Annotated in this window: 49 protein-coding genes and 5 pseudogenes (1 of these 54 cut by a window edge); 27 read left to right on the top strand and 27 right to left on the bottom strand. The window is 66.3% G+C overall.

What is annotated here, in order from left to right:
- Positions 1-1,412 carry the 5' portion of an FAD-binding protein gene (locus tag ACAG21_RS03110; RefSeq protein WP_370494520.1) on the bottom strand. The gene continues 31 nt to the left of window position 1, outside the view, so 1,412 of the gene's 1,443 nt are visible here — the first part of the coding sequence; it begins with the start codon at positions 1,410-1,412; its stop codon lies off the left edge, out of view.
- A gap of 270 nt (positions 1,413-1,682) precedes the next feature.
- On the opposite strand from ACAG21_RS03110, the gene ACAG21_RS03105 reads away from it, so the two are divergent.
- Positions 1,683-2,243 carry a DUF732 domain-containing protein gene (locus ACAG21_RS03105; RefSeq protein ID WP_370494519.1) on the top strand — a complete coding sequence of 187 codons (561 nt, stop codon included), beginning with the start codon at positions 1,683-1,685 and terminating at the stop codon, positions 2,241-2,243.
- Here the strand turns inward: ACAG21_RS03105 and ACAG21_RS03100 are convergent.
- Together ACAG21_RS03100 and ACAG21_RS03095 are read right to left on the bottom strand one after the other, a co-directional pair.
- Entirely contained in the window at positions 2,240-2,524 is a 285-nt protein-coding gene (locus ACAG21_RS03100) for a DUF3017 domain-containing protein (RefSeq protein ID WP_370494518.1), read from the bottom strand. The two genes, ACAG21_RS03105 and ACAG21_RS03100, sit on opposite strands and share 4 nt — an antisense overlap.
- Positions 2,521-3,366: a bifunctional methylenetetrahydrofolate dehydrogenase/methenyltetrahydrofolate cyclohydrolase gene (locus ACAG21_RS03095; RefSeq protein WP_370494517.1), complete on the bottom strand. Its 846-nt coding sequence runs from the start codon at positions 3,364-3,366 to the stop codon at positions 2,521-2,523. Before ACAG21_RS03095 ends, ACAG21_RS03100 begins: the two co-directional genes overlap by 4 nt.
- A gap of 39 nt (positions 3,367-3,405) precedes the next feature.
- On the opposite strand from ACAG21_RS03095, the gene ACAG21_RS03090 reads away from it, so the two are divergent.
- The 3 genes from ACAG21_RS03090 (at position 3,406) to ACAG21_RS03080 (ending at position 9,854) form a co-directional block, all read left to right on the top strand.
- Entirely contained in the window at positions 3,406-4,620 is a 1,215-nt protein-coding gene (locus tag ACAG21_RS03090; RefSeq protein ID WP_370494516.1) for an NADH:flavin oxidoreductase, read from the top strand.
- A gap of 76 nt (positions 4,621-4,696) precedes the next feature.
- On the top strand, positions 4,697-7,357 hold the full coding sequence (locus ACAG21_RS03085; protein WP_370494515.1) for an ATP-binding cassette domain-containing protein: 2,661 nt from the start codon (positions 4,697-4,699) through the stop codon (positions 7,355-7,357).
- A gap of 4 nt (positions 7,358-7,361) precedes the next feature.
- Positions 7,362-9,854 (top strand): ATP-binding cassette domain-containing protein, encoded by a 2,493-nt coding sequence (locus tag ACAG21_RS03080; protein ID WP_370494514.1) that lies wholly within the window; start codon positions 7,362-7,364, stop codon positions 9,852-9,854.
- Here ACAG21_RS03080 and ACAG21_RS03075 read toward each other — a convergent pair.
- The 6 genes from ACAG21_RS03075 to ACAG21_RS03050 form a co-directional block, all read right to left on the bottom strand.
- The gene (locus tag ACAG21_RS03075; protein WP_370494513.1) at positions 9,851-10,429 is read right to left on the bottom strand and encodes a pentapeptide repeat-containing protein; all 579 of its coding nucleotides are present in this window, start codon (positions 10,427-10,429) and stop codon (positions 9,851-9,853) included. The two genes, ACAG21_RS03080 and ACAG21_RS03075, sit on opposite strands and share 4 nt — an antisense overlap.
- Positions 10,426-10,998, bottom strand: coding sequence for an ATP/GTP-binding protein (locus ACAG21_RS03070; protein WP_370494512.1), 573 nt, complete (start codon positions 10,996-10,998; stop codon positions 10,426-10,428). Before ACAG21_RS03070 ends, ACAG21_RS03075 begins: the two co-directional genes overlap by 4 nt.
- On the bottom strand, positions 10,979-11,353 hold the full coding sequence (locus ACAG21_RS03065; RefSeq protein ID WP_370494511.1) for a DUF742 domain-containing protein: 375 nt from the start codon (positions 11,351-11,353) through the stop codon (positions 10,979-10,981). Before ACAG21_RS03065 ends, ACAG21_RS03070 begins: the two co-directional genes overlap by 20 nt.
- Positions 11,354-11,359: 6 nt before the next feature.
- Positions 11,360-11,761 (bottom strand): serine protease inhibitor, encoded by a 402-nt coding sequence (locus tag ACAG21_RS03060; protein ID WP_342925722.1) that lies wholly within the window; start codon positions 11,759-11,761, stop codon positions 11,360-11,362.
- Complete coding sequence (locus tag ACAG21_RS03055) at positions 11,758-14,505, bottom strand: ATP-binding protein (protein WP_370494510.1); 2,748 nt, start codon at positions 14,503-14,505, stop codon at positions 11,758-11,760. The genes ACAG21_RS03060 and ACAG21_RS03055 overlap by 4 nt, the downstream gene beginning before the upstream one ends.
- A 180-nt stretch (positions 14,506-14,685) precedes the next feature.
- Positions 14,686-15,291, bottom strand: coding sequence for a trans-aconitate 2-methyltransferase (locus ACAG21_RS03050; protein ID WP_370494509.1), 606 nt, complete (start codon positions 15,289-15,291; stop codon positions 14,686-14,688).
- 31 nt (positions 15,292-15,322) lie between these two features.
- Here ACAG21_RS03050 and ACAG21_RS03045 point away from each other — a divergent pair, with 31 nt between their 5' ends.
- The gene (locus ACAG21_RS03045) at positions 15,323-15,787 is read left to right on the top strand and encodes a tRNA (cytidine(34)-2'-O)-methyltransferase (RefSeq protein ID WP_370494508.1); all 465 of its coding nucleotides are present in this window, start codon (positions 15,323-15,325) and stop codon (positions 15,785-15,787) included.
- On the opposite strand, the gene ACAG21_RS03040 is transcribed toward ACAG21_RS03045, so the two are convergent.
- A complete protein-coding gene (locus ACAG21_RS03040) occupies positions 15,788-16,432 on the bottom strand; it encodes a nitroreductase family protein (RefSeq protein WP_370494507.1) in 645 nt (214 codons plus the stop codon). It lies immediately after the preceding gene.
- 34 nt (positions 16,433-16,466) lie between these two features.
- Between ACAG21_RS03040 and ACAG21_RS03035 the strand changes: the two genes are divergently transcribed.
- Positions 16,467-16,877, top strand: a complete 411-nt coding sequence (locus ACAG21_RS03035) for a TIGR03667 family PPOX class F420-dependent oxidoreductase (RefSeq protein WP_370494506.1) — start codon at positions 16,467-16,469, stop codon at positions 16,875-16,877.
- Between the two features lie 11 nt (positions 16,878-16,888).
- Here the strand turns inward: ACAG21_RS03035 and ACAG21_RS03030 are convergent, their stop codons facing one another.
- On the bottom strand, positions 16,889-17,230 hold the full coding sequence (locus tag ACAG21_RS03030) for a hypothetical protein (protein WP_370494505.1): 342 nt from the start codon (positions 17,228-17,230) through the stop codon (positions 16,889-16,891).
- Positions 17,231-17,412: 182 nt separating this feature from the next.
- Complete coding sequence (locus tag ACAG21_RS03025; protein ID WP_370494504.1) at positions 17,413-20,724, bottom strand: error-prone DNA polymerase; 3,312 nt, start codon at positions 20,722-20,724, stop codon at positions 17,413-17,415.
- 162 nt (positions 20,725-20,886) lie between these two features.
- On the opposite strand from ACAG21_RS03025, the gene ACAG21_RS03020 reads away from it, so the two are divergent.
- Together ACAG21_RS03020 and otsB are read left to right on the top strand one after the other, a co-directional pair.
- Positions 20,887-22,221, top strand: coding sequence for a wax ester/triacylglycerol synthase domain-containing protein (locus ACAG21_RS03020; protein WP_370494503.1), 1,335 nt, complete (start codon positions 20,887-20,889; stop codon positions 22,219-22,221).
- A 41-nt stretch (positions 22,222-22,262) separates the two neighbouring features.
- Positions 22,263-23,360: a trehalose-phosphatase gene (gene otsB, locus ACAG21_RS03015; RefSeq protein ID WP_370494502.1), complete on the top strand. Its 1,098-nt coding sequence runs from the start codon at positions 22,263-22,265 to the stop codon at positions 23,358-23,360.
- Here the strand turns inward: otsB and ACAG21_RS03010 are convergent.
- A pseudogene (locus ACAG21_RS03010) lies at positions 23,357-24,231 on the bottom strand (MaoC/PaaZ C-terminal domain-containing protein). The gene otsB and the pseudogene ACAG21_RS03010 sit on opposite strands and share 4 nt — an antisense overlap.
- A 94-nt stretch (positions 24,232-24,325) precedes the next feature.
- Between ACAG21_RS03010 and ACAG21_RS03005 the strand changes: the two are divergent.
- From ACAG21_RS03005 to kasB, 5 genes are all read left to right on the top strand, one after another.
- Complete coding sequence (locus ACAG21_RS03005; RefSeq protein WP_370494501.1) at positions 24,326-25,039, top strand: histidine phosphatase family protein; 714 nt, start codon at positions 24,326-24,328, stop codon at positions 25,037-25,039.
- Positions 25,040-25,058: 19 nt separating this feature from the next.
- Positions 25,059-27,062, top strand: coding sequence for an SDR family oxidoreductase (locus ACAG21_RS03000; RefSeq protein ID WP_370494500.1), 2,004 nt, complete (start codon positions 25,059-25,061; stop codon positions 27,060-27,062).
- Between the two features lie 15 nt (positions 27,063-27,077).
- Positions 27,078-27,506, top strand: a complete 429-nt coding sequence (locus ACAG21_RS02995) for a VOC family protein (protein WP_370494499.1) — start codon at positions 27,078-27,080, stop codon at positions 27,504-27,506.
- Between the two features lie 21 nt (positions 27,507-27,527).
- Positions 27,528-28,547, top strand: a complete 1,020-nt coding sequence (locus ACAG21_RS02990; protein WP_370494498.1) for a nucleoside hydrolase — start codon at positions 27,528-27,530, stop codon at positions 28,545-28,547.
- Positions 28,548-28,651: 104 nt separating this feature from the next.
- Entirely contained in the window at positions 28,652-29,905 is a 1,254-nt protein-coding gene (gene kasB / locus ACAG21_RS02985) for a 3-oxoacyl-ACP synthase KasB (RefSeq protein ID WP_370494497.1), read from the top strand.
- A 5-nt stretch (positions 29,906-29,910) separates the two neighbouring features.
- Here kasB and ACAG21_RS02980 read toward each other — a convergent pair whose 3' ends face one another.
- Together ACAG21_RS02980 and ACAG21_RS02975 are read right to left on the bottom strand one after the other, a co-directional pair.
- Entirely contained in the window at positions 29,911-31,473 is a 1,563-nt protein-coding gene (locus tag ACAG21_RS02980) for a DNA polymerase Y family protein (protein ID WP_370494496.1), read from the bottom strand.
- 6 nt (positions 31,474-31,479) lie between these two features.
- Entirely contained in the window at positions 31,480-32,184 is a 705-nt protein-coding gene (locus ACAG21_RS02975; RefSeq protein WP_370494495.1) for a hypothetical protein, read from the bottom strand.
- Between the two features lie 248 nt (positions 32,185-32,432).
- Here ACAG21_RS02975 and ACAG21_RS02970 point away from each other — a divergent pair, with 248 nt between their 5' ends.
- The gene (locus ACAG21_RS02970; RefSeq protein ID WP_370494551.1) at positions 32,433-33,290 is read left to right on the top strand and encodes a serine/threonine protein kinase; all 858 of its coding nucleotides are present in this window, start codon (positions 32,433-32,435) and stop codon (positions 33,288-33,290) included.
- Positions 33,287-33,964, top strand: a complete 678-nt coding sequence (locus tag ACAG21_RS02965; RefSeq protein WP_370494494.1) for a hypothetical protein — start codon at positions 33,287-33,289, stop codon at positions 33,962-33,964. The genes ACAG21_RS02970 and ACAG21_RS02965 overlap by 4 nt, the downstream gene beginning before the upstream one ends.
- 12 nt (positions 33,965-33,976) lie before the next feature.
- On the opposite strand, the gene guaA is transcribed toward ACAG21_RS02965, so the two are convergent.
- Together guaA and ACAG21_RS02955 are read right to left on the bottom strand one after the other, a co-directional pair.
- The gene (gene guaA / locus ACAG21_RS02960) at positions 33,977-35,572 is read right to left on the bottom strand and encodes a glutamine-hydrolyzing GMP synthase (RefSeq protein ID WP_370494493.1); all 1,596 of its coding nucleotides are present in this window, start codon (positions 35,570-35,572) and stop codon (positions 33,977-33,979) included.
- Between the two features lie 60 nt (positions 35,573-35,632).
- Positions 35,633-36,829, bottom strand: a complete 1,197-nt coding sequence (locus ACAG21_RS02955) for an acyl-CoA dehydrogenase family protein (RefSeq protein ID WP_370494492.1) — start codon at positions 36,827-36,829, stop codon at positions 35,633-35,635.
- 59 nt (positions 36,830-36,888) lie between these two features.
- Between ACAG21_RS02955 and ACAG21_RS02950 the strand changes: the two genes are divergently transcribed.
- A complete protein-coding gene (locus ACAG21_RS02950) occupies positions 36,889-37,542 on the top strand; it encodes a TetR/AcrR family transcriptional regulator (RefSeq protein WP_370494491.1) in 654 nt (217 codons plus the stop codon).
- A gap of 3 nt (positions 37,543-37,545) precedes the next feature.
- On the opposite strand, the gene ACAG21_RS02945 is transcribed toward ACAG21_RS02950, so the two are convergent.
- Positions 37,546-38,184 carry a winged helix-turn-helix transcriptional regulator gene (locus tag ACAG21_RS02945; RefSeq protein WP_370494490.1) on the bottom strand — a complete coding sequence of 213 codons (639 nt, stop codon included), beginning with the start codon at positions 38,182-38,184 and terminating at the stop codon, positions 37,546-37,548.
- A gap of 79 nt (positions 38,185-38,263) precedes the next feature.
- Here ACAG21_RS02945 and ACAG21_RS02940 point away from each other — a divergent pair, with 79 nt between their 5' ends.
- A complete protein-coding gene (locus ACAG21_RS02940) occupies positions 38,264-39,787 on the top strand; it encodes an MFS transporter (RefSeq protein ID WP_370494489.1) in 1,524 nt (507 codons plus the stop codon).
- Positions 39,784-40,599, top strand: coding sequence for a class I SAM-dependent methyltransferase (locus tag ACAG21_RS02935; protein ID WP_370494488.1), 816 nt, complete (start codon positions 39,784-39,786; stop codon positions 40,597-40,599). The genes ACAG21_RS02940 and ACAG21_RS02935 overlap by 4 nt, the downstream gene beginning before the upstream one ends.
- A 162-nt stretch (positions 40,600-40,761) precedes the next feature.
- Here the strand turns inward: ACAG21_RS02935 and ACAG21_RS02930 are convergent.
- From ACAG21_RS02930 to ACAG21_RS02915, 4 genes and pseudogenes are all read right to left on the bottom strand, one after another.
- Positions 40,762-41,007: pseudogene (locus ACAG21_RS02930) on the bottom strand (hypothetical protein); the annotation flags it as partial.
- A 346-nt stretch (positions 41,008-41,353) separates the two neighbouring features.
- On the bottom strand, positions 41,354-41,995 hold the full coding sequence (locus tag ACAG21_RS02925) for an SDR family oxidoreductase (protein ID WP_127821025.1): 642 nt from the start codon (positions 41,993-41,995) through the stop codon (positions 41,354-41,356).
- 206 nt (positions 41,996-42,201) lie between these two features.
- A complete protein-coding gene (locus ACAG21_RS02920) occupies positions 42,202-43,185 on the bottom strand; it encodes an MDR family oxidoreductase (protein ID WP_127821024.1) in 984 nt (327 codons plus the stop codon).
- 14 nt (positions 43,186-43,199) lie between these two features.
- Positions 43,200-43,832, bottom strand: coding sequence for a TetR/AcrR family transcriptional regulator (locus ACAG21_RS02915; RefSeq protein ID WP_225593064.1), 633 nt, complete (start codon positions 43,830-43,832; stop codon positions 43,200-43,202).
- A 177-nt stretch (positions 43,833-44,009) separates the two neighbouring features.
- Here ACAG21_RS02915 and ACAG21_RS02910 point away from each other — a divergent pair, with 177 nt between their 5' ends.
- From ACAG21_RS02910 to istB, 3 genes and pseudogenes are all read left to right on the top strand, one after another.
- Positions 44,010-44,591 carry a TetR/AcrR family transcriptional regulator gene (locus ACAG21_RS02910; protein ID WP_164870660.1) on the top strand — a complete coding sequence of 194 codons (582 nt, stop codon included), beginning with the start codon at positions 44,010-44,012 and terminating at the stop codon, positions 44,589-44,591.
- A 325-nt stretch (positions 44,592-44,916) separates the two neighbouring features.
- The gene (gene istA / locus ACAG21_RS02905; RefSeq protein ID WP_225593065.1) at positions 44,917-46,158 is read left to right on the top strand and encodes an IS21 family transposase; all 1,242 of its coding nucleotides are present in this window, start codon (positions 44,917-44,919) and stop codon (positions 46,156-46,158) included.
- Positions 46,158-46,838, top strand: a pseudogene (istB, locus tag ACAG21_RS02900) (IS21-like element helper ATPase IstB); the annotation flags it as partial. The gene istA and the pseudogene istB, both read left to right, overlap by 1 nt.
- 28 nt (positions 46,839-46,866) lie before the next feature.
- Here istB and ACAG21_RS02895 read toward each other — a convergent pair.
- From ACAG21_RS02895 to ACAG21_RS02885, 3 genes and pseudogenes are all read right to left on the bottom strand, one after another.
- Positions 46,867-48,511 (bottom strand): annotated as a pseudogene (locus ACAG21_RS02895) (tyrosine-type recombinase/integrase).
- Positions 48,512-48,535: 24 nt separating this feature from the next.
- Positions 48,536-48,850 carry a helix-turn-helix transcriptional regulator gene (locus tag ACAG21_RS02890; RefSeq protein WP_011777793.1) on the bottom strand — a complete coding sequence of 105 codons (315 nt, stop codon included), beginning with the start codon at positions 48,848-48,850 and terminating at the stop codon, positions 48,536-48,538.
- Entirely contained in the window at positions 48,847-49,914 is a 1,068-nt protein-coding gene (locus ACAG21_RS02885) for a tyrosine-type recombinase/integrase (RefSeq protein ID WP_225593067.1), read from the bottom strand. Before ACAG21_RS02885 ends, ACAG21_RS02890 begins: the two co-directional genes overlap by 4 nt.
- Before the next feature lie 139 nt (positions 49,915-50,053).
- Here ACAG21_RS02885 and ACAG21_RS02880 point away from each other — a divergent pair.
- Positions 50,054-50,212 (top strand): annotated as a pseudogene (locus ACAG21_RS02880) (ATP-binding protein); the annotation flags it as partial.
- Positions 50,213-50,239: 27 nt separating this feature from the next.
- Positions 50,240-50,902, top strand: coding sequence for an isochorismatase family protein (locus ACAG21_RS02875; protein ID WP_225593104.1), 663 nt, complete (start codon positions 50,240-50,242; stop codon positions 50,900-50,902).
- Between the two features lie 145 nt (positions 50,903-51,047).
- On the opposite strand, the gene ACAG21_RS02870 is transcribed toward ACAG21_RS02875, so the two are convergent.
- Complete coding sequence (locus tag ACAG21_RS02870; RefSeq protein WP_127821020.1) at positions 51,048-51,275, bottom strand: anti-sigma factor; 228 nt, start codon at positions 51,273-51,275, stop codon at positions 51,048-51,050.
- A 366-nt stretch (positions 51,276-51,641) separates the two neighbouring features.
- Positions 51,642-52,124 (bottom strand): YkgB family protein, encoded by a 483-nt coding sequence (locus ACAG21_RS02865; protein WP_370494550.1) that lies wholly within the window; start codon positions 52,122-52,124, stop codon positions 51,642-51,644.
- Between the two features lie 588 nt (positions 52,125-52,712).
- Between ACAG21_RS02865 and ACAG21_RS02860 the strand changes: the two genes are divergently transcribed.
- The 4 genes from ACAG21_RS02860 to ACAG21_RS02845 all read left to right on the top strand — a co-directional run bounded on the left by ACAG21_RS02860 (position 52,713) and on the right by ACAG21_RS02845 (position 57,301).
- Positions 52,713-54,278 (top strand): aldehyde dehydrogenase family protein, encoded by a 1,566-nt coding sequence (locus ACAG21_RS02860; protein WP_206613276.1) that lies wholly within the window; start codon positions 52,713-52,715, stop codon positions 54,276-54,278.
- A gap of 61 nt (positions 54,279-54,339) precedes the next feature.
- A complete protein-coding gene (locus tag ACAG21_RS02855) occupies positions 54,340-55,464 on the top strand; it encodes an alkene reductase (protein ID WP_127821018.1) in 1,125 nt (374 codons plus the stop codon).
- A gap of 1,049 nt (positions 55,465-56,513) precedes the next feature.
- On the top strand, positions 56,514-57,164 hold the full coding sequence (locus tag ACAG21_RS02850) for an HAD-IIA family hydrolase (RefSeq protein ID WP_370494487.1): 651 nt from the start codon (positions 56,514-56,516) through the stop codon (positions 57,162-57,164).
- Positions 57,149-57,301, top strand: a complete 153-nt coding sequence (locus ACAG21_RS02845) for a hypothetical protein (protein WP_370494486.1) — start codon at positions 57,149-57,151, stop codon at positions 57,299-57,301. The genes ACAG21_RS02850 and ACAG21_RS02845 overlap by 16 nt, the downstream gene beginning before the upstream one ends.
- Positions 57,302-57,671: the final 370 nt, after the last annotated feature.

The following is a 57,671-nucleotide window of genomic DNA, read 5'->3' as shown; positions in this document are numbered from 1 at the left end:
TTGGGATCGTACTTCTGACGCACGGAGTTCAGTTGCGACAGATTCGAGCCGAAGTAGCGTGACGCCGGGCTGTTGGGCTCCAGATAATTGACGTACCCGCCGACCGAAAACTGTTGTACCGCTTGGTGCGCCGAACTCAGCCATTGCGTCGCGGCCGCGACCTGGCTGGCGGCGGGCTCGACATACCATTGCAGGACCGCGGACTGCTGGCGCCACGGAAACGCCGAATCCCCCGGGGCGACGTCGGCGATGGCGCCACCGAGCGGGTCTACCAGCAGCGACGCCTTTCCGGCTGATGCGGGCCACTGCCCGATCGCGGTCGCAATGGCATGGGCCGCAGCGGAATTCACGGTGGTGATCACATCTGATCCGGCCACGAAACCCCGTGGCGGCGATGTCGAGCTGCCACCGGCCAGATACGTCACGAGGTCCATTCGGTTCATCGTCTTGCTGGTCACCGCACTGGGCTGCAAACCGACCGCGGCCTTGATCGCGTCGATCACTCCGGGCGCGCCGCCGGCCGGACAGGTCGCCAGGATATGGCAGTCGGGCTGGACCGAGCCGATCGCGAGATCGACCATGCCCCAAGCGTTTCGGTCGGCCCCGTTCAGCCAGTTCTGCCAGCCGACGAGTACCTGGACTGCCGATGACGGGGCGAATTCCAGCCGGATGACGTCGGTGTCGCCGGTCGGGAAGGTCGCGAAAGTCATCGACGTCGTCACCCCGATGTTGCCGCCACCGCCGCCGCGCAGTGCCCAGAACAGGTCCGGATGATCGTTGGCGGACGCGGTGACCACGTCGCCGCTGGGAAGCACCACGGTGGCCGACTGCAACGCGTCGCACGCCAGGCCGGCATGCCGGGAATCTGCGCCGATCCCCCCACCGAGCGTCAGCCCCGCGACACCGACGGTGGGACAACTGCCGGTCGGCACGCCGCGACCGGCGCCGGCGCTGGCCTGGTGTACTGCCCACAGATTCGTCGCCGGGGTCACCGTGACGTTGCCGCCTTCGAGGTTCGCGCCACCCGGCAGTCCGCGCAGGTCGAGCATCATCGTTGCGTTGGCGTTCGATGCACCGATGTAGGAATGCCCGCCGCCGCGTGGCGCCACCTTGAGCTTGTTCGCCGTCGCGAAGGCGACCGCCTTCTGGACGTCGGCTTGCGAGGACACCGCCACGATCGCCGCAGGGCTGGAGTTGTTGTAGAACGAGTTGAAAACCTGCTTACTCGAGGCGAATTGGGCGCCGTTGGCCGGCAGCACGACAGTGCCGCCGATGGTGGAGGCCAAACCGTTCCAGCTCGCGACGGCGGCGCCGGGGTCGGCGGCAGCCCGCGTGGTCCCGAGCACCGCGCCGGACGCCAACATTGAAACGGCGCCACGCAGAAACGTCTGGCGCGAGATGCCACGATCCATGATGGCGAATTCTTAACCATTTCTCACCGCAGGGCACGGCGCCGGCACATGTGTCGGATCACAGTGTGGCTTCGATTGGCCGGGACGCGATCCGCCTTCGCCGGTAACGCTTTCCGTGCAATAACCGATGTCTCAGAAGCATCGCGCTCACGAAACGCATAGTGTGCAAACCTTGATCTCGCCGTGTCGTAAATGTGACAGCCATAGATCAGTCTTTCCAGAGTGATTTGAGTGCCTTCCGAGCACTCCGCGACAGATGGGGAAGCTGTCATGAAAGCAGTTGCAGCTGCGCATGGTTGGGTCTGGATGTTTCGTCAGCAACCCCTACCGCTTCGCGTGCTGACCGCAGTGGCCGGGCTGCTCGCCGTGGCCACGGCGTTCGCCTCGCCGCCGGCCGAGGCGGACGCCAACGCCGACGACAGCTTCATCGACGCGCTGAACCACGCCGGCGTCGACTTCGGCCAGCCCGGAAACGCGATGGCCGTAGGCGAATCCATCTGCCCGATGCTGGCCCAGCCCGGCGGCAGCTTCGCCGGGGCCGTCACCAGCGTCAGACGCCAGGGCATGTCGCCGGCGATGGCTCAGATGTTCACCACGATCGCGATTCAGTCGTATTGCCCACAGGTGATGACGAACTTGGCCAGCGGCAATATGCCCACCATGCCGGGGGGCGGCATGATGCCCGGCGGCGGCATGCCCAATATGCCGGGCGCGATGCCCACTATGCCGGGCGGCATGATGCCGGGCGCCATGCCGAACATGCCCGGCGCCATGCCGAACATGCCGGGCGCGATGCCCAACCTGCCCCAGATAACGGGCCCCGGGATCTAGCCCGTCCCGAGCGGATCGATGGTCCAGGCGATATAGACCATCGCGGCCCCGACCGTCGCGGTCGTGATGAAGTCGATGCCCTTGCTGCGCACCACCAAAAGGCCGGCGCGATCGTCGGATAGCACCAAACGCAGTATCGCGGCGACACCGACGGCGATGCCGATCAGCAGCGAACCGCGACGCCAGAAGTTGGCGCCCACCAACGCGAATGCCGTCACGAAAATCAGCCCGACCAGCAGGATCGGCCACTGGGCTTTCGCCCCGGTCTTCGCCGAACTCATTGCCGCTCGGCCAGCTCGACCACGTTCGTCAGCAGGAATGCCCGCGTCAGCGGGCCGATGCCACCCGGGTTCGGCGACACGTGACCGGCGACCTCCCACACGTCGGGATGCACGTCGCCAGTCAGCTTGTCGTCCACCCGGCTGACACCGACGTCGAGCACCGCGGCGCCCGGGCGAACCATGTCGGCGGTCACCAAGTGCGGCACGCCGACGGCGGCGACGATGATGTCGGCCTGCTTGGTCAGCGACGGTAGGTCGCGAGTTCCGGTGTGGCACAACGTTACTGTCGCGTTCTCCGAGCGCCGGGTGAGCAGCAGGCCCAGCGGCCGGCCGACCGTGACGCCGCGTCCGATGACGACCACGTGGGCACCGGCGATCTCGACGTCGTAGCGGCGCAGCAGGTGCACGATGCCGCGCGGGGTGCACGGGAGCGGAGCCGGGTTGTTGAGCACCAGCCGGCCCAGGTTCGTCGGGTGCAGGCCGTCGGCGTCCTTGGCGGGATCGATGCGCTCCAGCGCGGCGTTCTCGTCGAGCTGCTTGGGCAGCGGCAACTGCACGATGTAGCCGGTGCAGTCGGGGTTGGCGTTGAGCTCGTCGATCGTCTCGTTCAGCTTGGCCGTGGAGATGTCGGCGGGCAGGTCGCGACGGATCGAGGTGATGCCGACCTTCGCGCAGTCGGCATGCTTGCCGCGCACGTAGGCCTGGGAGCCCGGGTCGTCGCCGACCAGGATCGTGGCCAGCCCGGGCGTGCGCCCCGCCGCGGTGAGTGCCGCGACTCGTTCCTTGAGGTCGACGAAGATCTCGTCGCGGGTGGCCTTGCCGTCCAGTGTGATTGCGCCCACGCCTGCCAGTCTGGCATGTCACAGGTTTAGGCTCCTCGCATGGCATCTGCTCAGCTCCAGATTCCCGACGTATTCAGCCCGGCCAAGCTGGGTCCGATCACGCTGCGCAACCGGACGATCAAGTCCGCGACGTTCGAAGCACGCACGCCCGGCGCTCTGGTGAGCGACGACCTGATCGAGTACCACCGCGCGCCGGCGGCCGGCGGGGTCGGCATGACGACCGTCGCCTACCTCGCCGTCTCCCAGGGCGGCCGCACCGAGGGCAACGGTCTCTGGATGCGCCCCGAGGCGGTGCCGGGATTACGCAAGCTCACCGACGCGATCCACGCCGAGGGCGCGGCGATCAGCGCGCAGATCGGCCACGCGGGTCCGGTCGCCAACGCCAAGTCCAACAAGGCCAAGGCGCTGGCGCCGGTGCGGTTCTTCAACCCGATCGGGATGCGCTTCGCCAAGAAGGCAACCCGCGACGACATCCAAGACGTGATCGACGCACACGCCAACGCGGTCCGGCTAGCTATGGAAGCCGGCTTCGACGCGGTCGAAATTCATTTGGGCCACAACTATTTGGCGAGTGCGTTCCTGTCGCCGTTGATCAACCGTCGCAACGACGAGTTCGGTGGCTCCTTGGAGAATCGGGCCAAGGTCGCGCGCGGCATCGTGATGGCCGTTCGCCGCGCGGTGGACAAGGAAGGAACGCCGATCGCGGTCACGGCCAAGCTCAACATGGCCGACGGTGTGCGCGGCGCGATCAACACCGAAGAGTCGCTGATCACCGCCAAATGGCTGGAAGAAGACGGCGGCCTGGACGCGATCGAACTGACCGCGGGCAGCTCGCTGGTCAACCCGATGTATCTGTTTCGCGGCGACGCGCCGATCAAGGAGTTCGCCGGCGCCTTCAAGCCGCCGCTGCGCTGGGGCATGCGGATGACGGGCACGAAGTTCTTGCGCGAATACCCTTACCGCGAGGCCTATCTGCTGCGCGACGCCAAGCTGTTCCGGGCCGAACTCAAGATGCCGCTGATCCTGCTGGGCGGCATCACCAACCGCGAGACGATGGACCTCGCGATGGCCGAGGGATTCGAATTCGTCGCGATGGCCCGCGCGCTGCTGGCCGAGCCGGACCTGATCAATCGGCTCGCGGCCGACGGCGCCCAGCACCGCGTCCATTCGGCGTGTACGCACTGCAATCGGTGCATGCCGACGATCTACACCCGCACCCGCTGCGTGGTCACCGGAGCACCCGACAACAGCTGATAGCGCGACCACAGCCGACCCGACGTGCCGCGTTGGTGCCAAAGGGGAAATAGGTCCACGAGCTAGAGTTGGGGCGATGAATTCACCAGCCCCGCCGGCGCTGACCGTCCGGTACGACGGGTCGGAACGCACCTTTGCAGCCGGTCACGACGTGGTGGTGGGGCGCGATCTGCGGGCCGACATGCGCATCACGCACCCGCTGATTTCGCGTGCCCACCTGTTGCTGCGCTTCGACCAGGGCCGGTGGCTGGCCATCGACAACGGTTCGCTCAACGGCACTTTCGCCAACGGCAGGCGGGTGCCGGTCGTCGACATCCACGACGGGCAGAGCGTCAACATCGGAAACCCGGACGGCCCGTTGCTGACGTTCGAGGTCGGACGCCATCAAGGGATGGCCGGGCGCCCGCCGCGGACCGAGTCGATGGGCATCCCGGTCGCGGCCGGGCCCGCCGCAACGGCGTGGCCTTCGTCACAGGCGTCCGGGCAACCGGGGTATCCGCCGGCCGCTCCGCCCGGGCGCCAGACCGCCTGGAGTGGGAATCCCGCGCCACGTCCGCATCCCGGCGCGCCGGCGCAGCGGCCGGGACCGCCGGGGCAGCCGGTGTATCCGACGTCGCTGGGGCGCCCACCCGCCTATCCCCCGAATGGCCCGCCACCGCCCGGCGGCCCGCCTCCCCCACCCGCGCCGGCCGCACCGCGAACGCAGATGGCACCGGTTGTCGCCGAGGCCAAAGCAGCGCCAGAGGTGGGGAATCTGGCGACCAAGATGTTCCAGGCGCTGCTGCCGTCCCGGTCCGGCGCGATGCAAAAGCCCACCGGCGCGCAAACGATCGGGCGCGCGACCGACAACGACATCGTCATCCAGGACGTCTTGGCCTCGCGCCATCACGCGTTCTTGCTCCAGACGCCGCTGGGCACCGAGATCCGCGACGCGCACAGCATCAACGGGACCTTCGTCAACGGCGTCCGCGTCGGCTCGGCGGTGCTGACCGAGGGCGACGTCGTCACGATCGGAAACGTCGACCTCGTCTTCAGCCGCGACACCCTGGTGCGCCGCACCGAAGCGGCGACGCGCACCGGCGGCCTCGAGGTCAACTCGGTCTGCTACACCGTCGAGCAGGGCAAAAAGCAACTGCTGGACCACATCTCGCTGACCGCTCGCCCCGGCACCCTGACGGCCATCATCGGCGGGTCCGGCGCCGGCAAGACGACGCTGTCGCGGCTGATCGCCGGCTACACCAGCCCGACGTCGGGCACCGTGACCTTCGAGGGCCACAACATCCACACCGAGTACGCGTCGCTGCGCAGCAGGATCGGGATGGTCCCCCAGGACGACGTCGTGCACCGCCAGCTCACCGTCAACCAGGCGCTGGGTTACGCGGCCGAACTGCGGCTGCCGCCGGACACCAGCAAGGCCGACCGCGAACAAGTGGTGTCCCAGGTGCTCGAGGAACTCGAGCTGACCAAGCACGCCGACACCCGCGTCGACAAGCTCTCCGGCGGGCAGCGCAAGCGCGCCTCGGTGGCCCTGGAATTGCTCACCGGGCCGTCGCTGCTGCTGCTCGACGAACCCACCACCGGTCTGGATCCGGCGCTGGACCGTCAGGTGATGATGATGCTGCGTCAGCTGGCCGACGCCGGCCGCGTGGTGCTGGTGGTCACCCACTCGGTGTCCTACCTCGACGTCTGCGATCAGCTGCTGCTGGTGGCCCCCGGCGGCAAGACGGCGTTTCTCGGTCCGCCCAGCCAGATCGGCGCCGCGATGGGCACCACCAACTGGGCCGACATCTTCGCCAAGGTGGGCGCCGACCCGGATGAGGCCAACCGCCGCTTCCTGGCCGAAAACCAGCAAAAGCTGCCGCAGGTGCCGTCCGAGCACAGCCCGGCGGCCGATCTCGGTGAAGCGCCACACGCCAATGCGTTTCGCCAGTTCTCCACGATCGCGCGCCGCCAGATAAGGCTGGTCATCTCCGACCGCGGCTACACGGTGTTCCTCGCGCTGTTGCCGTTCCTGATCGGCATCCTGACCCTCACCGTTCGCGGCAACAGCGGATACGGCATGTCCGATCCGCTGGGCAACAATCCCGCCCAGCCCGACCAGATCCTGGTGATGCTCAACGTCGGCGCGGTGTTCATGGGTACCGCGCTGACCATCCGCGACCTGATCGGCGAGCGACCGATCTTCAAGCGAGAACAGGCGGTCGGCCTGTCGACGGGTGCCTATATGGGCGCGAAAATCGTGGTGTTCTCGACGTTCGCGATCGTCCAGGCCGCGATCGCGACGATCATCTCGGTGATCGGGTGGGGCAAGCCGATCTCCAACGCCGTGATCCTGGGTGATGTCAACTTCGAACTGTTCGTCACCGTGGCGGCGACGTGTGTGGGTGCCGCACTGCTCGGCATGGCGCTGTCGGCGCTGGCCCAATCCCAAGACCAGATCATGCCGATGCTGGTGGTGTCGATCATGAGCCAGCTGGTGTTCTCCGGCGGCATGATCTGGGTGACCAACCGGGCCGTGCTCGACCAGTTGTCGTGGGTCACGCCCGCCCGCTGGGGCTTCGCGGCGTCGGCGTCGACGATCGACACGCACCGGCTGATCCCGGGTCCGACCGACCCCAAAGACCAGCACTGGAATCACACCAAGAGTGCATGGCTGTTCGATATGGCCATGCTCGGAGTCCTGTGCATAAGCTATAGCGCGATCGTGTGGTGGAAGATCCGGCTGAAACGACGCTGAACTGATGAATGCGCCTGCGCAATCGATACTGACCGTTCGATCCAACCGATCGGAGGTCAGTTTCGCTCCCGGCGGCGACGTCATCGTCGGTAGCGACGTCCGCGCCGACCTCCGCGTAGCGCATCCGTTGGTCGCGCGTGCACATCTGTTGCTGCGCTTCGATCACGGCAGATGGGTCGCGGTCGACAACAAGTCGCGGGGCGGCATCTTCGTCGACGGACGGCGGGTGCCGACCGTCGACGTCCGCGACGGCCAGGGCATCAACCTCGGCGCCCCCGACGGACCGCGCATCGTCCTGGCGATCGGCCACCACCGCGGCAACGTCGGCGTGCTGCCGCCCACGTCGCAAGCCGTTCCGACGGTCCCGCCGGCCGACCCCGGCGCGCGGCCGGTGCCGCCGCAGCACACGCCCTACGTGGACCCGCCCACCGACGCGGTGCACACCCGAGCGGTGCCGATCGTGCGGCCCACGGTGACGACCCAGGCCGTTCCGAACGATGCGACCCGGGTGGCCAAGCCGACCGGCACGGACATGTCGCAGTTCCCGACCAGGGTGATGAAGATCGTCGGACCCGAATCGGGCGTGCAGGCGCCGACCGGGGGCACCGCCTGGATCGGTCGCGAACTCGACAACGACATCGTCATCCACGACGTGCTGGCCTCGCGCCACCACGCATTCCTGGAGCCGACCCCCGCCGGCATCGAGATCCGCGACGCGAACAGCATCAACGGAACGTTCGTCAACGGGGTACGGGTCGGGCAGGCCCTGCTTTCCGAGGGCGACGTGATCACGATCGGCAATGTCGACCTGGTGTTCAGCGCCGGCCTGCTGGCCCGTCGCCAAGACGCGGCGACCCGCACCGGCGGCCTGGAGGTGCACGGCGTCGGCTTCGCGATCAACGGAAAGGATCTGCTGCAGCAGATCACGATGACGGCCCGGCCCGGCACGCTGACGGCCATCATCGGCGGGTCCGGCGCCGGCAAGTCGACGCTGTCGCGGCTGATCGCCGGCTACACCACCCCGACCGCGGGCGCCGTCACCTTCGAGGGCCACAACATCCACACCGCCTACGCCTCGCTGCGCAGCAGGATCGGGATGGTCCCCCAGGACGACGTCGTGCACCGCCAGCTGACCGTCAATCAGGCGCTGGGCTATGCGGCCGAACTGCGGCTGCCGCCGGACACCAGCAAGGCCGACCGTGACCAGGTGGTGGCTCAGGTGCTCGAGGAGCTGGGGCTGACCGCGCACGCCGAGACCCGGGTCGACAAGCTCTCTGGCGGGCAGCGCAAACGCGCCTCGGTCGCCCTCGAGCTGCTCACCGGCCCGTCGCTGCTGATCCTCGACGAGCCCACCTCGGGGCTGGATCCCGCGCTGGACCTGCAGGTCATGACGATGCTGCGCCAGCTCGCCGACGCCGGCCGCGTCGTGCTCGTCGTCACGCACTCGCTGACCTATCTCGACGTCTGCGACCAGGTGCTGCTGATGGCGCCCGGCGGCAAGATCGCGTTCCTCGGCCCACCCAGCGATATCGGGGACGCGATGGGCACCACCAACTGGGCCCAGATCTTCGCGAAGGTCGGCGCCGATCCCGACGAGGCCAACCGCCGGTTCCTGGAACGCCAGGACCACACGCCTCCCACCCGGGCCGAGACGCCGGCCGATCTGGGCACCCCGTCGCGCACCAGCATGCTGCACCAGTTCTCCACGATCGCGCGGCGCCAGATTCGGTTGATCATCTCCGATCGCGCCTACTTCGCCTTCCTGGCGGTGTTGCCGTTCATTCTGGGTGCGCTGTCGCTCACCGTTCCCGGCCATAGCGGCTTCGGGGTCGGCGACCCGAACAGCGAGACGCCCGACGAAGCCGCCCAGATCCTGACGCTGATGTCGATCGCCGCCGTCTTCATGGGTACGGCGCTGACGATCCGCGATCTGATCGGCGAGCGCCCGATCTTCCAGCGCGAGCAGGCCGTCGGCCTATCCACCGGGGCTTATCTGTGCGCCAAGATCACCGTGTTCTGCGCGTTCGCGATCATTCAGGCGGCGATCGCGACCGGCATCGTGCTGATCGGCAAGGGCGCTCCCAAACAGCCGGCGGTGCTGCTCGGTAATGCCAGCTTGGAGCTGTTCGTCACGGTCGCCGCGACGTGCGTGGCCTCGGCGATCCTCGGGCTGGTGTTGTCGTCTATCGCGCGCTCCAACGAACAGATCATGCCGCTGCTGGTGGTGTCGCTGATGCTGCAGCTGGTGCTCGCCGGTGGCCTGATTCCGGTGACCGGCCGGCTCTTCCTCGACCAGCTGTCCTGGCTGATGCCGTCGCGCTGGGGCTACGCGGCGTCGGCGGCCACCGTCAATCTGCGGCTGCTGGTACCGATCGGTCCGAAGGACAGCCACTGGGCGCACACCGACAGCGCGTGGCTGCTCGACATGGGAATGCTCGGCGCGCTGTCGGTGATCTACTCCGTCGTCGTGTGGTGGCGCATCCGGCTGCGCCGTTAGTCCGACTTGGCGTCTGGGCCCCCGTCTAGGCGAAGCCCGTGCGCCAACGCGAATGCCATCGCCTGGGGCACGTCTACCCGCACACCGGTCAGGGTGGCAGTGCGCCACAACGCCGGATCCGCCGTCGCGCCGCGCAGGTCGGCGTCGTCGAGGCGGGTGCCGGTGGTCCGCGCACCGGACAGGTCGGCGCCGCGCAGCACGGCCTTGCGCAGGTCGGTCTCCACCAGGCTGGCCTCGCGCAGCCGGCAACCGCTCAGGTCGACGCCGCGCAGGTCGTTGCCGCCCAGCACGGCGAGCGTGAAATCCACCTCGTCGAAGGTGATCGGCCGCAGCCGGCACTGCACGAAGACCGATCCCAGCATGCTGCACTGCGCAAATGTGCTGTGCCACAGCGTTGCTCGCTCGAACTTGCAGTTACGGAAGGCGCAGCCGCGGTGCACCGACTCGGCCAGGTTGACGCCGCTGAAATCGCACTCGTTGAACACCACCCGTTCGGTGCGCAACCGGCCCAAGTCCTCGTCGCGGAAGTCGCGGCCGGTGAACTCGCAATCGGCCCACTGCTGCGCCGCGGTCAAGCCGTCAAGCTCTGCAGCGCGTACTCGCTGATCGCGATCAGCGCGTCGGTGGCCGACCGGCGATCCCTGGCGTCGACGCCGATCACCGGAATGTGCGGGGACAGAGCCAGCGCTTCGCGTATCGCCGCGACGGGATACCTTGGCGCACCGTCGAATTGGTTGACCGCGATCAGGAACGGCAGATTGCGGTGCTCGAAGAAGTCGACCGCGGCGAAGCTGTCCTGCAGGCGGCGGCAGTCGACCAGCACGATCGCACCGATGGCACCGCGCACCAGGTCGTCCCACATGAACCAGAACCGCCGCTGGCCCGGCGTGCCGAACAGGTAGAGCACCAGGTCGCGGTCCAGGGTGATCCGGCCGAAGTCCATCGCCACCGTGGTGGTGCGCTTGTCGGGGGTGGCTTCGAGCATGTCGACGCCCGCCGAGGCGTCGGTGACGATCTCCTCGGTGCGCAGCGGCATGATCTCCGAGACCGCCCCGACGAACGTGGTCTTGCCGGCGCCGAATCCGCCGGCGATGACGATCTTCGTCGAGGCGCTGGCGCCGGAGTCAGAGTGCTTTAAGGCCACGCAGGGTCCTTCCTATCAGCTCGTGGCGCTCATCACGGGTCGACTGCTCGGTCAATGTTGCGTGCACCCGAAGGTAACCGGACAGGACCAGATCGCCGACCAGGACGCGCGTGACTCCGATCGGCAGGTTCAGCCGGGCCGACACCTCGGCGACCGACGGACTCGTCACGCACAGTTGGATGATCTTGCCTTTCGGATCGTCGGCCGGCCAGCGCTGCGCCTGCCCGGCCCGCAACGTCTGAACCGGCGCTTCCAGCGGAATGTCGACGCCCGCGTTCGTCCGCCCGGTCGTCAGGGTGTACGGGCGGACCAGGCTCGCCTCACGCGCGGGCGGGCCGGCTTCGCGTTTGTCCATCGCGGCTCACGAACGACTAGCGGAACGGCGGGTGGACTGCACGACGCCGCCCACCCGTTCGACAAGGATCGCCATCTCGTATCCGATCTGGCCGATGTCACACGACGTCTCGGCCAGTGTCGCCAGGTGCGACCCATCCCCGACGCGCATCAACAGCAGGTAGCCGTTCTGCATCTCGACCACCGACTGCAGCACCTGACCGCCGTCAAACAGCTGCGCGGCACCGGTCGCGAGGCTGGCCAGCCCGGAGGCCACCGCGGCCAGTTGGTCGGCTCGTTCGCGGGGCAGCAGCTCGCTGGCGGCGATGGGCAGCCCGTCCACGGACACCAGCAGCGCATGCGCCACGCCGGGGACCTCGCGGGCGAACTTGGTCACCAACCAGTCCAGTGAACTGCCTGCAGACGTCATTCCTCATCGGGCCCTTGACTCGAGTGGCGGGCGTGTGACCGTCCGCTGCGCACGCCGCCGAAGTGGTTACTGAACGAGGCGCGAACCGCCTCGGGGTCGCGGGCCGCGTGCAGCCCGCCGTTCGATCCTACGAGGGAATCGTCGCTGTCGGCGGCGCCGGGCACCAGCCGGGCTCCGGGCGTACGCACCGGCAGCCCGTGGTCGGCGGTGCGCTGCTCGACGGGCTTGTCGTCGGCCTCGGCGGCCAGCGACCAGCCGCGGTCCCACACCGACTGCCAGTCCAGGTCGGGGCTGTTGACCAGGTCGTGCGGGTCACCCATCATCTCCGAGAGCATCCGCCGATAGATCACGTCGTCCTTGGACGGGCCGCCCTCGGGAGGGCTGGGCCTAGAGGGCCGGGCCGGCGGCGGGGCGCCGGTCCCGCGCGAGCGCGCAGCGAAGAACGCCGAGGTGTCCGATACCGCCGGGGCCGGCTTGGGGGTTGGCTTGGGCGTCGGCTGCTGGGCCGGCGGCTTGGGGCGTGGCTGGTTCTCGTTCTCCCACCAGGCGGTGGCCAGTTCACGCCGGCGCTTGGGCAGCGGCGGCTGGGCGGCGGGTGCGGCGGGCACGTCGGTGATGCCGCTGGAGCCGGGGCTGCGGCGGGGCAGCAACGAGATCGGTGGCACCTCGCCGGAGCCGTTGTCGCGGGTGGCCGCGACGGGGCGTTGACGCGTCGCGCCGTTGCCGGCGTCCGGCGATCCGCTGGCCAGCTTGGCGCTCGGCGACGAGACCGCCCGGATCCGCTCCCGCGGTGCCGCCGAGATTTCGGCCGGGCCGCCGTCGAAGCCCTCCAGCACCGCCGGTGGCAGGTAGACCTCGGCGGTCGTGCCGGTGCCCGTCTCCCCGGGCGCCGGACCCCGCAGCCCGACCCGGATACCGTGCCGGGCGGCGATCCGCCCCACCACGAAAAGCCCCATGTGGCGGGCATTCTCTGGGGTGACCTCGCCGCCGGCCTGCAGGCGCATGTTGGCCATCCGGCGATCGGAATCGTTCATGCCCAGGCCGGAGTCGGCGATCCGCAGCACCACGCCGCCTCGAGGATCCACGCCGCCGCGGGCCCCGGAGATCCGGACGTACGTCGACGGTGGCGAGTAGCGCAGGGCGTTGTCGATCAGCTCGGCGAACAGATGGATCGCGCCACCGGCGGCCGCGCCGACCAGCATGCATTCGGGCAGCTCGCCCAGCTCGACCCGACGGTAGTCCTCGACCTCGGAGACGGCCGCGCTGATCACCGTCGACAGCGGAACCGGCTCGCGCTGGTCGCGGGCCAGCTGCGCACCGGCGAGCACCAGCAGGTTCGCGCTGTTGCGGCGCAACCGCGCGGCCAGGTGATCCAGCCGGAACAGGCTGTCGAGGCGGTCGGGATCCTCTTCGTTGCGCTCCAGCCGGTCGATCAGCGACAGCTGCTGGTCGACCAGCGAGCGGCTGCGCCGCGACATCGTCTCGAACATGTCGTTGACCAGCAGCCGCAACCGCGCCTCATCACCGGCCAGCAGTAGCGCCTGGGTGTGCAGCTCGTCCACCGCGTGCGCGACCTGGCCGATCTCCTCGGTGGTGTAGACCGGCAGCGGAGCCGGAATCGCTTCGGCCTCACCGGCTTTGACCCGGGCGATCTCCTCCTCGAGGTCGGTGTGGGCGACCTTGAGCGCGCCGTCGCGCAACAGCCGCAGCGGCACCACCAGCGCGCGGGCCATCAACAGCACGATGATCAGTGCGATCACGATGGCGGCCAGCACCACCACGCCGTCGACGATCGCGGAGTTGCGCCGATCGTCGGCCTGGGTGTGCACCGACCTGGTCACCGCCGCGGTGGCGTCGGTGATGACCTGCTCGGCGATCGCGTCGGTGGTCTGGATCGAGCGCAGCAGGTCCGGGTTGTCGACGAGCACCGCGGCCGGATCGGACATGATCGCCATCCGGGTCACCATCTGCTGCTGCAGCGTCTTGGCTTCTTGCGAGCCGACACCGAGCACCTGGCTCATCCCGAACAGCGTGGACGGTTCGGTGCCGGCCAGGGTGATCATCGAGGTGCGCAACTGCGGCTCGGGCAGGTCGGCGCCGCGGGTCACCAGGATCTCCTGCATCGTCATCTGGCCGCGGGCCCCGACTGCCCGGCTCAAACCCTGTGCCTGCGCCCGGATCTGCTCGTCGTCCACCTGCACGGACGCGTTGATGACGTCCTCGGCCGTCAACAGCAGCGGCGCGTAGGTGGTCACCCGGTCCCGCAAACCGATGCTGTTGTCGGCCACCTTGTCCAGCAAGGACTGACCGCCGCTCAGCAGCGTGCCCACTCCCGTGCGGACATCGGGAGTGACGTCGGTGTCCGCCAACCGGGTCTGCAGCTCACCCTTGCGGGCGTCATAGTTCTTCTTCGCGCCCTCGACGTCGCGCCCGGTGGAGTTCGCCAACAACGCGACATCCAGTGCCGACATGTATTTGGTGAGCGCCGGCAGCAAGTCGGCGCGCGCGGCGGCCAGCCGCAGGCCGCTGGAGGACGACATGGCTGTGTTGACGCGCAGCCCGCCGAAGATCGCCGCCAGGGTAAGCGGGACCAGCACAATCGCCAGCACCTTCCACCCGACCGGCCAGTTGCTCGGCGACCAGGCCGGCGGACGTTTCGCCGGGGCCGACGCGCGCGCCTGGGCCTTGGCCGTGGCGGCGGGGGTCGCCTCGGCCGGACTGGCCGGGCGGTTGAACATCGTCATGTGGTACCGGCCGCTGCGCCGACCCTGCGCATCGAAAGAAACGAGAGGCTCATGAACTTCCTGCTTTTATTCCGCTCCCCCCGCGCCAAGACGCGCGAGCGGTAAACGCGTGGCAATTCGACGAGTATGACAGCCCTAGCCGTGTGCCACCAGAATCGTTACCGAGCAGATAGCCAGGGCCTACGCCGGCCGCAGGATCGCGACGAGGAAGTCGGAGTCGTCGGTGAACGGTCGCAGATCCCAGGTGGACAGCAGCACATCGGGAGCGAACCCGGCGGCCGCCGCGTGCTGAAGAAAATCGGCGAACTCGTAGTCGCGCCCGGCGCCGAATCCGATCACCGCCCGACCGTCGTCGGCGACGTGGGCGCGTAGCCGCCCGAGCACCTGCCCGCGAGTACTCGGCGCGAGGAACGCCATCACGTTGCCGGCGGACACGATCACGTCGAACGGTTCGGCGATGCCGCGCGCGGGCAAGTCCAGCTCGGCAAGATCGCCGACCAGCCACTGCGGGCCCGGATAGTCCTGCGCGGCCGCGGCGATCAGCGCCGGGTCAACGTCGACGCCGACCACGTGATGCCCGACCGTGGCCAGATAGCCACCCACCCGTCCGGGGCCGCAGCCGGCGTCGAGGATACGGGCGCCGCGGGGCACCATGGCGTCGATCAGGCGTGCCTCGCCGACCAGATCCTGGCCGTCGCGGGCCATGGAGCGGAAGCGCTCGATGTACCAGTCCGAGTGCCCCGGATCGGCCGCAACCTTGCGCATCCAGATGCTCTGCTCGACCATGCCGCCATTATCGCCGTGTGAAGATGGCCGTGTGTTCCGGCTGCTGTTCTACTCGCCGCGCATCGCACCTAACACGGGCAACGCCATCCGGACGGCCGCGGCCACCGGCGCCGAATTGCATCTGGTTGAGCCGATGGGCTTCGACCTGTCCGAATCCAAGGTGCGCCGGGCCGGCTTGGACTACCACGACCTGGCCTCGGTCACCGTGCACGCGACGCTGCAGGCCGCCTGGGACGCGTTGCTGCCGGCGCGGGTGTACGCGTTTACCGCGCACGCGTCGACGTCTTACGCCGACGTCGGCTATCAGCCCGCCGACGTGTTGATGTTCGGGCCCGAACCCGACGGGCTGGACGCGGCGACGCTGGCCGACCCTCACATCACGCAGCAGGTGCGCATTCCGATGCTGGCCGGCCGGCGCTCCCTGAACCTGGCCAATGCCGCGGCGGTCGCGATCTACGAGGCGTGGCGCCAGCACGGCTATCCCGGCGCGGTGTGACTACCAGGTATTCCAGTGCGTCAAGGTCTCGGCCGGCAGCCGCTTGGCCGGGCGGAAGTCGGTGCCTTTGGTGTAGGCGATCGGGAACAGCCCACCCTGGCTGAACTCTTCGTACGGGATGCCGAGCACCTCGGCGGCCTTGCGCTCGCCGTCGCCGAGCAGGTGCAGCGTCGTCCAGCAGGAGCCCAGCCCGCGGGAGCGCAGCGCCAGGCAGAAGCTCCAGACCGCCGGGAACAGCGACGCCCAGAACGAGACGCCGCCCAGTGGCGACTTGTCTTCGCGGCCCGCGATGCACGGGATCATCAGCACCGGCGCCTCGTGGATGTGCTCGGCGAGATACATCGCCGAGTCCACGACCTTGGGCATCCGCTCGTTGCGGGTGTCACCCTCGCCGTAATCGGGCTTCGGCGCGGACAGGTAGGGCTGGGCGTGCGACAGGTAGATCTCGCCGATCGCCTTCTTCTTCTCGGCGTCCTCGACGAACACCCACTGCCAACCCTGCGAGTTGGAACCGGTCGGCGCCTGCAACGCCAGCTCGAGGCATTCCATCAGGACCTCGCGAGACACCGGCTTGTCGAAGTCGAGGCGCTTGCGTACCGAGCGGGTGGTGGTGAGAAGTTCGTCGACGGACAGGTTGAGGGTCATGTGTGGAGACTACATTCGGGATACATTCGCACTTATGAGCGTCCAACTGACACAAGAGGTTTCCGACAGGCTGACATCGGATCAGTACGGCTGGCTGACCACCGTGGCGAAGTCCGGGCTACCGGTCCCGCGGCTGATCTGGTTCTACTTCGACGGCGCCGCGCTGACGGTGTACACCATGCCGCAGGCGGCCAAGGTCGCCCACATCAAGGCGCACCCCGAGGTGAGCCTGAACCTCGATTCCGACGGCAACGGCGGCGGCATCATCGTCATCGGTGGCACGGCGGCGGTGGACGCCACCGGTGTCGACGGCCGCGAGGACGGGCCGTACTGGGCGAAGTACCGCGAGGCGGCGGCGAGTTTCGGCCTGACCGACTCGCTGGGCGCCTACAGCACCCGGCTGAAGATCACGCCGACGAAGGTGTGGACGACGCCGACGGGCTGAGCCCGGGGTCGCTAGGGCGGAGGAGGCGGCCCGTCGGGCGGAATCGCGCCGCCGCAGCCACCCGGCGGGGGTGGCCCCGGAAGGGGTTCGTCGCCGCCGACGCAGTCGTAATAAAATTGTGGGCCGACTATCCAGGTTTTCATCCACTGGTGCCAGAACGACCCGTCGGGATACTTCTCGCCGTCGCACACGGCCAAATTGCCGTAACCCCATCGACCACCCGGGCAAAAGCCCTTCGTCATGTCCGGCTGGTGCGGGTCGGGCGGATCGGCGCTGGCCACGGCGGGAGAAAGAACAAGCGCCGCAGCGCAACCCAATATCGCGGCGCCGCGGCGAACGAGCGTGAATTTCATTGGCGAACCCCTTAAGAAATGCCAGGCGCTGATAGTTTATGCCGCGGCGGAATTGGCCGGGTTCAAAACCGAATACACAAAGCGGCGCCTTTACGACGAGAAGCGCCGACCGTGCTCTCAGTGCCAAAATTGGCGAAAATCTCGCGGTGAGAGCACGTTCGGCGAAGAAAGTGAGCCGGAAATCAGCGGAAGTCGCGAGACTTGGAGCCGACGGCCAAGGTGATGCGGCCCAACCGCTCGGCCACGACGGTGACTGCGCCGCTGGCGTTTTGGACCTGACCGCGGACCAGCAGCGCAGGTGCCGTGTTCGCGAGCTTGCGGTGTCGCGCCCACACCCCGGGCGTGCAGAGCACGTTGACCATCCCGGTCTCGTCCTCGAGGTTGATGAACGTCACCCCCTGCGCCGTGGCGGGCCGCTGCCGATGGGTCACCGCACCCGCGATCAGCACGCGGTCGCCGTCGGGCACCTCGAGCAGCTCGTCGGCGGGCACCACCCCCATCGCGTTCAGGTCGGCCCGCAAGAACTGGGTCGGGTAGCTGTCCGGGGAGATGCCGGTGGCCCACACGTCGGCGGCGGCCAATTCCAGTTCGCTCATTCCGGGCAGCACCGGGATGTGCGACGACGAGCCCACGCCGGGCAACCGGTCCGGCCGTTGGGTGGCAGCGGCTCCGGCCGCCCACAACGCCTCGCGCCGCGATGTCCCGAAGCAACCCAGCGCCCCGGCCGTCGCCAGCGCTTCGGTCTGCGGCACCGAGAGCTGCAACCGGGTGGTCAGGTCGAGCAGAGATACGAACGCGCCGTTGACTTTTCGCTCCTCGACCAGTTTTTCGGCGAGGTCGTCGCCGATATGACGGACCGCACCCAGCCCGAGGCGGACCTCGGTGCCGGCGTTCTCGAGTGTGGCGTGCGCCAGGCTGGCGTTGACGTCCGGGCCGTGCACCAGCACGCCGTGCCGGCGCGCATCGGCCACCAGCGACTGCGGTGAATAGAACCCCATCGGCTGGGCCCGCAGCAGCGCAGCGCAGAACGCGGCCGGGTGGTGCAGCTTGAACCACGACGAGTAGAACACCAGCGACGCGAAGGACAGCGCATGACTTTCCGGAAACCCGAAATTGGCGAACGCTTCCAGCTTTTCGTAGGTCCGGTCGATCACCTCGTCGGTGGCGCCATGCAATGCGCGCATGCCCTCGTAGAACCTGCCACGCAGCCGTTGCATCCGCTCGGTGGAACGCTTGGACCCCATGGCGCGGCGCAGCTGATCGGCCTCGGCGGCCGAGAAGCCGGCGCAGTCGACCGCGAGCTGCATCAGCTGCTCCTGGAAAAGCGGCACTCCCAGCGTTTTTCGCAGCGCCGGCTCCATGGACGGATGATCGTAGACCACCGGGTCGATGCCGTTGCGCCGCCGGATGTAGGGGTGTACCGACCCGCCCTGGATGGGCCCGGGCCGGATCAGTGCGACCTCGACGACCAGGTCGTAGAAGATCCGCGGCTTGAGTCTGGGCAGGGTGGCCATCTGTGCGCGCGACTCCACCTGGAAGACCCCGACGGAATCGGCGCGCTGCAGCATCTCGTACACCGCGGGCTCGGAGAGGTCGAGGCGGGCCAGGTCGACCTCGATGCCTTTGTGTTCGGCCACCAGGTCTTTCGCGTAGTGCAGCGCGGAGAGCATGCCCAGCCCGAGTAGGTCGAACTTCACCAAGCCGATGGCCGCACAGTCGTCCTTGTCCCATTGCAGAACGCTGCGATTCTCCATCCGCGCCCATTCCACCGGGCACACGTCGGCGATCGGGCGGTCGCAGATCACCATGCCGCCGGAGTGAATTCCCATGTGCCGCGGCAGGTTCCGGATCTGGGTGGCCAGATCGATCACCTGTTCCGGGATGTCCTCAATATCCGGCGAATCGACCAGCCCGTTCCAGTGGCTGATCTGCTTGCTCCAGGCGTCCTGCTGCCCCTGCGAGTAACCCAGGGCCCGCGCCATGTCGCGCACCGCGATCTTGCTTCGGTAGGTGATGACGTTGGCGACCTGGGCGGCATAGTCGCGGCCGTATTTGTCGTAGACGTACTGGATGACCTTTTCGCGCTGATCCGACTCGATGTCCATGTCGATGTCGGGTGGCCCGTCGCGGGCCGGCGATAAGAAGCGCTCGAACAACAACTCGTTGGCCACCGGATCGACCGCGGTGACACCCAGGGCGTAACAGACCGCGGAGTTGGCCGCCGATCCCCTGCCCTGGCACAGGATGTTGTTGCACCGGCAGAACCGGGCTATGTCGTGCACCACCAGGAAATAGCCCGGAAACCTCAGTTGGGCAATGACTTTCAGCTCATGCTCGATCTGGGCATACGCGCGCGGGGCGGCCTCGGGCAGCCCGTAGCGGTCGCGTGCGCCCGCCATCACCAACTGCCGCAACCAGCTGTCCTCGGTGTGCCCGTCCGGCACGTCGAACGGCGGCAGCGAAGGCGCGATCAACGCCAGCCCGAACGCGCACTGCTCGCCGAGTTCGGCAGCGGCGGCCACCACCTCGGGTCGCTGCGCGAACAGCCGGGCCATCTCCTCGCCGGAGCGCAGGTGTGAGCCACCCAGCGGGGCCAGCCAGCCGGCGGCCGATTCCAATGACTGCCGGGCCCGGATCGCGCCCATCGCCATGGCCAGCCGCCGGCGCGACGGGTCGGCGAAATGCGCTCCGGTGGTCGCGACGACGCCGACCCCGAACCGCGGCGCCATTCCCGCCAGTGTCGCGTTGCGCTCGTCATCGAGCGGCTGGCCGTGGTGGGTCAACTCGATGCTGACCCGGCCGGCGCCGAAGCGGTCCACCAAATCGGCCAGTGCCGCCGCCGCGGCGTCCGGACCGCCGCCGGAAAGCGCTTGGCGGACATGGCCTTTACGGCACCCCGTCAGGATGTGCCAATGCCCGCCCGCGGCTTCGGTCAGCGTGTCGATGTCGAAGCGCAGCTTGCCCTTCTCGCCGCCGGCCAGATGCGCCGCGGCCAGCTGCCGCGACAGCCGCCGGTAACCCTCCGGGCCGCGGGCCAGCACCAGCAGGTGCGGGCCGGGTGGATCCGGGTTCTCGGTACGAGCCTGCGATACCGACGAAGAGCCCAGCGACAGCTCGGCACCGAACACGGTTCGCATGTCGAGTTCGGCGGCGGCCTCGGCGAACCGCACCGCCCCGTACAGGCCGTTGTGGTCGGTCAGCGCCAGCGCCCGCAGATCCAGCCGGTCGGCCTCCTCGACCAACTCCTCGGGCGTGCTGGCGCCGTCCAGAAAGCTGTACGCCGAATGCGCGTGCAACTCGGCATACGAAACGGAATGAGCGACCGACGAGCGGGCCGTCCGGCCACCGACCGGTGGCCGATAGGCCGGACGCTTGTGCGAGAAGGGGGCCTCTTGCGCCGGCCCGGATGGGGTGGGCGCGCCGGCATGGCGCGGCTTGCCGTCGAGCAGCCGCTCGAGTTCCGCCCAACTCCGCGGCTCATTGCTGAAACCCACGCCCACAGTGTATCGAACAAACGTTCGATTACGCGCGCGGTTGTTAAAGCGGTTGTTAAACGGGTCTTCAACTTCTAAACACAGTCTTAACGGACTGGGACCTACCGCGACGGGGCCGTGGCGACCGATACTGGTACGGGGCAACTAGGGCGGGAACTGAAAATGGTACAGCTGACCACAGCGTTGGATTCGGGCTTTCGCACCGCGGCGGACCCCGATCGGCAGGCAAGTACGGCGACGGGCGCGGTCGCCATCGTCGAAGGCGCGGTCCCGAACCTGGGATGCCTCAAAGCGCTTCTGGCAGAACGTATTCAGTCGATACCGCGATGCACCCAGGTGTTGCGGACTCATCCGTTCAGCGGCGCCCAGCACTGGACCGACGATCCGGGTTTCGACCTCGCCCATCATCTGCGCCGGGTCGCGGTTCCCCGCCCCGGCGATGAAGCCGACCTGTCTCGAGCGATCGCCCACGCCCTGGAACGCCCCCTCGAATTGGACCGGCCGCTGTGGGAGTGCTGGGTCATCGAGGGGTTGCGGGGCAAGTGGGCGATCTTGATGAAGGTTCACCACTACCTCGCCGACGCCACGCCGGCGGCCCACCTGCTCACCAGGCTCTGCGACGACGCCGACAGCGAAATGTTCGCCAATCACGTTGTAGCCAAGGATGATTCGACCCCGCGGGGCTGGGCCGAGACGCTCTGGCGAGCTTCGACCGCCGCGACCACCGTCGCCAGCACACTGGCCGAGACGGTCTGGACGGCGGCCCGCGCGTCGTCGACCGGCCCGGCGGTCACGATGCGGCGCTACAGCACGGTGCGCGTTCCCCTCGCCGCCGTCGACGCGGTCTGTGGCAAGTTCCGGGTGACCACCAACGACGTCGCGCTTGCCGCCATCACCGAGGGCTTCCGGGCCGTGTTGCTGCACCGCGGCGAACAACCGCGCGCGGGTTCGTTGCGCACCCTGGGGAAGAGGTATCTGCCTGTCGAGCACGACGATCCGGTGCAGCGGCTGCGCATTGTGCACAGCAGCTTGAACCAGCCGGCGCCGGTCCACCAGCCCACGAGCATCGTGGACCTGGCCACCAGTTCCATGCCATTTACTTTGTGCGCCAAGGCAGTTCGATTGGTGATGAGCCGGCTCCCGCAACCTGGCATCGTGACGCTGGCCACCAATGCGCCGGGACCTCGGCATCGGCTGGGGCTGATGGGCGCAACCGTGGAACGTCTGCTGCCGATCCCGCCAACGGCTTCGCAGCTGTCCAGCGGAGTCGCGGTGCTCAGCTACGGCGACGAGCTGATCTTCGGGATCACCGCCGATTACGACGCCGCCCCCGAACTCCAGCAGCTCGCCAGCGGGATCGAACGCGAGATGGCGCGACTGACGGCACTCAGCCAAGACTCCGTCCTGCTGTTCACCAAGGATCGCCGCAGGCGCCGGGCCGGCACGCCGCGGGGCGGCGTTCCCCGCGCCCATCCGACCGCGCGAGCGCGCCACTGACCCAGCCCGGGCGGCATTGATCACCGTGAGAAGGTTGGTCGATGTCAGTATCGGAGCCAGTATCGGAGCCATCGGTCACCATCGACCCACGCCGCCACGACGCGGTGCTGTTTGAGCTGGACGCCGACTCCGCGCCGGTGCCGCAACTGCGCGAGGCCGGGGTGCGCGTCGCCCTCGGCGTCGACGACCCGGCCGCGACCGCCGACCGGCTGGGCGTGCGGGCAGGCCGCAGTGTGGTCGTCGCGGCCAGCGAGGCGGTGGCCGCGGCCGCGCGCGATGCCGGATTCGCCTTGGTGATCGGTGCGCAGGAGCTGGGTGATGTCACGGTCCGCACCGGAGACCTGCGGATGTCGCAGCTGCCCGACGCGTCGCAGCTGCTGGGCGAGGACCTCGCCGCCCGACGGCCCGCGGTGTTCTTCGACTTCGACGGCACGCTGTCGGACATCGTCAACGACCCGGACTCGGCGCAGCTGGTCGCCGGTGCCGACGACGCACTGCAACGGTTGGCCGCGCGCTGTCCGGTCGCGATTCTGTCCGGGCGCGACCTCGCCGACGTCACGGCACGCGTCGGCCTGCCCGGTCTCTGGTACGCCGGCAGCCACGGCTTCGAACTGACCGCGCCCGACGGAACGCATCACCAAAACGACGCCGCGGCCGCGGCCATACCGGTGCTGGAATCCGCGGCCGCCCAGCTGCGCGAGCGACTCGGGTCGATTCCGGGGGTCAGGGTGGAGCACAAGCGGTTTGGCGTTGCCGTGCACTATCGCAACGCGGCGCGAGACCGCGTCGGCGAGGTGACGGCAGCGGTGCGCGCCGCGGGTCAGCGCGATGCGCTGCGGGTGACGACCGGCCGCGAGGTCATCGAGCTACGCCCGGATATCGACTGGGACAAGGGCAAGACGCTGCACTGGGTCCTCGAGCACCTGGACGGATCGGCCGGCCTGACACCGATCTTTTTCGGCGACGACATCACCGACGAGGACGCGTTCGACGCGGTGCACCCGGACGGAATCCCAATCCTGGTGCGGCACAACGACGACGGCGACCGGGCCACCGCCGCGCTGTTCGCGCTGGACAGCCCGGCCGCCACGGCCGACTTCGTCGGCCGCCTGGCGCGGCAGTTGGCCGACGCCGGTTAGCTCTGCGCGTATTCGACCGCGCCGTCGTCGAGCACGACTCGTCCCGCCTCGGCGCCCTCGGCACCCGAAGCCGTGGTGCGAAAGACGGCCTTGCCCGGCTCGGTACGCCAGATCAGCGTGGTCAACGTCTCGCCGGGAAACACCGGCGAGCTGAAGCGTGCGTCGATCGAGGTGATGTTCGCGGCCTGCCCACCACCGAGCTCGGCGACCAGCGCGCGCCCCGCCACCCCATAGCTGCACAGCCCGTGCAGGATCGGCTTCGGGAAACCGGCCAACTCCCGGGCGAACCACGGGTCGCTGTGCAGCGGGTTGCGGTCACCGGAGAGCCGGTAGATCAGCGCCTGGTCCTCGCGGGTGGGCAGGGCCAGCGTGATGTCGGCTCGCGATCCGGGAATTCCGGCGCGACGGGGCGCTGACCCGGTTGCCCACCGAACCCGCCCGCGCCGCGCACCACAAAGGTGGTCGACGTTTCGGCGATCAGCTCCTGAGTATCCGGGTCGGTGCCGCGGCCACGCAGCATCACGACCGCGTTCTTGCCCTCGCCCTTGTCCTGAATGTCGGTGACCTCGGTGACCACCGACAGCTTGCCCGCCGGGGGCAGCGGCGCGTGCAGCCGGATCCCTTGCGAGCCGTGTAAGAGCATCGCCCAGTTGAAATCACCGATCTTGCCCGCCGCCCCGAACGCCGGGCAGCAGATCACCGCGTAAGTGGGCAGCACCTGCTGGGTGATCTCGTGGCTGTTCTCGGTGGTGAACGACAGGTCGTCGAGCCCCGCGCCAACCCCGAGGGCGTAGAGCAGGGTGTCCCGGTCGGTCCAGTCGAACAACTTCGGCTCGGTCACCGCACCGACAGCACTCGGGTCAATCGCCATGCGAGTCTCCTCTCGACTACCAGATTCACGCTTTTGCGCACTCAACCATTGCAAACCCTTCCCCATGGGGCTGTCGGCAGGGCAGGCTATCGACATGGCCACGCGCAGCATGATCGGAAAGGCCTTCTGGAAAACAGGGGCCGTACTCGCCGCAACGCTCATCGTCGGCGCCTGCGGGGGGTCGACGCAGGCGCGCGCCATCACGTTGACGTTCATCCGAAACGCCCAGACCCAGGCCGATGCCGACGGCATCATCAACACCGATCCCCCCGGGCCCGGCCTCACCGCCGAGGGCAGGGGCCAGGCCCAGCAGCTGGCCCACCAGAGCGGTCGCAACGACTTCGACGCCGTTTACGCCTCCGCGATGGCCGAGGCACAGCAGACCGCCGGGCCGTTGGCCAGTGAACTCGGCAAGCAGGTGGAAGTCCTGAGCGGCGTGCAGGCGCTCAATGCCGGCTGGTACAACGGCAAACCTCAATCGATGGCGGCCACCACGTACCTGTTGGCGCCGGCGGACTGGATCAACGGCGACATCGCGGACAGCATCCCGGGATCGGTGAGCGGCAAGCAGTTCAACAACGAGTTCACCGCCGCGGTGAACAAGGTTTACAACAGCGGCCACAGCAAGCCGGTGGTGTTCTCCCAGGGCACCGCGATCATGGCGTGGACGCTGATGAACGCCCGCAACGGCAAGAGCAGCCTGTTGAGCACCCATCCGCTGCCGAACGTCGGCCGCGTGGTACTCACCGGAAACCCGACGGACGGGTGGACGCTGGTCGAGTGGGACGGCATCCGCAGCTTCAGCTGATCCCCGCTACCATGACCCCATGCGGTATGTCGTTACCGGCGGTACCGGGTTTATTGGTCGCCGCGTCGTAGCTCGCCTGTTGGACACTCGGCCCGACGCCGACGTGTGGATCTTGGTCCGGCCCCGGTCGCTGGGACGCTTCGAACGCCTCGCTGCACAGTGGGGTGAACGCGCCAAACCGCTGGTCGGTGAGCTGCCGGAGCTGACGCTGACCGACGAGCGGCTGGCCGAGCTGGGCCGGGTCGACCATCTCGTGCACTGCGCGGCGATCTACGACATCACGGCCGGTGAAGCCGAACAGCGCGCCGCCAACGTCGAGGGCACCCGCGCCGTCATCGAGCTGGCGCGGCGCCTGGACGCGACGCTTCACCACGTGTCGTCGATCGCCGTCGCGGGAGACTTCGACGGCGAGTACACCGAAGACGACTTCGACGTCGGCCAGCAACTGCCCACCCCGTACCACCAGACGAAGTTCGAGGCCGAACTGCTGGTCCGGTCGCAACCCGGGCTGCGCTACCGCATCTACCGGCCGGCCGTCGTGGTCGGCGACTCGCGCACCGGCGAGATGGACAAGATCGACGGCCCGTACTACTTCTTCGGCGTGCTGTCCAAGCTGGCCATCTTGCCGTCGTTGACCCCGATCATGCTGCCCGACACCGGGCGCACCAACATCGTCCCGGTCGACTACGTCGTCGACGCACTCGTCGCCCTGATGCACGTCGACGGCTCAGCTTCCTGGGATGGGCGAACTTTCCACCTGACCTCACCGAAAACCATTGGGCTGCGCGGCATTTACCGTGGTGTCGCCAAAGCCGCCGGACTGCCCGCGCTGCGCGGCTCGCTGCCCCGCTCGGTGGCCGCGCCGGTGCTGAAGGCAAGCGGGCGGGTCAAGCGGGTTCGCAACATGGCGGCCACCCAGCTCGGGATTCCGGCCGAGGTGCTCGATCTCGTCGACCTGATCCCCACGTTTGTCAGCGATAGGACGCAAAACGCGTTGCGCGGCACCGGGATTGAAGTGCCCGAGTTCGCCAGTTACGCGCCCAAGCTGTGGCGGTACTGGGCGCAGCATCTCGATCCCGACCGCGCCCGCCGCGACGCTCCGGACGGCCCGCTGCACGGCCGGCACGTGATCATCACCGGCGCATCCAGTGGCATCGGCCGGGCATCGGCGATCGCGGTCGCCGAACGGGGCGCCACGGTGTTCGCGCTGGCGCGCAACGGCTCCGCACTCGACGAGCTGGTCGCCGAGATCCGCGCGAACGGCGGTCAGGCCCACGCCTTCACCTGCGATGTCACCGATTCGGTATCGGTGGAGCACACCGTCAAGGACATCCTGGGCCGCTTCGGTCATGTCGATTACCTGGTGAACAACGCGGGCCGTTCGATCCGCCGTTCGGTGGTCAACTCCACCGATCGACTGCACGACTACGAGCGGGTGATGGCGGTCAACTACTTCGGTGCCGTCCGAATGGTGCTCGCGCTGCTACCGCATTGGCGGGAGCGCCGATTCGGCCATGTCGTGAACGTCTCCAGCGCGGGCGTGCTGGCCCGAAACCCGAAATACAGCTCGTATCTGCCGACCAAGGCCGCACTGGACGCGTTTTCCGACGTGGTCGCCTCGGAGACGCTGTCCGACCACATCACGTTCACCAATATCCATATGCCGCTGGTCAAGACGCCGATGATCGTGCCGTCGCAGCGGCTCAACCCCGTGCCGCCGATCAGCCCCGAACGGGCGGCCGCGATGGTGGTGCGCGGACTGGTCGAGAAACCGACACGCATCGACACCCCCCTGGGCACCCTGGCCGAGGCCGGCAACTACCTATTGCCCAGGACGTCGCGGCGAATTCTGCACCAGGTGTATCTCGGTTACCCCGATTCCGCTGCCGCGCTGGGAGTTTCGCCGTCCGGTGGCGCTGTGCAGAAAAGACGGCCGAAGCGCCCGGTGCGTGCCGTCGGCCGCATCGGGGTCCCCCGACCGGTTCGCAAGGCGGTCCGCCTGGTGCCCGGGGTTCACTGGTGAGGAAGGTGGGTCGGCATGGTCGAGATGCACCTTGAGGTTCACGTCGTCCCCGTGACCGACGTCGAGCGGTCCAAGCAGTTCTACGAAAGCCTGGGATGGCCGCTGGATAGCGACATCGAGCCCGGCGGCGATGTCCGCATCGTGCAGTTCACGCCCCCGGGTTCGGCCTGCTCGGTCACGTTCGGCCAGGGCATTACGCCGGCCGCGCCGGGTTCCGCTCAAGGTGTGCTGACAGTCTCGGACATCGAAACGGCCCACGCGGATTTCGCCGGACGCGGCATCAAAACGAGTGACATGTGGCACGGCGCACCGTTTCCGCCGGAGGCGCGGTTGCCTGGACCGGATCCGGACCACACCAGCTACCAGTCGTTTTTCTCCTTCAACGATCCCGACGGCAATAGGTGGATCGTCCAAGAGGTCACAACGCGTCCTGCCAACCCATAAAGGCTGAGTATCGTTTCCGCAGTGAATCCCGTTTTCGCCGACGTCGACACCGGCGTCGATGACGCGCTGGCCTTGATCTACCTGCTGGCCGGCCCGGACGCCGATTTGGTCGGCATCGCATCGACCGGGGGAAATGTTGGCGTACAACAGGTTTGCGCCAACAACCTTGGCCTTCTGGAGCTGTGCCGAGCCACCGGTGTCCCGGTGTCGAAGGGCGCCGACGAAGCGCTGGCCGGCCCACTGCGCACCCCCTCCAAAGTCCACGGCCCGCGCGGCCTGGGGTACGCCGACGTGCCACCGAGCAACGCGGCGCTGACCGACTACGACTCGGCCACCGCCTGGGTGCGCGCGGCGCAGGCGTTCCCCGGTGAGCTGATCGGCGTGGCGACCGGCCCGCTGACCAATCTGGCGCTGGCGCTGCGCGCCGAGCCCGCGCTGCCAACGCTGTTGCGCCGGTTGGTCATCATGGGCGGCTCCTATGACCACGTCGGTAACACCACCGCGGTGGCGGAATGGAACATCAGCGTGGACCCCGAGGCGGCCGCCGAGGTGTTCGCGGCCTGGTCCAGCGAAAACCTTGGGCCGCAGCAGCTTCCGATCCTGTGCGGCCTGGATCTGACGCGCAACGTCGCGATCACACCGGAAGTCCTGGCGAGATTGGCCGACGCCGCGGGATCGACGTCGACGATCATGAGCGTGGACGACCGCCGGGGCACCCGATCGACGGCGTCCAATCCGGTGATCCGAGTGATCGAAGACGCGCTGCGGTTCTACCTCGAGGGTTACTACGACAACGGACACGGATATCTGGCGCACCTGCACGATCCGTTGGCCGCGGCGGTCGCGCTGGATCCCGAACTCATCGCAACCCGCTCGGGACGGGTGGACATCGAGCTCGCCGGCACCCTGACCCGCGGCATGACGGTAACGGATTGGCGCCGAGAACCTAACGCGCGCATTGGAGTTGGCGTCGATCCGGCGACATTCTTCGACCGGTTCATCGAACGAGTGGGTCCCTTCGCGCGGCGGCTGGCCTCCTAGAGTCGCTGGCCGCCGACTTTCGTTGACAGAAACCGCCCAGCAACGATGGAATAGGTGGATATCTACGCGAGGTTGCGTTAGTCAACACTGGAAGGACCTTCGCGATGACAGAGCTGGTAACGGGGAAGGCACTACCAAACGTAGTGGTCACCGGCATTGCCATGACAACCTCGGTGGCGACCGACGCCGAGAGCACTTGGAAGTTGTTGCTGGACAGCCAAAGCGGTATCCGCACGCTTGAGGACTCGTTTGTCGAGCACTATGACCTGCCGGTACGCATCGGCGGGCACCTGCTGGAGGATTTCGACCACGGTTTGACACGTGCCGAACGTCACCGAATGGGCTGGTTGCCGAAGATGACCACGGTTCTGAGCCGCCGGTTGTGGGAGAACGCCGGATCGCCCGAGGTCGACCCCAACCGATTGCTGGTGTCCGTCGGCACCGGCCTGGGCTCGGCCGAGCAAATAGTGTTCAGCTACGACGACATCCGCGCCCGCGGCATGCAGGGGGTTTCGCCGCTGGCGGTGGCGAAGTACATGCCCAACGCCCCCGCCGCGGCGATCGGGCTGGAACGACACGCCAGGGCCGGGGTGCTCACCCCGATTTCGGCGTGCGCCTCCGGCTCCGAAGGCATCGCACAGGCTTGGCGCAGTATCGTCCTGGGTGAGGCCGATATCGCCATCTGCGGCGGTGTCGAGGTCAAGATCGAAGCGGTTGCGATAGCGGCGTTCGGCCAGATGCGCATCGTGTTGTCGACGAAGAACGACGACCCGGCCGGGGCGTGCCGCCCGTTCGATCGGGACCGGACCGGCATCGTGTTCGGTGAGGCCGGCGCGTTGATGGTCATAGAAACCGAGGAGCACGCCAAGGCCCGCGGTGCCAACATCCTGGCCCGCATCATGGGCGCCAGCATCACCTCGGACGGCTTCCACATGGTGGCGCCGGACCCCAATGGCGCACGCGCCGGGCATGCGATGAGCCGGGCGATTCAGCTGGCGGGGCTGACTCCCGGCGACATCGACCACGTCAATGCGCACGCCACCGGCACCCTGGTCGGCGACCTGGCCGAGTCCAAGGCCATTAACAACGCGCTGGGCAGCAACAAAGCGGCTGTGTACGCGCCCAAGGCCGCGCTGGGCCACTCGGTGGGGGCGGTCGGCGCGGTGGAGTCGATCCTGACCGTGCTGGCGCTGCGGGATCAGGTGATCCCACCGACCCTGAACCTGGAAAACCTTGATCCAGAGATCGACCTGGATGTGGTGACGGGCAAGCCGCGGCCCGGCAATTACCGGTACGCACTCAACAACTCGTTCGGCTTCGGCGGCCACAACGTCGCCGTGGCCTTCGGCCGGTACTGACACCCCTACTCGTAGATTCCTTCGAGGTACCACCGCCGCTGGCGATAGCACAGCAGCAGCGCGCGTTCGCTTTCCAGCAACACCTGGGCACGCGCGGTGCGGCCCGGCGATCGGTCCGGATCCCACCACCGCTCGTCGACCGGCCACGGGCCGGCCCACCAGCGCAGCGCGTCGTCTCGGCCGCGGGAGACCAGGCGCACCGGGTCGGCGGAGAACATCCCCCGGCCTGTTACCCGTATCGAATTCCCCTGGGCGTCAAGTAATTCCACCGGATCGTCGAGCAGTACCGCCGGCGAAGGGTCCGGCAGCTGACCGGGCCACGGCAACCCCGGGTCGGCATCCGGAACCGGCTCGTCACCCAGCGGAGTCAGCGTGATGCGTTCGGCGGGTCCGCGGCCTCCGGACAGCACCGGCACCCGCACCGCTTCCGGCCCGAGCAGGCCCTGCACCCGCACCAGGGCGCGGCGGGCCCGCTGCCGGTCCTCCTCACCGAGACCGCCCCATAACGGCAGCTGCAGCGCCTCGGCGGACACCACCTCCACCGCCTGCAGCCGCAGCGATGTCACCGGCGCCGTCGGGCGGGGATTGCGGGCGGCCCGGCTGCTCAACCACCCGTCCAGTTGCCAGCGCACCCGATCGGCGGTGGCGTCCTCGGTCAACGGCTCGGCACACCGCCATACCCGGTTCAGTTCTTCGCCGTTGGCGGTGACGGCATGAATGGACAGCCGGGTGCATCCCACCCCGGCGGATATCAACATCTGGTGCAGCGTGCCGGCCAGCGAGCGTCCGGCGAATGCCGCGGCGTCGACCCGGTCGATCGGCGGATCGCAATCCAGCACGGCCTCGAGTTCAGCCGGGGGCTCTCGCCCGGACGGGCCTCGCTCGGGTTCGCCGCGGGCGAACCGGTGTGCGCTGCTCCCGTCGGCGCCGAACCGGGAAGCCACGTCGGTCGCCGACAGTGCGGCGAACTGACCGATGGTGCGAATCCCTAACCGCCACAACAGATCCGTGAGCTCTTCTCGCCCCGGACCGGACAGGCTCGGCTCGGTGGCCAGCTGCCGGATCGACAGCACCGACAGGAACTTGGCATCGCCGCCGGGTGCCACGACACGACCCGCCCGAGCGGCGAAGACCGCGGTGGACAGCTGGTCGGCGATCCCGACCTGACACTCGGCCCCGGCTGCGGCTACGGCGTCGATCAGCCGTTCGGCGGCCTGTTGTTCGGACCCGAAATAACGGGCCGCTCCGCGCACCGGCAACACCAGCAGGCCGGGGCGCAGCACCTCGGCGCGAGGCACCAGGTCGTCGACCGCCGCAATCACCCCCTCGAAAAAGCGGGCGTCACGATCGGCGTCGGCGGTGGCGACGTGCAGTTGCGGGCAACGGGCGGCGGCCTCGCGGCGCCGCAACCCTCGTCGCACTCCGGCCGCACGCGCAGCCGACGAGCAGGCGATCACCCGATTGGCCAGGGTGACCGCGATCGGGGTCGTCATGGATTTGTCCGCCGCTGCCGCCGCCGCGACCGCCGGCCAGTCCATGCACCAAATGGCCAGCACCCGGGAAGACATTCGAACTCACCCGGTTCGCGTTCGACGGCCGGTCACCCGTCTCCCCGCGCACACCCCGCTGACCTGCAGCCGCACTCCGCTGATGCGTCCGAATCCGCAAACCGGGGCGTCGCGGTGACCCGCCGTGATCTCGTAGCCGCTGACCCGGGCCTTCAGCCGGGTCGGCGCCCCCTGCCAGTCGCCGTCGGTGACCAGCAGGGTGCAGCCCTTGAGACGGGCGCGAGCCACCACCGCCCGCGCCCGGGTCAGCGGCACCCGACGCCCACCCAGTCCGAGCACCACCAGATCCATGCCGTCGATGAGCACCGCGGCCACTTCCACCGGATCGGTCCCGGGATCCGGTATCACCGCGAGCCGGCTCAGATCCGCCCCCATCTCCACCGCGGCCAGCAGCCCGATATCCGGCTGACCGACGATGGCCGCGTTTCCGCCGGCCGCCGTCACCGCCGCCACCACGCTCAGCAGCAGCGACCGGGCCCCCGACAGCACCGCCACCGTGCCCTTGGGCAACGGGACCTGCAGCGCGTCCGCCAGCCATTGCGGGAGGGCCAGGTGGGACTCGCACGCCGGCAGCAGGTCGTCCGTCGGGGCCACCGCGGGGGACCCGGACATCGTGCTGCGACCAGACATCTCAGCAATCCGCCGCCGCAGCGATTCCAGCTGCTCAGGCCGGGTTTCGGGGTGAGGATTGGAGGCGAGAGCCGCAGTCATGACAAGCCTCCCGATCACTGATTTTCGAAAGTATGTTCGATACCCTTCCGCAGTAAACACTCACCCTCTGACAACCGTCAAGCAACGCAAGAGGCGGCTTTATGCGCTCGATGCTGGTGTGACGCGTGGTCGTCATGTGACGCCGTTTTCTCCGCCGAAAACGGGCATTCGCCGGCAACGAATACGCGACTAGTGTTCGATCGGTGGAGCGATCCCAGCCCCCCTCCCGAAGGGCGTCCGACCAAGCCATGCCAGCAGAGCGGTTCGGAAAGTATCAATTGCTACGGCCGCTCTCCCGAGGGCGCTGCGAGGTCTACGAGGCCGAAGACACCACCACCCGCCAGCGGGTGGCACTGAAGATCTTCCCGCGACGGGATTCGGTCCCCCCGGTCCCGATGCGCGTGCAGCGCGAGGCGGGCATGGCGACACGGGTGCTGACAAACACGGCCGCGCCGCACTGGGTGCTGATCGACGACGCCGGCGAAATCGACGGGCGCCTATACCTGCAGATGCCCCTGATCGAGAGCGTCGATCTGCGCACACTCTTGGCCCGGCAGGGACCGCTCACCCCGGCGCGCGCGGTGGAGGTCCTCGGCCAAGTCGCCGCGGCGGTCGACACCGCACACGCGGCGGGCCTGGTGAGTCGGGAAATCGCGACGGAAAACATCCTCATCGCTCGGGATGGCGTCGCCTACTTGCTTTGTCGCCCGTACGCGCCGCCGCTCACCGACGCCGGCCAGCCCGACGAAACACCCAGTCTCACAACGGGTTCCATTCCCCCCGAACAAGTTGCGGGCACGGTCGACGACCTCATCCGCGCCGCGACCTACTCGCTGGCGTGCATCCTGTACGAGTGCCTGACGGGTGCGCCGCCCTTTCCCGGCGACGCCAGAGAGCAGGTCATCGGGCACCTCACGAAGGATCCGCCCGAACCGAGCTATGTGAACCCCGCCGTGCCGCCCACGTTCGACGGCGTCATCGCCCGCGGCATGGTGAAGAAACCAAAGTACCGCTACGCCAGCGGCAAAGCGCTCACCGACGCCGCCCACGCCGCGCTGCAATGGCCGGCGGACCCGCCGAGGAAGAACAAGCACAAGGCGCAGTGAGCGGCGCCCCCGTGCCCTTGGGTAACACCCCGCCCTCCGACACCGTCAAGAGACGGGAGAGGCTGCTTATGCGGTCGGTGCTGTTGTGGCTTCTGGCGCTCATTTGCTGCGCCATCGTGGTGCCATCGCCGGCCCGCAGCGAGGTCGGTAGCTGTCAACCGGCCGAATTCTTCGCCGCCGACAACGGTGATCCCTTTTTCGAGCCGGAGGCCGACCTGACGTTCGCCCTCAACGGCGTGACGGTCACCGGGTCCACGCCGCTCGACGGGGCGTACTGGTCCGATGCGCAGCAGCGAATCACCCTGGAGCGTTCGCATGAATTCCAGCTGTGCGGCACCGAGGACGCCCTGCACGCCGCCGCCGCGGCACTACGCCGTCAGTTCGACCAGGAATCGGTGCTGTCCTTCGACTACCTGCCACAGGCCGCACCGCAGGAGAACGCGCTCATGATCACCGTGCCGGATGTCGACATCGAGCGCCTCGCCACCGCGCTGGCGGCCGATCTTTCGGCCCGCGACCGGCTGCGCGGCGGATCCGTCACCGCGACCGACCACACCCTGGTTCTGATCGCCGCAAACGACGACCGCGACCTGGCCCGCCGGCTCGTCAGTGCGGCCGGCGGCAACTGGCAAGCAGCTGATATCGCTTACGGCAGAAGAGAATTCGTCAAGTAGCTGCGCGAAAAACTATTCCCACTCGATGGTGCCGGGCGGCTTGCTGGTGATGTCCAGCACCACGCGGTTGACCTCGCGAACCTCGTTGGTGATCCGGGTCGAGATGCGTTCGAGTACTTCGTAGGGCACCCGGGTCCAGTCCGCGGTCATGGCGTCCTCGCTGGACACCGGCCGCAGCACGATCGGGTGCCCGTAGGTGCGGCCGTCACCCTGCACGCCCACCGAGCGTACGTCGCCCAGCAACACCACCGGGCACTGCCAGATCAGGTTGTCCAGGCCCGCGGCGGTCAGCTCCTCGCGGGCGATCGAGTCGGCGCGCCGCAGCGTGTCCAGCCGCTGCGCGGTGACCTCACCGATGATCCGAATACCCAGCCCAGGCCCCGGAAAGGGCTGGCGCCCAACGATTTCCTCTGGCAGACCCAGTTCCCGTCCGACCGCGCGCACCTCGTCCTTGAACAGCAACCGCAGTGGCTCGACGAGTTTGAACTTCAGGTCGTCGGGCAGACCGCCAACGTTGTGGTGGCTCTTGATGTTCGCGGTCCCGCTGCCCCCGCCGGACTCCACCACATCCGGATACAGCGTGCCCTGCACCAGGAAATCGACCTCAGAATCGGTGTCGCCCACAATGTCTCGCACCGCGCCCTCGAAGGCCCGGATGAACTGGCGGCCGATGATCTTGCGCTTGCCCTCGGGGTTGGTCACCCCCGACAGCGCCTCGAGGAAGGTGTCGGCCGCGTCGACGGTCACCAGGTTGGCGCCGGTGGCGGCTACGAAATCACGCTGCACCTGCGCGCGCTCGCCGGCGCGCAGCAGCCCATGGTCGACGAAGACACAGGTCAGCCGGTCCCCGATGGCGCGCTGCACCAGCGCCGCGGCCACCGCGGAATCCACCCCGCCGGACAGCCCGCAGATCGCATGGCCGTCGCCGATCTGGGCCCGTACCTGTTCGGTCAACGCATCGGCGATGTTGGCGGCGGTCCATTCCGCACCGAGCCCGGCGAAGTCGTGCAAAAAGCGGCTGAGCACCTGCTGCCCGTGCGGAGTGTGCATCACTTCGGGGTGGTACTGCACCCCGGCCAGGCGTCGGGCCCGGTTCTCGAAGCCGGCGACCGGTGCACCTGGACTGCTGGCCACCACGTCGAATCCCTCGGGCGCGGCCGTGACCGCGTCACCGTGGCTCATCCAGACCGGCTGCGCCGCCGGCAGTCCCGAATGTAATTCGCCACCAATCACTTTCAGCTCGGTGCGACCGTATTCACTGGTACCGGTATGGGCGACTGTCCCGCCCAGCGTTTGCGCCATCGCCTGAAACCCGTAGCAGATGCCGAACACCGGCACGCCGAGGTCGAACACCGCGGGGTCCAGTTGCGGGGCGCCCTCGGCATACACACTGGCCGGCCCGCCGGAGAGCACCAGCGCCCCCGGATCCTTGGCCTTGATCTCCTCGATCGAGGCGGTGTGCGGGATGACCTCGGAAAAGACCCGCGCTTCCCGGACGCGACGGGCGATCAACTGCGCATACTGCGCGCCGAAGTCGACGACCAATACCGGTCGGGTCGCGGGTCGGACTTCGCCAAGATCGGGGTCGAGGTCAGCAGGTTCAGCCACGGCAACGAGTCTAGTGTTCGGTCGCAGGCTGGATGGTGAGGCCGGGGACTTGGCCACGGATCACATCAGGTAGGTCGGTTGGGAAATGCCGAATCGGGTGTTGGCGTAGCGCTTCAGGGCCGACGGGCTGAAGTAGGCGTGCTGGCCCAGGGTGTGCAGATCCCGAAAGCAGCGTTGCAGCGGGTGATTCGCGTGTACCGCGCCCGCACCGGTCAGCCCGAACGTCGTATCGACCACCTGACGTGCCGCGCGCATCGCCTCCAAGGCGGCCAGCCGGAAGCCGGCCCGCTGCTCGAGCGACGGTGGGTCACCGGCGATGGCAGTGTCCCACAACGCACCGACCTCGTCGAGTACGAATGCCCGCGCAGACCTCAAACCGGCTTCGGCACTGGCGAACTCGACCTGGACCGCGGCATCCTGCGCCAGTGGCTCGGGCGCCATGGCGCGCAGCTTCGTCGTCGCGAGATCGGTGAATTCGTCGAGGGCGCGCCGCGCGATACCGAGCGGGACGCCGACCATGCCGATCCCGGCGAGCGTGAAGAACGGAATTCTCCACAGGGCGCCGTCCTGGCGGGCAGGATGAAAGAACGGGCTGATGGTGTGCTCGTCGGGGATGTTGAGACCCCGGGCGGCCACGTCGTTGCTGCCGGTGGCGCGCAAACCCAGGACGTCCCAGTTGTCGACGATCTCGGCCTCGGCGCGCGGGAAGAACGCGAGCCGCTGGTCGGGCCCTTGCTCGGGGATCATTCGCGGCTGGTCGCCGTCGAAGACGAAGACACCGGCCAGTATCCACTCGGCGTGGCGGCAACCACTGGCAAACGGCCATCGCCCGTCGATGGCGAGCCGGCCGTCGCCGTCCGGGACGGCACGCCCGGTGGGCGCGAAGATCGTAGCCGATGAGAAGTCAGCGTCCGAACCGAACAGCGTTGTGGCGACGACTGGTTCAAGCCAGGCGGTGAACGCCGGTGCGCCGCCACCGATGGCGGCAACCCAGCCGGTGGAGCCGTCGGCACGCGCCAGTTCCTCGACCATCTGGATGTGGTCGGCCGGGGCTATTTCGAATCCACCGAGCGAGCGCGGCTGCATGGCGCGGAACACGCCGGCCGCGCGCAGTTGCTCGACCAGATCGAGGGGCAGTGTCCCGAGCGCCTCGGCGTCATCGGCGCGGCGGGTGATCTCGGGCGTCAGGGCGCGCGCCACCGCGATCGCGTCGGCACCGTTCGACAGGCTGACGGCGGGGCATGTTGCACTTGTCATGTCACGTTCCCTATTTTCATACAGTTACTAGTATTCAATACAGGAGCATGTACTTAATTATGGGATCTGTCAACAAGCAGGCCCCCCGCCGCTACGACTCGACCCGTCGGCGCGAGCAGGCCCAGCGCAATCGGGACGCGGTGCTCGCGGCCGCCCGGCAGCGGTTCCTGGCCCAGGGCTACGCGGCGACGACGATCGCCGAAATCGCACGCGACGCCGCCGTATCGGTCGAAACGGTGTACAAGGCGTTTACGACGAAGGCCGGCGTGCTCAAAGCGCTGTTCGATGTGTCCGTCGCCGGCGACGACGAACCGATCCCGATGGTCCAGCGAGACGTGATCCAGGCCGTTGCCGATGAAACCGATGCGGCCCGCAAACTGGAAATGTATGCCAAGCATATGGCTGCGACCATGCCGCGCAGCGCTCCGGTGCAGCTGCTCGCGCGCGATGGCGCCGCGTCGTCGCCGGACGCCGGCGAGGTCTGGAAGCAGACGCGGCAGGAAACGCTGGCCGGCATGACGATGTTCGCAACAGATCTCGCCGGGACGGGACAGCTGCGAGTCAGCGCCAAGGAAGCGCGCGACATCCTGTGGACCTACCACGCACCCGAGCTCTACGAACTCCTTGTGCTGGAACGCGGTTGGTCGGCCACTCGCTACGGCAGGTTCCTCGCCCAAGCATTGATCGGCGCCCTGCTCAAGCCCAAGAATTGAGGCTTAAAGCGAGAACACTTGACGCAGGGTGCCGACGGTTTCGGGCTCGCCGGTGAAGGCGATTCGCCGCAAAGCAGCCTTGCGCTTGGCGTCGCCCGTCGCGAGACGGGCCGTCACGAGGTCTGCCGCACTCGCGGTGATCGTCACCGCGGGCTCGCCGCGCGCGCCCGCCAGGCGCCCCTGTGTGATCACGAAATCAAAACGACGACCGTCGATTTCGGCCCGGCACGTCGCTTCCAGTCCCGCCGCCTTGCCCGAGTCGAAGCCCAGCAGGATGCCGGCCAGGAACCCGTTCAGCGGCGTGACCGGCCCTTCGTCGATCGGATCCAGCCGGTCCAGACCGAACCAGGCGATGCTCTGAATGATCGGCAGCACCCGCTGCCAGCCCAGGTCGCTCAGCGCGTAGACGGTGCGCCCGATGGGTGCGGGGAGGTCGGTTCGGTCGACGAGCCCGGCCTCCTGCAGCTCCTTGAGACGCTCGGCCAGCAGATTGGTTGCGATGCCGGGCAATTCGGCGCGCAGGTCGCCGTAGCGCCGCGGTCCTCCGATCAGCTCACGCAGGATCAGCAACGTCCAGCGCTCACCCAAGACGTCGAGCCCCCGCGCGATCGGGCAGTTCTGGTTGTAGTTGCGTGTCCGCACCACCGCAGTTTACCAGCGTCAGACATCTTTTTCTATCTTATGGTTGATTTATTTGTCTATCAGATTTACCGTCTTGTCCATGGGTAAGAATCTCGCGCTCGCTGTCATCTGCCTCGGCGTCTTCGTCATCAGCGTCGACGCCACCATCGTCAACGTCGCCCTGCCCACGCTGGCACGCGAACTCAATGCCGACACCTCACAGTTGCAATGGATCGTCGACGCCTACACCCTGGTCATGTCCGGGCTGTTGCTGTCGGCCGGCAGCTTCAGCGACCGCTACGGCAGACGCGGTTGGCTCAATGCCGGCCTCGCACTATTCGCGATCACCTCGGGCCTTGCGGCACAGGCGAATTCAGCGGATCAGCTGATCGCGGCGCGGGCCGCCATGGGCGTGGGTGCCGCGCTGATCTTCCCGACCACACTGGGCTTGATCACCAACATCTTCACCGACCCGGTGCCCCGCGCCAAGGCGATTGGGCTATGGGCGGCGATGGTCGGTGTCGGCGTGGCCGTGGGGCCGATCAGCGGTGGTTGGCTGCTCGAACATTTCTGGTGGGGCGCTATCTTCATGGTGAACATCCCGATCGCGGTGGTCGCCATCGCCGGCGCCGTCCTGTTCGTGCCGACCTCTCGTGACCCCGCGGCGCCACGCGTCGACGTGCCCGGCTTGGTGCTGTCGGCGGCCGGCGTCACAGCGCTGGTCTATACCGTCATCGAAGCGCCGACGTGGGGCTGGACCAGCCCCCGCGCCGCAGTCGGATTCACAACCGCCGCGGTCCTGCTCGCCGGATTCGCATGGTGGGAGCGCCGCAGCACCCATCCCATGCTGGACGTCACAGTGTTCGCCAATCGCCGGTTCTCCGGTGGCAGCCTCGCGGTGACCGCGGGCTTTCTGACGTTGTTCGGCTTTATCTTCGTCATCACGCAGTACTTCCAATTCATCAAGGAGTACAGCGCTTTTCAGAGCGGCGTGCGGTTGCTGCCGGTCGCCATATCGATCGCGTTGGCCAGCATCCTGGGGCCGCGACTGGTCGAGTGGATCGGCACCACCGCCGTCGTGGCCGGCGGACTGGCCGTGTTCGCGGCGGGTCTGGCGTGGGCATCGACCGCGGACGCCGCGACGAGCTACGCCGAGATCGCCGCGCAGATGCTACTGCTCGGCGGCGGCCTCGGCCTGACGTTTTCGCCGGCCACCGAATCGATCATGGGTTCGCTGTCCGCGGACAAGGCCGGGATCGGCTCGGCCGTCAACGACACCACGCGTGAGCTCGGCGGCACCCTGGGAGTTGCCATCGTGGGCAGCGTCTTCGCCTCCGTCTACTCGGCACACCTGGGCTCCGCGTCCGCGCTGGCCGTATTGCCGGCCGGCGTCACCGCCGCGATGCGTAACTCAATGGCTGTGGCGCACAAGGTGATCGAACAGCTTCCCGCGGAGCACGCCGGCCCAGTTCGCGACACCGTCAACCGCGCCTTCCTGGACGGCCTGCACGTCGGCTCGCTGGTTTGCGCGGGAATCGCACTGGCCGCGGCGATCGCCGTCGCGGCCCTGCTACCGGCACGGCAGTTAGAAAGCGCTCCTCACATGGAAAGGCAAGCAGCATGAACACCACCCAGGGAACCCAGTATTCGACCGGCCTCTCCCAGCACAACATCGAGCAGGCGTTGCTCGCCGCCGGAAAAGACCTCGAGCACCTGGTGCCCGCGGACCTCGGCCTGCTGGAGGACTTCCACACCATGGGCCGCATCGCGACCGCTGCGCTGGTGGACCTCGCCGGGATCACCAGTTCCAGTGCGGTGCTCGATGCGGGCAGCGGGGTCGGTGGCACCGCGCGTTACGTCGCCGACCGCTTCGGCTGCACCGTCACGGCCGTCGACCTCACCGAGGAATACTGCGAAACACACCGCTGGCTCAACCGGCTCGTCGGGCTGGGCGACCGGATCTCGGTTCACCAGGGCGATGTCACCGCGCTCCCCTTCGCCGATGCCGGCTTCGACGTCGTGATCAGCCAGCATGTCCAGATGAACGTGGCCGACAAGGCGCGCCTGTACGCCGAAGCCCGCCGGGTGCTGGTCAACGGCGGCCGTCTTGCCCTGTGGGACATCACCATTGGCGATGGCCGCGAACTCTCCTACCCGCTGCCGTGGGCCGACCAGCCCGCACACAGCCATCTGGTCTGCCCCGACGACTTGCGTTCGGTCATCGAGTCGTGCGGATTCGTCGTCGAACAGTGGAACGATCTCACCGACCAGGCGGGCGCCATCATGCAAGCCCTGCTGGCTCAGCCCGCCGGCCCAATGGGCCTGCACGCCTTCGTGGCCGACTTCGCCCGCAAGGCGCAGAACCTGACCGGCGCTTTGTCGGACGGGCGGCTACGGGTCATCCAGGGAATCGCCCGAGCGGACAGCGCGGGTTAACTACCTTGAATGCCTGCCGGTTGGGGGGTCGTGGGGTGGCGGCGCTGTCGGTTTGGTAGTTGGCCCGACGCGCGCGCGATACGATAATTATGCCGGGTGAAGTGAACGAATTTCCTTGTGCACCAGCGTGTTTGATATTCAGCACCGGTCCCGGTGACCGGTCTAGTTGGTTGGTGGTGGTTGGGGTTGGAAGGGTTCGTACCACCACCAGTCTGCGCGTTCGCCGGTGGGTCCGGGGCATGGTGGGACGGCGGGTGGCGGTTGGGTGGGTGGGCGTGCCAGCGATCCCGGTCTCAGTAATCGGCCGTCCTCGTCGGTGATGGTGAGGTGGTCGGCGGGTCCGGTGAGGGTGATCAGGCCTCGGTGGTGCAGCCGGTGGTGATACGGGCAGAGCAGCACCAGGTTGGTTGCAAGTCGTTCATCTACCTGCTTCTTGCCTGCATTCTCCCAGGGTGGCGGTGTGAGCGTGAGCAGAGCTGGGTGAGCGGCAACGTACCCACTGAAGGCCGTACACGATCGATGCGGTTGTGCTGCCTCCCTTTGAGTGAAGTCTCTTTAGATGTTGTTCATCGCCTGCGGAGCATGCAGCCAATGACGATCCGCTTGGCCTGCTCGTACTCGGCCTAGGCGGTCCAGCGCTCCCGCGAAGGTGAACTAACGCCGACCGATTGAGCCCGACGCAGGCTGCGACCACAGGCCCAGAGTTCGCATTGCGCCTGGGCTATCCAACGGCTCTTCCCGATCGCGTCCGGAATTACTGCCATGCGGGCTTGTCGGCGTCGGTGCCTGGCTTGTTTACTCCCAGTGAGCCGTGGACTTCTTGTGAAGGATCGTTAATCAATCGTACGACGAGTGCCGCGATGCTTTTTCGGGATACCTCGGTGCCTTTGAAGGGTTCTCCTTTTTGGGTGATCTCGTAGTCCACTTCGTCTTTGTCTGTAAGCCATGCGGGTCTGATGATGGTGTAGTCAAGGCGCGAAGACTCGATCACTTTCGCGGCTGCGGCGTAGGTTTCGAGATAGCCGCCGTCGAGCATCCGGTGGTTCCAACGGCCAAACTCGCCGGGGACTTCGTCGTAGATCCCTAGCGTCGAAATCCAAATGAGCCTTCGCACGCGAGCGCTCTCAAGCGCAGTGACGACCCCACAGGCTTGGTCCACGATATCTTTACCGCCAAGGTTGGCATAGACGATGTCTTGTCTCTCGACCGCTTGTTTCAGGAGATTTCCGTTAAGGACATCACCTTCTACTACCGTTGCACGGAGGTCGGGCAAGTTGTGCAAGCGTTGGTCGTTCCGTAGGTAGAGGGTGAGATCGACGCTCTCGTCGTCGAGCAGTCCGCGTACTGCGATTTGCGCGATTCTGCCTCCGGCGCCAAGTACAAGAACTCGTGCCACGAATGCTGCTCCTTCTGTTGTCGTGTCTGGTGGGCGTTATAAGCGGCCAGCAAGGTATTTCCTACTCGGCCGAGTCCGGCACGACAAATACTGGCGAGCTGACGGGATCCTCGCTTGTGCTGATCGCATCCTGCGGGAGAGCACGTCCCTATCGTGCAGGTAACCGCCAGCAGTGACCATCCCGCACTGCTCCAGCAATGGGGGAGTTAGCGATTCACGTCAACGATGATGCGGCCCCTCACTCGGCCCTCAAGAAGATCTGTTGAAGTGGAGATGGCCTCACTGAGGCCGATCTCGTGGCTGATCTCGCCTAGGTGTCCGGCGTCGAGGTCGCTGCTCAGCCGGCCCCACGCAGTGACGCGTTTGGCGTAGGGTTGCGTGACACTATTGATACCCAACAGGCTCACCCCGCGCAGGATGAATGGCGCAACAGTGCCTGGCAATTCCATACCTTGAGCCATGCCACACGCGGCGACCGCACCCTCAGCACTGGTGGTGGCGCACACATTGGCCAATGTGTGGCTGCCCACAGAGTCGATAGCGCCGGCCCAGCGCTCGCTGCCCAAGGGGCGGCCCGGTTCGGCGAGCTCGGCTCGGTCGATCACCGCAGCCGCACCCAACCTCCGCAGATAGTCAGCCTCAGCGAGGCGGCCGGTTGCCGCGACGACCGTGTAGCCGTTGCTCGCGAGCAGCGTGACCGCGATGCTTCCGACGCCGCCACTGGCACCGGTGACGAGTACTTCACCGTCGCTAGGGGTGACCCCGTGTTGTTCGAGTGCCATCAGGCAGAGCATCGCTGTATAGCCCGCAGTGCCGATGGCAGTGGCCTGCGCCTCGGTGAACGAGGCGGGAAGTGGCACTAGCCAATCCGCCTGAAGCCGAGCGATCTGCGCAAGCCCTCCCCAGTGGGTCTCGCCCAGTCCCCAACCGTTCACCAGAACGCGATCACCCGTTCTATAGCGCGCGTCATTGCTGGCCTCAACGACGCCGGCCAAGTCGATTCCCGGGACCATCGGGAAGCGGCGGACGACGGGGCCCCTACCGGTGATGGCCAGGGCGTCTTTGTAATTGAGGCTGCTGTATGCGACCCGGACGGTCACTTGCCCCTCAGGTAGGTCGTCGCTGCCGAGCCGCCGCATTTCCGCACGGTAGTCCGTGTTGGTCTTCTCAACCACAATCGCGCTGAACATCGTATTCCCTTCTCCTACGCGCGGGCACACGCGAGGAATCCACTGAAAAACATGTCGAGCGGTTCGACTGTCCGAGCAAGTTTGGCGCGCAATACCGCGCCCTCCCAACCGATCCAGAAGAAGCGTGATAGCGCGGCGCAGTCGGTGTCGGCCGGAAGATCTCCTACGTCAACGGCCAGCCGCAGGCAAGCATGTAAGCGCTGTTCCCAGTCCTCAAGTGTTTCTTCGAGTTTCGTGCGATAGCTCTCGGGAAGTGTCCGAACTTCTTGCCCAAGATTGCCAACAAGGCATCCACGATCAAACCTGTGTCTAGCCATTCCGGCTTTCGCGTCCTCGACGAAAAGGGTCAGACGTTGCAGTGGTGGCAGACTGTGGTCCAACAGCCAGCGATCAAGTTTGCGCGCGAAATACTCCGCGTAGCTCTGCAGCACCTCCAGACCGAAGGCGTCTTTGCTGTCGAAGTAGTGATAGAACGAGCCCTTCGGTACATCGACGCGCTTGAGCACCGATTCAATACCTGTCGCAGTGAGGCCCTGCGCAGTCAGGATTTCCATCCCGCAGCGAAGCAATGCTTCCCGCGTGTCCTCGCGGTCACGGCTGACTTTTGGCGGCCGTCCACGACGAGGCCGGACAACGGGAGAGCTCATGGTGATGATATTAGACCGATTGTCTCTAAATGTCCACGGTGGGCGTCCACCGTCCCCAACGAGTTCGTGCTACGTAATGGCGCACCAAAAAGGCTCATCTGACCGGATATGTGCGCCTGGACGCGCGTGGTCGAGTTGGTGTCATGCGGTCCCTGTTCGGTCAGTTACTCTGCTCCTGTGCCTCGCCCGGGGAACCCGGATATCCGCAGGCGGTTACTCGCCAGTGGACTCGAGCTTTTCTATGCCCGTGGCGTCAACGCGACAGGTGTCAAGGAAATTGCCGATCGTGCCCACGTGCCGAAGGCGGCGTTCTACACGTACTACAAGAGCAAAGAGGCCTTTGTTGTCGCAGTGCTGGAACAGTACTGGCTCGAACTTCAGGACCGGTCGGGATCCTTACTGCTAGGTCGCGGGAGACCGGTTCGCCGCCTGCAACGCTACTTCGCGGTGATCGCCGACGAACACGAGCGCCACACCTTTATGCTCGGCTGCCTAATTGGCAATCTCGCGCTCGAAGTCTCAGCCACCAGTGAGTCGGTCCACGAAAAGCTACGCGGCATTGTTTGTGCTTGGGAGCACGAACTCGCCGCTGTTTTCACAGAGGGAACGCCTCAACGGCGTCGCGAAGTCGCAGGTTTGATTATCGAAGCGTGGGAAGGGGCAGTGCTTCGCGCCAAGATCGATCGCACCCGCGCTCCATACGACCGTTTCTCACGAATAACCTTGCCGCAGTTGGTGGGTTTGGTCGGCACGCCCTGAAGTCCCGCCTCCATCATCGAGGTCCGAAAGGCCGGACTTGTTGATATCCGACCGGTCGTCTATTTATACTTGTCGGGCGCTGCGGTGTGTCGCGCACTAGCGCCCGATAGGAAAGGGACTCCCATCCAATGTCGACTTCATCCGTGTACGACGAGCCCGCAGAGCCCGGACTTCCGCCATCTGGCTTCCACCTTGACGTGACGCACGCTGCACTCGTAGTGACTGATGTCGACGGCACGTGAAATCTGACCCCGGCGCGGCAACTGAAAATTGACCCCCTGGTCCGGTGGCCTGGCTTTAGTCGAGCCAGGAGGACCAGAAGGGAATGTTGTCTGTGGAGGATTGGGCTGAGATTCGTCGTCTGCGTCGGGCCGAGGGCCTGCCGATCAAGGTGATCGCTCGGACGTTGAACATCTCGAAGAACACGGTGAAGTCGGCGCTGGCTGATGATGCACCACCGAAGTACGAGCGCGCGCCGCGGGGTTCGGTCGTCGATGAGGTCGAACCGCGGATAAGGGAGCTGCTGCAGGTCTACCCGAGGATGCCGGCGACGGTGATCGCCGAGCGGATCGGGTGGCAACGCTCGATCCGGGTGCTTTCGGCGCGAGTGGCTGAGTTGCGGCCGGTGTATCTGCCACCGGACCCGGCCTCGCGTACCGCCTACGCCGCTGGTGAAATCGCCCAGTGCGATCTGTGGTTTCCCGACGTCGAGATTCCGGTCGGCTTCGGCCAGACCCGCACCGCGACTCGGCTGCCGGTGCTGACGATGATCAGCGCCTATTCGCGCTGGCTGCTGGCGATGTTGATCCCGTCGCGGCGAGCCGAGGACCTGTTTGCTGGGTGGTGGGAGCTGATCAGCGGGCTCGGTGCGGTGCCGCGGGCGCTGGTCTGGGACGGTGAAGGCGCCATCGGTCGCTGGCGTGGCGGGCGGGTCGAGCTGACCCAGGAATGCCAGGCATTCCGCGGCGTGCTGGCCACCAAGGTCATCGTCTGCCGGCCCGCCGACCCGGAAGCCAAGGGCCTGATCGAACGCTCCCATGACTATCTGGAGCGCTCCTTTCTGCCGGGACGGACGTTCGCGTCGCCGGCAGACTTCAACACCCAACTGCAGGACTGGCTGGCGGTGGTCAACACCCGCACCCGCCGTGCTTTGGGCTGCGCTCCAAGCGAGCGGATCAGCGCGGATCGGGCGGCGATGCTCGCGCTGCCTCCGGTCGCGCCGGCGGTGGGTTGGACTGCGGCGTTGCGGCTGCCGCGCGATCACTACATCCGTCTGGACGGCAACGACTACTCGGTGCACCCCAGTGCGGTGGGTCGGCGGGTGCTGGTTCGCGCCGATCTGGATCAGGTGCAGGTGTTCTGCGACGGGCAGAGCCTCGCCGCCCACGACCGGATCTGGGCCACTCACCAGACGATCTCTGATCCCATCCACATCGAGGCGGCGAAGGTGTTGCGGCGCAGACGAATCCAGATTCCACCGCCACCAGCCGAAACCGAGGTGGCGGTGCGGGACCTGACGGCCTACGACGCCGCGTTCGGAGTCGATCTCGACGGCGGAGCCGCCTGATGGCCACCACCAAAACCAGCACGCCCGGCCGCGATGTCAGCGCCGAGCTGGCCTATCTGACCCGCGCCCTGAAGGCACCCACCCTGCGTGACTCGATCGCCCGGCTCGCTGAACGCGCCCGCGCCGAGAACTGGACCCACGAGGAATACCTGGCGGCCTGTCTGCAACGCGAGGTCTCCGCTCGTGAGTCCCACGGCGGTGAGGGACGCATCCGCGCAGCCCGCTTCCCGGCCCGCAAGTCGTTGGAGGAGTTCGACTTCGATCACGCCCGCGGACTCAAACGCGACATCATCGCCCACCTCGGGACGCTGGACTTCGTCACCGCCCGCGACAACGTCGTGTTCCTGGGTCCACCCGGCACCGGAAAGACCCACCTGGCCATCGGACTAGCGATGCGAGCGTGTCAGGCCGCCCACCGCGTCCTGTTCGCGACCGCCGCCGAATGGGTCGCCCGGTTAGCCGAAGCCCACCAGGCCGGACGCATCCACGCCGAACTGACCCGACTCGGGCGCTACCCACTCATCGTCATCGATGAAGTCGGCTACATCCCCTTCGAACCCGAAGCTGCCAACCTGTTCTTCCAACTGGTCTCAGCCCGCTACGAACGCGCCAGCCTGGTCGTGACCTCCAACAAAGCCTTCGGCAAAGCGCACTTGTTCGCGCGAACCTGTGCGGAAGTGGCGTTGAAACGTGACATGTTTGCAGGTATCAGGGTTGCGCGAGGTGGTCGGGCAGTCGGCCCTCGTCGAGGTGATCGGCGAGATAGATCATCGCTCCTTCGGGTCTCATCCCGAACGCTGCCGCGACGAGTTTCGGGTCGATCGTATTGACCAGATCGGCCAGCCGGGTACTGCGCAGCATCTTGGGTGGCAGGCCGCAGGGATCGAGCAGATGACTCATGTAGGCCTCCGACGCCGGTCGCCGGTCGGCTTTGGTACCGCGCGTGACGATCACGTGCGGGTTGTTGGTGCGCTGGGTGTCGCGGTGATCGAGGCTGCGTTGCAGCGCGTTCCAGCTGACCGGGTCCAGCGGCACCGGGTGGGGGCGCGTGCCGAGGCGGATCGAGCGGTCACTGGTGTCGATGTGGTCGACCTGCAGCAGGCGCAGCTCACGGCTGGAGACACCGTGCAATATGGCGAGGAGCCCGAAGAGGGCTTCGTGCGGATGCGCAGCGGGGTCGGCGCTCCAGCGGCGAAATAGGTCGCGCTGTTGCGTGATGGTGAGTGTGCGGCCACGAAATCCCCTGTGCCGCTTGGCTGACATGCCGTGTGTCGGGTCCACGAGCACCACGCGACGATTGCGTGCGAACCGGAAGAACTGGCCCAACACGGTCAGACGTCGCGCTCGGGTGGTGCGGCAACTCGGCGAGGAACGCCTCGATATCCGTGACGTCCACGAGTGCCCAATCCTGCTTGCCCCGTTGCGCTTCGAGGAAGTGAGCCAGGTCTCGCACTATCGTCAACGCTGACTCGATGGTGCGGTCGGAGCGGGGGCGGGTGCCTGCACGCCGGGCCCGGTCGCGGTTGTGCAGCATGGATTCGGCGAAGGCCGCGACAGCGACGCGCATCGGACCCGGTGTGGCGTCGATCCGTTTCTGCCGTCGTCCGGCGGCCAGCCGCTGGTCCTGGTCGGTGGCCATCGCCAGGCCGTGCTCGGTGAAGAACGCTTCCAGAGCGCGAGCCAGTGATCCCATCGACCGGCCAGGTCGGCGGGACCGCTCGAGCACGCTCTGCGGGTGGTTGGGGTGTTCGTCTTCGAGGAGTCGAGCCAGCGTGGCGATCATCCTGCAAGCGCGAGCGGGGCAGTGACGGGCGGCCAGATACGCGACGAAATCGCCGAGCCAGCCTGGTGGTTCAGCGAGCGCAGCGGCCAGGGTCTCACCGCGCACGAACGGCCGGTCCGGGTGGCGCTGCCAACATCGCCCGCACATGCCGTGCGCGGCGTGGCGGCGCAGCTCACCGCAGGACACACAGATGCGGGGCGGATACTTTGGTGGGCGGGGCCGCGAGCACGGGCCGCACCACCCCGTCGACTCGCGCAGATAGCCGGGCTTTGCGCAGCGCGGGCATGTCGATTTCGCGGCGGCGAGCGTGGCCCGCTTCTGACATGGCCGGCATACCGTTTCACCGCGGAATTTGATCGGACCGCCGCATTCGCGGCAGCGGCGTGAGCACAGCATGCACCGGTCTGTCTCCGGCAGCACGATCCGGTCCCAGCCGCAGCCCGGGCATCGTGCCTTGGCGGCCTGCGCCCGCAACCGGCGGGTGCAGTGGCAGCAGTGCTCGCGGCCGATGTATCCCACCGGTGCGCCGCAGTCAACGCAGTCTCGTTGTCGTTTCCCCACCAGCCGCACCCCGTTCCGAAACGTTGGGTGGGCCTACATTGGCGGCATTGATCGGCCCCGCGCGGTGGCGGTCTTGGGCTGCGAGGCGACCGGGCGCGGTCGTGCGGCAGGCTGTTCGACTGGGGTGGTGTCGATCTCGAACAGGTCATCCGGGGTGCAGTCAAGCGCGGTGCACAAGGCGATCAGCGTCGAGACCTTGATCTGGCTTGGCTCCTTGGTGAACAGCGCTGACACCGACGCCGCCGACAACTCCAGACCCGCGCGCTCGGACAAAAGCCGCCGCAGTTCGGTGCCGGTCCATACCTCGCGCTGGGCCGCGGCCATCCGCAGCCGCCAACGAATCCTCATGCCGTCCCATCCTCTCCGCTCAGCTCGGCCAGCGTCGAGGTGACCGCGCGTCGGTAGGCGTCCTCGATGAACGTCGCCGACGGCCGCACGTACCGCATGGTCGAGCTCACCGTCCAGTGCCCCAAAAGCTGTTGAATCGCAACCAGATCCACACCACGCTCGTAGTTGTGGGTGGCGCAGGCCCGGCGCAGCGCGTGCGGGCTGAATCGCTCGGTCGCCGGTCGCCCCTCCAGCTCCATCAGATACCGCAGGCGGTTGCGGATCGTGCCCCGATGCAGTGCGCCACCGGACTCGTCGGCGAACAGCACCGGCGAGTTCGGGAACTTCGGCCGCACGTCGGCCAGGAACCACTGCAACAACACATCCAGACCGTCCAGCATCGGCACCCACCGCGGCCGGGGACCGGACATGTGGGCGGCCTTGCCGAACCGCACGTGCAACTTGCCGAACGGTCCACGATCGAAATGCACGTCCGGAATCTCCAGCAGCGCTGACTCTTCCGACCGCAGCCCAGCGTGATACAGGGTCCGAAACATCGCATAGTCCCGCGCGGCCGGCCCGTACTTGCGGGCGGTGGCAATCCGAGTCTTCAGGAACTCGAAGAATGCGCTCACCCGCTCCGGGGTCGGCGGCGCCGCGACTGCCGGCGAGTCGTCGCCCACGTGCCGGGACGCGTTGAACTCATCCACCGGGCACACCAGCCGCGCCCCGAACGCGGCCTCGATCTCGGCAGCCTTGCGGGTCTGCAGGAACCGATGGAACCCCTTGAAGATCTGCACGTACTCCCGCCGCGTCGACGCCGCCCGCCCCGCCATCGCCAGCTCACCGACCACCCGATCGATGTCCTCGCTGGTGACCTCCCACGCCGGACACCCCAGCGCCGTCAAGGTCCGCTCCAACAGCCCGATATCGTTGTCGATCGTCACCGGGCTGAATCCTCGGGCATGCCAGGACGCCACGAACGCATCGACGCATTCACGTTGAAACACAACAGGATCGGCGCCAACAGGCTCGACCGGTGCGGCGCCACCGGGAATCAGCCGCAGGCCCTCCACTCCCCGCACACCTTCTTCCCGCCTAACCAGTTAAGGCGACACCTAATATATCGCGATCACGCCTTGAAGATCGCTAAGACACGCAGAACAGCCGAAAGCCCAGCTAGCAGGAGAAATCAGCCACAACGAACATGTGCCAGCTCCAGTTCGCTGGGGCGAAGTATTCGGCGACGACGTCGTCGCCGCCGCCATGATCGACCGCCTCGTCCACCACGCCGAAGTCATCACGCTCAAGGGAGACAGCTACCGACTCAAAGACCGAGACCTCGGCCGCACACCTACCGCGGCCACCAATGCTGAGGAATAATCACCAACCACCCCGGGCAGGGGGTCAATTTTCACCTGCCGCCAGGGGGTCAAGTTTCAGCCGCCGTCGACAACTGACCCGCAAAACGACTTTCTCAGCCCCGATGGTGCGACATGGTCGGTGTTCGGAGCCAGCGTCGAAGACAACGGTACTGTCGAGCACATCGACCAACTACTGTCAGCCGCCAAGAAGGCAGGGATCACGGTTGCGATCTCTCCGCACTATTACTATCCATCCGATCAGGACTGGCAATTCGGCGGACCGCTTGAGCGCTTCATGCACAGCGTCGGAATGTTCGCACGAACGCATCCGCTGCAGCTGGAAGGGTTCGACGGTTCGGGCGCGGACTACCTCGAGCGGTACAAGAACCGCATCCTGGACGGAAAGACGGTGGTCGCTTCTCCCCATAAAATCGTGGGCCCGCAGTCCAACGATCTCGTACTACAGCTTCGCAAACGCGCTGTGACCCAGGTTCTTCTGGCTGGAATGGCCGCGAATCTGTGCACCGAAAGCCACTTGCGTGAGCTGATCGAACAGGGCTTCGAGGTTGTCGTCATCCGTGACGCGACTGCGGGTGCACGGTTGCCCGAAGGCGACGGATACTTGGCCGCCCTGATTAATTTCCGATTCCTCGCCTCAGCTATCTGGACCACCGATCAAGCGGTGGCTGAGTTGGCGCAAGCCACCTAAAGATCGATGGGCTGGCGGCAGCAAAGTTGGTGTATCCATTGTTGCTGAGCTGAACTCGGTTGCTCACCCCCCCAGGAGTCGACCACGGACCGGTGGCCACCCTCCGTGGTTGATTCTAGGCACCCACGTGTGAATTCTGCGAAGCTCAGCGGCGCCGTTGATGAAAGTGCGCCGATAACGTATCGCGCAGCGTGCTCTTGAAGCCGACCACGGGGATCTGATTCAAGATTGCGATCGTCGATATGTATTGAGTGCGATAGTTCGCGCATCCATCGCACTCGGACAGGTGCGTTTCGAGCCTCATGTGGTCGCTCGAACCGAGCGAGTCGTCCAGGTATTCGATGAGTAGTTCGACGAGTTCGTTGCATCTCATCTGTCTGGCATCCTTTCATGTAGTGCATGAGCGACCGACTCGCCGGCGACCTTGGTCCCCGGTGCTTGAGGAAATATTCCCGTGGTCGGCTTCGTTGGTCCGACTCCTCGTCCAGTTTCTCGCCGTCAAGGGACTGCGATCTTTCCTCCTACGAAAGTTCGCTGACGACCCTGTGAGCCGAGGTGACTAGTCCTGGGAAGAGCCGATTCCTTTGCGTAAGAGGTGTCCTTGGTAAGGGCTTCGGTGATTGGGTGTCGTTGCGTAGTCGCGTGCGAGGCGTGGCGTCGTCGGGCTTGCAAGTCGACAACTTGCACGAAGCCGCCCTCGTCACCCGCACGAAGCAAGGTGACGAGGGCGGCTTCGGTCTCAGCGGCGTGTGAGTGCATCGACCAGCGTCCAGGCAGAGATTCCGAGCAGTGCGACGTCCTTGATCAGGAACTGACCAGTCGACGACAACACCGGGAAACCTCCAGCTGATGCTTCGAATGCACCAGGGGTACTGAGCACGAACGTCAGTGTTGTGGCGAACATACCGATGGCCATGAGACTACCGATCGCTGAGGTTCGAGGGAACCACGGTTTGACGGCGAGCAAGACGGCGATTGCGATCTCGACTACACCGAGTAGCGACGAAAAGGTGGTGATCGAAAAGATGTCGTACAACCAAGACATGAACGGGCTGTTCGACACGAATGGCGCAATGCCGTTGGCTTCGTACTCTGTAAACTTCAGCATTCCGATCCAGGCGATGACGACGACCAGCCCGTACCGTGCCAGGCCCGCGCCGCTACGTGCTACTGGCGACTCTGGGCGCACGCCGGCTTGAATCTGCTCGCGGATGGTAGCGATCATGATGACTCCCTTGCTAGTTGGGTTGACTACACGGCTGAGTGCTATGCACTTCGGAAAGCGTTACAGCGCAGCCGCTTAGGTGGGTGTGCGGTACGTCATAGCTCCTGCGGGGATCTTGTGGGTCGAGATCGACAACGCGGAGTGCGAGGTCTCGTCCTCGACCATTGACACCATTTGGGTGCCCGCTGTCGGCTCCGGTCGAAAAGTGAGCAAGTAGTTCGGGAGCAGACTGCGCAGGATTCAACCGGAGCCGACAGCCCGCGCCCTTCCGCGCGGCGCTGCGGTCGACGCCAAGTTCCTTTTAGTCGCGGTAACGGCACAAGTCGGCTTACCCGCCCGTCGGGGCGCAATCACCTGCGCAGTTCGGCGAGTCCCTATTGAGTAGGGATCGTCCGAGTTGAGCCGCGCAGCAGGGAGCGCACCTCAAGCACGGTCACGCACCGACGGCCACCAACCAGCCGACCCGACGGTGTTAGTTAGCGCAACCAGGCACCTCGGCCCTTGCCATCTGGATATCGCGCTATTGGGATATTGACGTATCTCGATATCTAGGTTAGAGTCGGTGGCACCACGTCGTCAGGGGTGGTGAACAACGAAATCGCGGAAGAGGTTGAGCCGGTTGCACTTCCGGCCCGCCTGTCCGCCAATCAGAAGGAGAAGCGCGCCATGTCCACGTCCCAGTACGCTCCGGACCGCAGCTACGGAATGTTCATCGACAACCAATGGGTGGACGCGGAGTCCGGGGAGACGATCGACAGTATCAATCCCGCGACGGGTGAGGTGCTGACTCGTATTCCCAGTGGAACAGCCGCTGATGTCGATCGCGCGGTCCAGGCGGCGCAGCGTGCGTTTGCGGGCTGGAGGGCGACCACGGTGACGGAACGGGCGAACGCGTTGAACAAGATCGCCGACCTGCTGGAGGCTGACGCCGAGCGTTTCGCGGTCCTGGAGTCGCTGGATGTGGGCAAGCCGATTCGCGAGTCGCGCGTTCTCGACGTGCCCATCGCCATTGATCACTTCAGGTACTTCGCCGGAGTGATTCGCAGTCACTCAGACGAGGCGGCCGTGCTTGATGAACAGACCCTCAGCCTCGTGCTCAGCGAACCGCTTGGTGTGGTTGGTCAGGTGATCCCCTGGAACTTTCCGTTGTTGATGGCAGCCTGGAAGATTGCCCCGGCAATCGCCACAGGGAACACCGTTGTGATCAAGCCATCGGAGATGACGCCCGTCAGCATTTCCGAACTGGCAAAGATTTTCGCGCAGGTTCTTCCCCCCGGTGTCGTCAACATCGTCACCGGCACAGGTCCGGTTGCCGGCCAGGCAGTGCTGGATCACCCGACGGTACAGAAGCTGGCATTCACCGGTTCCACCCGCGTCGGCTACACCGTCGCTGAAGCTGCAGCCAAAAGGCTGGTACCAGCAACACTGGAGCTGGGCGGCAAATCGGCGAATATCGTTTTCTCCGACGCTAATTGGGACAAGGCCGTGGAGGGAGCAGCGCTGGCGATTCTATGGAATCAAGGTCAGGCCTGCGAATCCGGCGCCCGCCTCTTCGTTCACGAGTCGATCTACGACCGTTTTATCGAGGAATTGAAGGCCAAGTTCGCCACGGCCCGCGTGGGGGATCCCCTCTCACCAGACACCCAGGTGGGATCGTTGATCAGCAAAGCCCAGATGGAGCGCGTGTTGGGCTACGTCGAAACCGGTCGTGCTGAAGGTGCCACAGTTTTGACGGGTGGTCGCCGGCTCACTGGCGGGGAATACGATGCCGGATTCTTTGTCGAGCCGACAATATTGGTCGATGTGCGCAACGATATGCGCGTTGCATCCGAAGAGATCTTCGGCCCCGTTCTCGTTGTTATCCCATTCAAGGACGAGGATGAAGTCGTCGCCTTGGCCAACGACTCAGAATACGGACTCGCCGGCACGGTCTGGACCCAAGACATCAACCGTGCACTTCGCGTGGCACGCGCGGTCGAGACCGGTCGGATGTGGGTGAACACCGCCCATGAGATCCCTGCGCATGCACCTTTCGGGGGCTACAAGAAATCCGGTCTGGGCCGCGAAGCCTACAAATCCATGCTTGACGCGTACACCCACAAGAAGAACATCTACGTGAGCATGAACGAAGCTCCGCGCGGACTGTTCTAAATCGCGTATCCCATTGCAGCACAAGATTGAAACCATCACACGAACACCAGAAAGAAAAGAAATGAAAGACTCAGTTCTGTTCACCGCAACCAAGCTCGGCCCCTACGAAGTCAGAAATCGCATCGTTCTTCCCCCGTTGACCCGTTCGCGCAGTTCGCAGCCCGGCAACGTACCCAACGAACTCATGGCGGATTACTACACGCAGCGCAGTGGTGCCGGGTTCATGGTAACCGAAGGTACGCAGATCGAACCGCGTGGGCAGGGCTACGCCTGGACACCCGGGATCCACAACCTTGAACAGGTTGCGGGTTGGCGCAAAGTCACGGATGCGGTTCACACCGCCGGTGGGGTGATCTTCAACCAGCTCTGGCACGTGGGACGGGTGTCGCACACGTCGTTGCAGCCCGACGCCGGCGCACCAGTCGCCCCGTCGGCCATCACCGCGGACGCCGTGAAGGTTTTCGTCGAAACGGGCCCGGGAGCCGGAGCGCTGGCGCCGCCGTCGCCGCCGCGGGCTCTGACGACCGGCGAGGTCAAAGACGTCGTGCAGCTCTACGCCGACGCCGCGCGCAATGCTCTCGACGCCGGATTCGACGGGGTGGAAATCCACTCCGCCAATGGGTACTTGGTCAACCAGTTCATGTCCACCCACACTAATCACCGCGACGACGAATACGGCGGTTCCCTGCAGAATCGCCTCCGGTTCCTGCGCGAGGTGGTCGAGGCGGTTGCCGGCGTCGTCGGTAAAGACCGTCTGGGTGTGCGGTTTTCGCCATTGTTCACCACCACAGGCGAAGACCGTGTCTACCTTGGCCTTGTCGAAGACGACCCCCATGAGACCTACATCGAGGCAGTAAAGATCCTCGAAGAGGTTGGCATCGCATATGTGTCGTTGGCCGAGGCCGACTGGGACAACGCTCCTGAAATGCCGGAAAGCTTCCGTGTCGCAGTACGCGAAAACTTCAGCGGAACCATCCTACTGGCGGGCAAGTACACCGCCGAACGTGCAGTCCGGGCTATTGAGGCTGGCTGGGCTGACTTGATCGCCTTCGGCCGACCGTTCATCGCCAACCCAGACCTGCCCGAACGGATCGCCAACAACTGGCCGCTCAACACCCCAGACCCGACCACCATGTACGGCGGTACCGAGAAGGGCTACACCGATTACCCCACCTACCGTAGCTAGCAACCGAACCACGTCTTGCCGTGCAGTCGATCAGGCTGCACGGCAAGACGAGTCCACCTCGGACACTCCGCAGCCCAGCCGAACCGGCTACGAGGAAACGTTTCATGCGGACCCAACCGCGGAGTCGCCAACGAGGTACGACATGCGGCGACGACGATCACCGATGGGCCGCGCAGCGTTCTGGCCAACTACCCAGCGCATCGGCACAAACTCGCAGGTACGCTAGCCGTTATACACGACAGGATCCGCAACATGTCCGTTCTCGAGCTCTCGGTGTGTCGAACTAGCAACGCCGCCACTGGATGTAGGCCCACGTTTACTAACTACTGTGCAACATCCGTCAGATTGGCGGCCCACCCGCGTATCATGACCACGAAAGGGATCATAAATGCTGAGTACTTCGCCTGAGCCTACTAATGTCCAGAATTCAATAAGTATTGATGTTAACGAGGCATTGAAAGCCCTCGATAACTCTACCCGATTAACGATACTCAGTTGGCTCAAGGATCCGCGAAAAAATTTTCCCGAACAGGAAATTGATCCACAAGAAGTCGGCGTGTGCGTGAGTATCATTCAAAAGCATGTCGGATTATCACAGTCGACAGTGTCATCATATATGGCAGTTCTGCAACGCGCGCAATTGGTAACCTCCCAACGGATCGGGCCCTGGACATACTACAAAAGGGACGAAAAGAATATTGAGTCGCTGCTGGAGGCCTTGAACGCGCTGATTTAACCGCTGCGCGCCCTCCTTCGCAGGCCAACTGAGCACGAGTCAGCCAGATAATAGCCTGCGGTAAAATCGACAGCCGTCATTTCGCTTTTAACTGAACAGGCGAGGACGCGGGGCTACCATCCTAAACTGAGACGGCTTGATATTGCCTCGCGCAGCCCAGCCGGGCATCCACGTCAACGCTATACCGTTACAGAGGCAACTCCACTATGTCACCAAGTTCTGACAAACAGATCGGCGCCGCCCCAATCGCTCTTCCCGAACGTTCTCGATACATCCGGCACATGCGGCAGGTCAGTCATTTCACGGAGTATCGATGACGCCAACGCCTGTCGTATTCAGCGACCTGGACGGTACGCTATACGTTGGTGACGAGCTCGTTCCCGGCGCGCCCGAGGCTGTGACAAGACTCCGAAACATGGGTTGTACGCTCCGCTTTCTCACCAACACCGATACTGTGCCACCACAGACCCTCCAAGAAACACTGCGCGAGCGCGGATTCGACGTTCGTGTCGGCGAAGTTTTCACCCCCGTAGCCGCTGCCCTGCAACTCTTTGAAGCAACGCGCGGCCGGATCAACGTATTGCCGGTGGTGTCAAGCGCCTTGCTTCCGACATTTGCCCCCTACCGCCACGCCGGCGGTGCGATCACCCATGTCGTCGTCGGCAACACTCACGACACGCTAACGCATCAGCTACTCGACTTGGCGTTTCGCGCTCTCGAGCGCGGTGCGACCCTTATAGCACTCCAAAGAGGGAAGTATCGAAAACGCCCCGACGGCAACCATATCGACACCGGTGCGATCACGGCAGCACTTGAGCACGCCACCGGCGTCACCAGCAAACTTCTCGGCAAACCATCACCAGAATTTCTGCGATCCGCCGCAGCGAGCGTGCCCGTCAAGCCGAACGCACTCTGGCTGATCGGCGACCAACCCGCCACGATATTGCCATGGGAAACGCGGTAGGCGCACACACAATCCAGGTACGCACCGGCATGTATGCCGACCAAATCGACCTTACCCAGACACATCCCGCAGAAACCACTCTGGACTCCATCGTTGACATGCCCGCTTGGCTAACGCGCAACGAGCACCAGCACTGACAGCCATCTAGCCGTACGACGGTGCCTGCGCTGTGAGTGTGGCAGTAACCGGTGTACGCGGCTTTACGGCCCGTGCCGCCAGACGTGCTCATCCACCCCGCGCACCGCCACGCCATCCAAGCGGGCCTGGTCAGCGATGAGCAAACCGCTGGCCCACCGTCAGTTCGGCTGAGAGCGCCCCGCGGCGCCTTCGGCTCACACCGGACCGCCTATGACCGATCAACCGAAAGGCCCGCTGGCACTGGGAAGCCGTCCCACCCGGCGCCACGAGACCAGCAACCGCGACCCGCCCACAAGCCTGACCCCGTCAACTGCGACCCGGAGTCCGGCGACCATCGCCTTGGACGGAAATCGAGACTAAGACGCCCTA

This window comes from Mycobacterium sp. pR1184 (genome assembly GCF_041287235.1).
In the GTDB taxonomy this organism is placed as follows: Bacteria; Actinomycetota; Actinomycetes; order Mycobacteriales; family Mycobacteriaceae; genus Mycobacterium.
Note: the sequence above shows the minus strand (reverse complement) of the source record. Positions and strands in the feature narration are given on the sequence as shown.

Coding starts and splice junctions, on each gene's coding strand:
- istA (WP_225593065.1), top strand. CDS start 44,917: ATGTTGTCTGTGGAGGATTGGGCTGAGATTCGTCGTCTGCGTCGGGCC.
- ACAG21_RS03105 (WP_370494519.1), top strand. CDS start 1,683: ATGAAAGCAGTTGCAGCTGCGCATGGTTGGGTCTGGATGTTTCGTCAG.
- ACAG21_RS03090 (WP_370494516.1), top strand. CDS start 3,406: ATGGCATCTGCTCAGCTCCAGATTCCCGACGTATTCAGCCCGGCCAAG.
- ACAG21_RS03005 (WP_370494501.1), top strand. CDS start 24,326: ATGGCCACGCGCAGCATGATCGGAAAGGCCTTCTGGAAAACAGGGGCC.
- ACAG21_RS03000 (WP_370494500.1), top strand. CDS start 25,059: ATGCGGTATGTCGTTACCGGCGGTACCGGGTTTATTGGTCGCCGCGTC.
- ACAG21_RS03035 (WP_370494506.1), top strand. CDS start 16,467: ATGAGCGTCCAACTGACACAAGAGGTTTCCGACAGGCTGACATCGGAT.
- ACAG21_RS02920 (WP_127821024.1), bottom strand. CDS start 43,185: ATGTTCAGCGCGATTGTGGTTGAGAAGACCAACACGGACTACCGTGCG.
- ACAG21_RS03100 (WP_370494518.1), bottom strand. CDS start 2,524: ATGAGTTCGGCGAAGACCGGGGCGAAAGCCCAGTGGCCGATCCTGCTG.
- ACAG21_RS02855 (WP_127821018.1), top strand. CDS start 54,340: ATGAAAGACTCAGTTCTGTTCACCGCAACCAAGCTCGGCCCCTACGAA.
- ACAG21_RS02940 (WP_370494489.1), top strand. CDS start 38,264: ATGGGTAAGAATCTCGCGCTCGCTGTCATCTGCCTCGGCGTCTTCGTC.
- ACAG21_RS02975 (WP_370494495.1), bottom strand. CDS start 32,184: ATGACTGCGGCTCTCGCCTCCAATCCTCACCCCGAAACCCGGCCTGAG.
- ACAG21_RS03055 (WP_370494510.1), bottom strand. CDS start 14,505: ATGACGATGTTCAACCGCCCGGCCAGTCCGGCCGAGGCGACCCCCGCC.
- ACAG21_RS03020 (WP_370494503.1), top strand. CDS start 20,887: ATGGTACAGCTGACCACAGCGTTGGATTCGGGCTTTCGCACCGCGGCG.
- ACAG21_RS02980 (WP_370494496.1), bottom strand. CDS start 31,473: ATGTCTTCCCGGGTGCTGGCCATTTGGTGCATGGACTGGCCGGCGGTC.
- ACAG21_RS02935 (WP_370494488.1), top strand. CDS start 39,784: ATGAACACCACCCAGGGAACCCAGTATTCGACCGGCCTCTCCCAGCAC.
- otsB (WP_370494502.1), top strand. CDS start 22,263: ATGTCAGTATCGGAGCCAGTATCGGAGCCATCGGTCACCATCGACCCA.
- ACAG21_RS03030 (WP_370494505.1), bottom strand. CDS start 17,230: ATGAAATTCACGCTCGTTCGCCGCGGCGCCGCGATATTGGGTTGCGCT.
- ACAG21_RS02890 (WP_011777793.1), bottom strand. CDS start 48,850: ATGAGGATTCGTTGGCGGCTGCGGATGGCCGCGGCCCAGCGCGAGGTA.
- ACAG21_RS03080 (WP_370494514.1), top strand. CDS start 7,362: ATGAATGCGCCTGCGCAATCGATACTGACCGTTCGATCCAACCGATCG.
- ACAG21_RS03040 (WP_370494507.1), bottom strand. CDS start 16,432: ATGACCCTCAACCTGTCCGTCGACGAACTTCTCACCACCACCCGCTCG.
- ACAG21_RS02850 (WP_370494487.1), top strand. CDS start 56,514: ATGACGCCAACGCCTGTCGTATTCAGCGACCTGGACGGTACGCTATAC.
- ACAG21_RS03065 (WP_370494511.1), bottom strand. CDS start 11,353: ATGGACAAACGCGAAGCCGGCCCGCCCGCGCGTGAGGCGAGCCTGGTC.
- ACAG21_RS02995 (WP_370494499.1), top strand. CDS start 27,078: ATGGTCGAGATGCACCTTGAGGTTCACGTCGTCCCCGTGACCGACGTC.
- kasB (WP_370494497.1), top strand. CDS start 28,652: ATGACAGAGCTGGTAACGGGGAAGGCACTACCAAACGTAGTGGTCACC.
- ACAG21_RS03085 (WP_370494515.1), top strand. CDS start 4,697: ATGAATTCACCAGCCCCGCCGGCGCTGACCGTCCGGTACGACGGGTCG.
- ACAG21_RS03060 (WP_342925722.1), bottom strand. CDS start 11,761: ATGACGTCTGCAGGCAGTTCACTGGACTGGTTGGTGACCAAGTTCGCC.
- ACAG21_RS03050 (WP_370494509.1), bottom strand. CDS start 15,291: ATGGTCGAGCAGAGCATCTGGATGCGCAAGGTTGCGGCCGATCCGGGG.
- ACAG21_RS02955 (WP_370494492.1), bottom strand. CDS start 36,829: ATGACAAGTGCAACATGCCCCGCCGTCAGCCTGTCGAACGGTGCCGAC.
- ACAG21_RS02970 (WP_370494551.1), top strand. CDS start 32,433: ATGCCAGCAGAGCGGTTCGGAAAGTATCAATTGCTACGGCCGCTCTCC.
- ACAG21_RS02870 (WP_127821020.1), bottom strand. CDS start 51,275: ATGAGATGCAACGAACTCGTCGAACTACTCATCGAATACCTGGACGAC.
- ACAG21_RS02845 (WP_370494486.1), top strand. CDS start 57,149: ATGGGAAACGCGGTAGGCGCACACACAATCCAGGTACGCACCGGCATG.
- ACAG21_RS02950 (WP_370494491.1), top strand. CDS start 36,889: ATGGGATCTGTCAACAAGCAGGCCCCCCGCCGCTACGACTCGACCCGT.
- ACAG21_RS02915 (WP_225593064.1), bottom strand. CDS start 43,832: ATGAGCTCTCCCGTTGTCCGGCCTCGTCGTGGACGGCCGCCAAAAGTC.